The organism is Ralstonia sp. 25mfcol4.1 (assembly GCF_900104095.1).
GTDB lineage: Bacteria > Pseudomonadota > Gammaproteobacteria > Burkholderiales > Burkholderiaceae > Cupriavidus.
Genome location: NZ_FNJO01000001.1, coordinates 1 through 57671 on the forward strand (window position 1 = coordinate 1; position 57671 = coordinate 57671).

Consider the following 57671-nt stretch of genomic DNA (forward strand, 5'->3'; position numbering starts at 1 on the left):
AGAAGGCCGATGCCTTTTTTAGGATCAGGTTGTCCTCCTTCAGGCGGCGGTTTTCCTCTTCGAGCTGGCGAATGCGCTGCTGCTCAGGCGTCAGCGGCTTGCCCACTCCCTTGCCGCCAGCCACTTCAAGGTCATACTGGACCAGCCAGCGCCGTAGGGCGGTCTCCCCAATCGCCATCGTGTGGCAAACCTCGGCGACCGATAGGCCCTGATCCCGGACCATCCGGACTACCTCCAGCTTGAAGGCGGCGTCAAACTTGCGGCGTTGCTTTGTCATGTCGTCTTTCCTCGTCGATCGTGATTTTCCACCTATCGACCTGTCTGAGGAAATTGGACCACTGCACTCCCCTCGCCCGCACGCGGGAAAGGGGCCGAGGGAGAGGGTCGGCGGTTCTGCCTGCCGACTTTCGCAGCTCGAACACGGCAGGGCCCTCTTCCCCGCCCTCCTCCCACAAGAGGAAGAAGGGCGAACACACAAAGCAACGAGGATCTCAGACTTCCTCGTACAGCGGCAGGGTCAGGAATTCGGCGAAGTCTTCCGACGTCGACATCTGCTCGAAGATCTTCGCGGCGCGGTCGTAGGTCGGGCCGGTGCCTGCCACTTCCTTGACCTTGGCCAGTTCTTCCGGAATCAGCGCGCGCACCAGCTCGGCGGTAACCTTGCGGCCGTCCTCGAGCTTGCCCTTCGGCGAGCGAATCCACTGCCAGACCTGCGAACGCGAGATCTCGGCCGTGGCGGCGTCTTCCATCAGGTTGTGGATCGGCACGCAGCCGTTGCCGGCCAGCCAGGCGCCCAGGTAGTGGATGCCGACGTTGATGTTCATGCGCAGGCCGTGTTCGGTGATCGGCGTTTCCGGCTGGAAGTTCAGCAGGTCGGCGGCCTTCACTTCCACGTCCATGCGCTGCTTCTCGAACTGGTTCGGCTTGTCGCCCAGCACGGCCACGAATTCCTTCATCGCCGGCTCGACCAGGCCCGGGTGGGCCACCCAGCCGCCGTCGTAGCCGTCGGTGGCGTCACGACGCTTGTCGCTGATGATGCCTTCCATGGCGATGGCGTTCTTTTCCGGATCGTTCTTGATCGGGATCAGGGCGCTCATGCCACCGATGGCGGGCGCGCCGCGCTTGTGGCAGGTCTTCAGCAGCAGCAGCGCGTACGAACGCATGAACGGCGCGGTCATCGTCACCTTGGCGCGGTCGGCCAGGCAGAAGTTCTTGTCCACCTTGAACTTCTTGATGCACGAGAAGATGTAATCCCAGCGGCCGGCGTTCAGGCCAGCGCTGTGGTCGCGCAGTTCGTACAGGATTTCTTCCATTTCGAACGCAGCCAGGATCGTCTCGATCAGCACCGTGGCCTTGATCGTGCCTTGCGGCAGGCCAACTTCCTTCTGGGCCATCACGAAGACGTCGTTCCACAGGCGCGCTTCCAGATGGCTTTCCATCTTCGGCAGGTAGAAGAACGGGCCGTCGCCGCGGGCGATCTGCTCGCGGGCGTTATGGAACAGGAACAGCGCGAAATCGAAAATGCCGCCGGAAACGCGCTTGCCGTCGATCGTGACGTGCTTTTCGTCCAGGTGCCAGCCGCGCGGGCGCACCTGCAGCGTGGCGATCTTGTCGTTGAGCTTGTAGTGCTTGCCGTTGCTGTCCAGCGTCAGCGTGCGGCGCACGGCGGCCTTCAGGTTCACCTGACCCTGCATCTGGTTGTGCCAGTTCGGGGTGTTGGAGTCCTCGAAGTCGGTCATGTAGCTGTCAGCGCCCGAGTTGAAGGCGTTGATGACCATCTTGGCTTCCACCGGGCCGGTGATTTCCACGCGGCGGCATTCCAGTGCCTTGGGTACCGGGGCAACCTTCCAGTCGCCTTCGCGGATGTTCTTTGTTTCCGGCAGGAAATCGGGGATTTCGCCGGCGTCCAGGCGCTTGGCGCGTTCCACGCGCGCGGCCAGCAGTTCCTGGCGGCGCGGCTCGAAGGCGCGGTGCAGCTTGTCGACCAGGGCCAGGGCTTCCGGCGTGAGGATGTCTTCGTAGGCCGGCAGGATCTCGCCGGTAATCTTCATGCCCGCGGGCAGCGTGATAGCCATCAGTCTTCTCCTGTTGGTGCGATGGTGTGTTAAGGGGGCCCGCCTGTCAGACCGTCGCGCCCGAGGCGGCAACGAAGGCAAGCAGGTCGTTCATGTCGTGCCCGGTGCCGGTGGGCGCCACGTCCAGGCGCTCCGCCGGATGGCCGGCACGGTTGATCCAGTAGGTGGTGTAGCCAAACCACGTGGCGCCACAGGCATCCCAGCAGTTCGACGAGACAAACAGGATCTCGCCGGCCGGCAGGTCGAAGGCCTTCGGGCCAAGCGCGTAGGCGGCCGGCGCGGTCTTGTACTGCTTCACGGCATCGACCGACAGCACATGGTCGAACAGCCCGTGCATGCCGGCGCTCTTGACCGCGATATCGAGCATCTCCGGGTTGCCGTTGGACAGGATGCCCAGCGGCAGGTTGGCGCGGCGCAGCCGCTTGAGCGCCGCCAGGTTCTCCGGGAATGCCGACAGGCACGCATATTCCTTGAGCAGCTGCGCCTGCGCGGTGTCATCGAGCTTCAGTGCCAGCCGGTCGGCGGCATAGCGCAGCGCATCGATCGTGATGTCCCAGAACGGCTTGTAGCGCGCCCCGTCCGGGGCGGCCAGCGAACGCAGCCGGGTGTAGTCGATCTGCCGCTCGCGCCACAGCAGGGCCAGCGCCTCGCCCTTGCCCGGGAACAGCTGCTCCGCCCGCGCCGTGACCGAATACACGTCGAACAGCGTGCCGTAAGCATCGAAGACTACCGCGCGGATTTTGTTCATCTCTCAAAACGTCAGGGACTGAATGGACCTGTACACGATTGAATGCATCGAATTCTAGTGTTGCGCTGCAGTGCGGAAAATAGGCACGCTGTCACTTGATCTTTTACTTTTACGCTACTAATCTTGGCCATCCCCATCAAGACTCGTGTACCACCGAGCTAATTTTCGTGGATCACTTCAAACAACTGGAGACTTTTGTATCGGTGGCGTCACGTGGCAGCCTGTCGGCCGCCGCAGCCGCCGAAGGCGTTGCGCCGGCCATCATCGGCCGCCGCATCGATGCCCTCGAAGAGCGGCTCGGCGTCAAATTGCTGGTGCGCACCACGCGCAAGATCACCCTCACGTTCGAAGGCTCGGCGTTCCTCGAAGACTGCCAGCGCATCCTCAACGACCTCCACAATGCCGAAGCCAGCGTCTCCGCTGGCGGGGTCAAGGCCAGCGGCCACCTGCGCATTACCGCGCCGGCCGGTTTCGGCCGCAAGCACGTGGCGCCGCTGGTGCCGCTGTTCATCGAATCCCACCCCGACGTCACGCTCACGCTCGACCTGTCCGACCGCGTGGTCGATCTGGTCAACGAGGGCTTCGACTGCGCCATCCGCCTGGGCGACCTGCCCGACTCCAGCCTGGTATCGATCCGACTGGCCGAAAACCGTCGCGTGGTCGTGGCGTCGCCCGAATACCTGGCGCGCGCCGGCACCCCCGCCCTGCCCGAAGACCTGGCCCGCCACAACTGCCTGCACTTCGGTGCCAGCGCCAACGTGCAGCGCGGCTGGGTATTCCAGCAGGACGGCCGCGCCGTCACCGTCAAGGTCGGCGGCAACATGGAATGCACCGACGGTGCCGTACTCCACGCCTGGTGCCTGCAGGGTCACGGCCTGGCCTGGCGCTCCTGGTGGGAAGTGGGCCAGGAAATCGTCAGCGGCCGGCTGGTGACCGTCCTCGACGAATTCCAGGCACCGCCCATCGGCATTCACGCCGTCTTTCCGCAACGCAAGCACCTGCCGCTGCGCGTGCGACTGTTTATCGACCATCTCAAGAACACCTATGGCAACCCGGCCTACTGGCGCCGCGCCGAACAGGCGCCCAGCAGCGCCGCCGCCGAAGTCCACGCCGTCGTCGCGTAGCACCGTCCGTACGCTGTCAATCGCAGAATCTTGATATTTCACAATGACGAACACTGCACACTGACTACAATCGATTCAGACAGGCGCCCCGCTGGCCTGCACCCGTTCCCACTCGCGAAAGGAGTCCGGTATGTTCAAGCACATCCTGCTGCCCACCGACGGTTCGGAGCTGTCCAAGAAGGCCATAGACGGCGGCCTGGAACTGGCCAAGGTCATCAATGCCCGCGTTACTGCCTACGTCTGTCTTGAGGAATATCCGTATACGCCCTTCAGCGAGATCGTGGTCGAGGCACCCCAGGCGTTCAAGGAACGCATCGAGAACCAGGCCCGGCTGTACCTGAAGGAAATCGAGAGCGCCGCCGTGGCCGCCGGCCTGCCTTTCGACGCCGACATGACCACCTTTGCCGTGCCCTACCTGGGCATCATCGACGCGGCGGAACGCCATGGCTGCGATGTGATCTTCATGGCCTCTCACGGCCGGCGCGGCCTGTCAGGCCTGCTGCTTGGCAGCGAAACGCAGAAAGTGCTCACGCATACGGATATTCCGGTGATCGTCTACCGATAGCTCCCACACCGAGAGGCGTTAGAAAAACGCAGCGCAGCGGTTCTGGCTAGGCGCGCGGCCGCCGGACAGTACAAGTGGTACGGCCAAGGGCGCGCAACGACGCCAGGATCGTTTTGCTGGTGCCTCTTGAAAAAAGCCGCGCCGTGGGTCTCACGGCGCGGAGCCAAACTGACGGCGCGATGGTCGCGCGCCGTCCCCGAATCCCCTTTCCGGTCAGGTGGCTCAGGCCACCTTCTTGTCGAAGAACTGTTCGTCTTCCGTCGATCCCTTGAGCGCGGTCGTCGACGACTGGCCGCCTTCGATGGTCTGCGTCACGGCGTCGAAGTACCCGGTGCCCACTTCGCGCTGGTGCTTGACGGCGGTAAAGCCCTTCTCGGCAGCGGCGAACTCGGCTTCCTGCAATTCCACGAAGGCCGACATCTGGTTGCGGGCGTAACCGTACGCCAGGTTGAACATCGAGTAGTTCAGCGAGTGGAAGCCCGCCAGCGTGATGAACTGGAACTTGTAGCCCATGGCGCCCAGTTCACGCTGGAACTTGGCGATGGTGGCGTCGTCGAGGTTCTTCTTCCAGTTGAACGACGGCGAGCAGTTATAGGCCAGCAGCTTGCCCGGGAATTTGGCGTGCACCGCTTCGGCAAACTTCTTCGCGAATTCCAGGTCCGGCTTGCCGGTTTCGCACCACACGAGGTCGGCCACTTCGGCGTAGGCCAGCGCGCGTGCGATGGACTGGTCGATGCCGGCCTTCGAACGGAAGAAGCCTTCCACGGTGCGCTCGCCGGTCAGGAACGGCTGGTCGCGCTCGTCCACGTCCGACGTCACCAGATCGGCGGCCTCGGCGTCGGTACGGGCAATCACCAGCGTCGGCACGCCCGACACATCGGCGGCCAGGCGCGCGGCCGTCAGCTTGGCCACCGCCTCGCGGGTCGGCACCAGTACCTTGCCACCCATGTGGCCGCACTTCTTCACCGAAGCAAGCTGGTCTTCGAAGTGGACGCCGGCGGCGCCCGCTTCGATCATCGACTTCATCAGTTCGAAGGCGTTCAGCACACCGCCAAAGCCTGCCTCGGCATCTGCCACGATCGGCGCGAAGAAGTCGGTGTCGCCCTTGCCTTCGCTCCACTGGATCTGGTCGGCACGCTGGAACGTGTTGTTGATGCGCTTGACGACCATCGGCACCGAGTTGGCCGGGTACAGCGACTGGTCCGGGTACATTTCGCCGGCCAGGTTGGCATCGCCGGCCACTTGCCAGCCCGACAGGTAAATGGCCTTCAGGCCGGCCTTGACCTGCTGCATGGCCTGGTTGCCCGTCAGCGCGCCCAGCGTGTTGACGAACGGCTCGGTGTTCAGCAGGTGCCACAGTTTTTCCGCGCCGCGGCGGGCCAGCGTGTGTTCGATCTGGACCGAACCACGCAGCTTGACCACGTCTTCGGCCGTGTAATGACGTTGCACGCCCTTCCAGCGCGGGTTGGTATCCCAGTCCTTTTGAAGGGCGTCGATCTGTTGTTGGCGGGTCGTCATGTTCACTCTCCTGTAGCGATTTCGAGATGGCATGGAAATCGGTGACGGCTCCCCGGCCGTTGCCTGCCGGGCGACCGGGGCGCTGTGTCTTTGGCGCCTCAGGTCATGTGTCTTATATAAGAGTGTAGAGAAGCCTCCCGCGTTGCAACAAGCACGGACCGTAACGCGCGTACAGTTTTTTAGTTGATATAAATCAATACGTTAGCTTTGCCTTTTCACAATATGGCACGACATCTTTCAGGATGAGAAATGCCGGGCCCGATAGGTGGACCGCATTTTTGCGGACCAAAACATCGTTCCGCATCATGAAATTTTGGCAGCCTCCGGGTCGACACAAGCCAGCTCCAGCGCGGGTGACGCGGCCGTGCCGTCGAGATGGTCGACAAACTCGCACACCATGGCCGCCATGCGTTGTGGATGCGACAGCGGCAGCCAGTGATGCGCATCGATCTGCCGGCGCCATAGCCGGGCCACCCAGCGGCCCAGATCCTCGGTCACGGCGGGCCGCACGTAGCGGTCGCGCGTGGGCACGATGACCTGCACCGGCGCATGCGCCCGGCGTTCGCGCGGCGCACGCAGCCGTGCGCGGAAATTGGCGCGATACAGCCGAAGTCCGTGGATACCGTCCGCCGTCTGGGTGGGATTGGCGGGCACGTGCAGCCCTTCGGTGCGGCGCAGCCAGAACGGCCAGCCGCGCCCGAGCCAGAGCCTCCAGTTCCATTCGGGCAGCAGCGGGATATGAAAGAACACGATGTACCAGGACGCCAGCGCCTGGCGCAGCGTGGCGCCCCATTGCCGGAGACTGCGGCGGCCACCGGCGCGCAACGCGCTGCCCGCGTGGTCGAGGCACGGCCCCGAGCACGACGTGAACGACGCGATACGGCCGTACAGGCGCGGATCGGTCACAAACTCCCAGCCCTGGATCGAACCCCAGTCATGCCCCACCAGATGCACCGGCCGGTCCGCCGACACGGCGTCGATCACCGCAATGAAATCGTCGGCCAGTCGTTCCAGGCGATAGTCGGCCACGTCAGGCGGTGCATCGGACTGCCCCGCCCCGCGCACGTCATAGGCAATGACATGGAACCGCACCGCCAGCGCCTGCGCCACGCCGCGCCACACCTCGCTGTTGTCGGGGTAGCCATGCACCAGCACCACCACGGGACGCGCGGGATCACCCCAGGCCGAGGCGGTCAGGCGGATGCGGCCGGACTGAACGTGGAATCGAAGCGGAGCCCTTGCGGAATGCGCGGGCGCAGGCGGCTGGGTCATGGGCGGGCGTTGAGCGTTGACGGCATCGGATGTCATCGCCGGCCATGCTAACGCCGTCACGTGCCGCGTGACGGCGTTTGAAATGTTTCGTCTTCAGGCGGCCGCGGCGGTGTCGCGCGCCTGGCGATAGGCCACCCAGTCGCCGCCGTCGATGCGGGCCAGGCCGGCCACGGCGGCAGCGGCCACCGGGTACAGCAGGCAATCGACCGGCGCGCCGTCCAGCATCACGGACTGCGTTTCGCGGATAAACAGCGTGGCCTGCCCGGGATAGACCTCCTCGATCTCGTCCAGCACCGGCAGCAGCGCGTCGGGAATGTCGTACACGTCGCCCAGCACCGGGCCGGCCGATGCATCGAGCACCAGGCCCGGATACGTGCCGAAGTCGTAGAGCCGCCCGGCAATGCTGGCTGTGCCCACCAGCGTCGCCGCGCCGATGCCATGCTGCACGGCGGCCCGGTTCAGATCGTTGACCTCGCCGGCACGAAGGGTGCCGTAGACAAACACACGCTGCATGGCGCAATCCTTTGCTGACGGAACAGGGAACGCTCATGGTAGAGGAAGCCGCGCGGCGGCGGAACCATTGCGCCAGCTTTCCCCGCCGTGGTGCAGGCCGATCCGGAAACGGCCGCGACGCGGACCGTCCTACATCTGCTTGAACAGGTGCGCGTACTGCCGGGCAACCGGCAGCGACTCCGGCCGGTCGCGCAGCTTCAGCGACAGCCGCCCCAGCGACTGGTTCACCGCGCTGGCCACGCAGTCGATATTGACCACGGTGCCGCGATGGATCTGCCAGAAGCGGTCGGGGTCCAGCTGCTGCGTCAGCTCGCGCAGGCTGGTGCGGATCAGCGCCTCGCCGCTGGTGGACACCACGTTGACGTACTTGTCGGTGGCTTCCAGATACACCACTTCATCGACCGGGATGATGCGTACCTCCTGCCCCACCAGCGCCTTGATGAAGCGCAGGTAGTGGCCGCGCGGGGCGGCGGCGGGCTGCTCCAGCGACTCCAGCCGCTGCAGCAGTTGCGCCAGCCGGTCGGTGTCGACCATGGTGCCGATGTCCGTGGCGGCTGTCTCGTCGCCGTCATCCCCATCGTCGTCACCGGCCGCTTCGGCGGCCTTGGCGCTCAGGCGCGCCTTCAGGCGCCCCACCGTGGCCTCCAGCCGTTCGTGCTGCACGGGCTTCAGCACGTAGTCCACCGCCGCGCGTTCGAAGGCTTCCAGCGCAAACTGGTCGTAGGCGGTAACGAACACCACCAGCGGCGGGTGGTCGAACTCGATCAGCTCACGTGCCACGTCCATGCCGCTCATGCCCGGCATGCGGATATCCAGGAAGGCCACGTCGGGCCGGTGGGCGCGCGCGGCGTCCAGCGCGGCCATGCCGTCATGCACCACGGACACGATCGTGGCTTCGGGCCACAGGGCTTTCAGTTCGGCTTCGAGAACGCGGGCGAGCAGCAGCTCGTCGTCGGCGATCAGCAGGGTCGGAGACATGTGGGACGAATGTCAGGGACAGAACGGTTCAGGGGGCGTGGCTCGGGTGCGCTCAGGTCCGGGAGATGGCCGGCGCCACAGTGGCCGGCGGCGCCGGGCGAGCGTCGGGCGCGGCGCGCATCGGCACGAAGGTGGGCTCGGTGCTGCGCGTGAGCGGCAGCGTCAGCCGCACCACCACGCCGCGCGGCGTGTTTTCTTCCATTTGCATCGTGGCCGCCGCGCCAAAAATGCGCGCCAGCCGCTCGCGCACATGCGTCAGCCCCAGGCCGGATCCGCTCTTGCCACTCTGGCAGAAGCCCACGCCGGTATCGGCAATCAGCACCTGCAGGCTGCCGTCCCCGGACTGACGTGCGGACAGCACGATCTTGCCGCCCCGCATGCAGGGCTCGATGCCGTGCGTGACCGCGTTTTCCACCAGCGGCTGGATCAGCATCGGCGGAATCTCGGCATCGGCCAGCGCCGGCGGCAGATCCACCTCGTAGTCGAGCCGGGCGCCGAAGCGCATGCCCTGGATGTCGAGGTAGCTGCGCAGCAGTTCGAATTCCTGCGCCAGCGTGCAATGCTCGGCGCGCGTGTGCGACAGCGACATGCGCAGGAAGCCGATCAGCCGCTGCAGCAGCTGGCGCGCCGCGCGCGGGTCGGTGGCGATCAGCCCGTCCAGGTTGGCCAGCGAGTTGAACAGGAAGTGCGGCTCGATCTGCGCCTGCAGCGCCATCAGCTGGGCGCGCACCAGCTGCTTTTCGGCCTCCTCGCGCTGCAGGGCGTCCAGCGCCGCCTGGCGTTCCAGGTAGGCCAGCTTTTCGCGCGACCAGTAGAAATAGATCATGCTGGCCGACGCCAGCATGCCGACGATCAGGCACATGCGCAGCATGTCCCCCGTGGCAGCGGCGGATTTCTCGGGCAGGTGCAGCAGTTCGCGCGTGGCCCAGCTGCCCAGCACCACGCCCATCGGCACGGCCACCACGGCCAGGCACATGAACGGCCAGCGGCGCGGGCGGTCGTTCCACCAGATCAGCACGCGCGGCACGTCGATCAGTACCCAGATCGACAGGCCGATCAGTTGGCTGTAGACGAAGTTCTGCACCAGCGTGCCGCCGGTCTGGAAGCCGTAATTGAGGCTGACCGCGATGACGGTGTTCATGCAAAGCACGAACAGCAGGTCTCGCGCCAGAATATTGAGCCGTGACGGCACCGCGCACGACATGCGCATATCTCTCTCCCTCCTTCTGCTCCACAAACCGCGTGCAATTCTGTGATGCACTGCAGCAAAGGCAGCGGCCCGGGCATTCGGCGGGTTCCGGGCGCGGCGATGAAGGGCACTTTACGCCGGAGCGCGACGGGAAGAAAGCGCCGTGCGACGAACCGGCGTGAAATGGCGCGATCGGTTCAGGGATTCGACCAGCGGGTCGTACGCGCGTTTGAAGGCACGCGGCGGGCCGGGCGGGCGCCGGACGGCCTGCCTGGCGGTGCGCGGGGCGGCACGCAGGCGGCTGCCCGGATGGCCCGGGCAGCGGTCAAGGCGAGGATCGGGCCGGTAACAGGTGGCCTCAGGCGGCGACCGCCAGGCGGCTGGTCGCCTCGGCCAGCGCGGTCGACACGGTGTCGCGCGACAGGTGCGGCGCGAACATGTTGATGAACGCATGGGCGTAGCCGCGCAGGTAGGCCCCACGCCGCACGGCCACGCTGGTGGTGTTCGGCTCGAACAGGTGATCGGCGGAAATCTGCGTCAGGCCGGCGTCCTTGCGCGAGTCGTACGCCATCGACGCGATGATGCCCACGCCCAGTTCCAGCTCGGCATAGGTCTTGATCACGTCGGCATCCATGGCGGTCAGCACGATCTCCGGCTGCAGCCCGGCGGCGGCAAACGCGCCATCGATCTTGCGGCGCCCGGTGAAACCGGCGTCGTAGGTGATGATCGGGAAATTGCACAGGTCTTCGAGCGTCGGCTCGGGCAGGCGGGTCAGCGGATGCTCCGGCGACACCACGATCACGTGCTGCCAGCTATAGGCCTCGAACGACGTCAGCCCCGCCTCGCTGGCCACCGCCTCGGTGGCAATGCCGATATCGGCCTGCCCCGTCAGCAGCAGTTCCACGATATGCGACGGCGACGCTTCCTGCAGCGCCAGCGTGACGTGCGGATATTCGCGCCGGAAGCTCTGCACCACCCGGGGCAGCGCGTAGCGCGCCTGGGTGTGGGTGGTGGCCACGGTCAGCCGGCCGGTATGGCGGCCCGCGAACTCGTCGCCGGCCTGGCGCAGGTTCTCGGCTTCGAGCAGCAGCCGTTCGACGATGCGAACGATCTCGCGGCCCGGCTCGGTCAGCCCGGTCAGCCGCTTGCCGTAACGCTCGAAGATCTCCACGCCAAGCTCTTCCTCAAGCTCGCGGATCTGGCGCGACACGCCCGGTTGCGACGTGTACAGCGCGTTGGCCACTTCGGTCAGGTTGAACTGGCGGCGCACCGCCTCGCGAATCGATCGCAGTTGCTGGAAGTTCATCGTGCCGCCCCTTGATCCTGTGTTGTTGTCTGGTTGCGGTTGAAGACGCGCAGCTGGCGCGGACGCACCGCCAGCAGTTCGCCCTCCCGGAAGCCCTGGTGCCGGAAGCGTTCCAGCGGCAGCGCCACCTCGATCACGTCCTGGTTGTCTTCGCGCTCCAGCTCCAGCTGGGCCACCGGGCCCAGCGTCAGCGCGCGGCGCAGCGTCACGGCGATGCCGTCGGTGCCCGGCGCGTAGCGTTCCAGTTCCAGGTCGTGCGGGCGGACGTAGGCCACCGCGTCGCCGGCCGTCTCGTGGCCGCTGCCTACCACGGGCAGCACCGCCTCGCCCGTATGCAGCAGGCCGCCGCTGTCGCCCACTTCCAGGCGGCCGTGGAACAGGTTCACGTTGCCCAGGAAGCCGAACACGAACGGCGTGGCCGGATGGTTGTAGACCGCCTCGGGCGTGCCGAACTGCTCCACGCTGCCACGGTTCATCAGCACCACCTGGTCGGCCACTTCGAGCGCCTCTTCCTGGTCGTGGGTCACGAACACGCTGGTCACGTGCAGTTCGTCATGCAGCCGGCGCAGCCAGCGGCGCAGTTCCTTGCGCACCTTGGCGTCGAGCGCGCCGAACGGTTCGTCGAGCAGCAGCACACGCGGCTCCACGGCCAGCGCGCGGGCCAGCGCGATACGCTGGCGCTGGCCGCCCGACAGCTGCGCCGGGTAGCGGTCGCCCAGCCAGTCGAGCTGCACCAGTTCCAGCAGCGACTTCACCTTCTCGCGGATCTTCGCCTCGGACGGGCGCTCGGCGCGCGGCTTCACGCGCAGGCCGAAGGCCACGTTCTCGAACACGGTCATGTGCTTGAACAGCGCGTAGTGCTGGAACACGAAACCGACGCTGCGCTGGCGCACGTGCGTCGACGAGGCGTCCTGCCCGGCCAGCACCACCTGGCCCGCGTCGGCGCGTTCCAGGCCGGCGATAATGCGCAGCAGCGTGGTCTTGCCGCAGCCGGACGGCCCCAGCAGCGCCGTCAGTTCCCCTTCGGCGAAGTCCAGCGAGACGTCGTTGAGCGCCACAAAATCGCCAAACCGCTTCTGCACGTTCCTGACCTGAATGCTCATGATGGCTGCCCTTCCGATGCGTGTTCACGGCTGGCGCGTGCTTCCACCAGCGTCTTGATTCCGAGTGTGACCAGCGCCAGCAGCGTCAGCAGGGACGCCACCGCGAACGCGGCCGCAAAGTTGTATTCGTTGTAGAGAATTTCCACGTGCAGCGGCATGGTGTTGGTCAGGCCGCGGATATGGCCCGATACCACCGACACGGCGCCGAATTCGCCCATCGCCCGGGCGTTGCAGAGGATCACCCCGTACAACAGGCCCCAGCGGATGTTCGGCAGCGTCACATGCCAGAACGTCTGCCAGCCAGAGGCGCCCAGCACGATGGCCGCCTCTTCCTCTTCACTGCCCTGCGACTGCATCAGCGGAATCAGTTCGCGCGCCACGAACGGGAAGGTCACGAAGATCGTGGCCAGGACGATGCCCGGCACCGCGAACATGATCTTGATATCGTGCGCTTCCAGCCAAGGCCCGAACCAGCCCTGCGCGCCGAACATCAGCACGTAGATCAGGCCCGAGATCACCGGCGACACCGAGAACGGCAGGTCGATCAGCGTGATCAGGAGGTTCTTGCCCCGGAAGTCGAACTTGGCGATGGCCCAGGCCGCCGCCACGCCGAACACCACGTTCAGCGGCACCGCGATGGCCGCCACGGTCAGCGTCAGCTTGATGGCTTCCACCGCGTCGGGCTCGGTCAGCGCCGCCAGGTAGGTGTCCAGGCCCTTGCGCAGCGCCTCGTAGAACACCGAAGCCAGCGGCACGAACAGGAACAGCGCCAGGAACAGCACCGCCACCGTAATCAGCGTATAGCGCACCCACCGGGATTCGCCCGTGGCGTCGTGCGGATGTTGGGCGGCAGCCGGGCCGCCCAGTCGGGATACAGCGCCGGCCATGTCAGTTCGCCTCCGGGTTGCCGTCAGGCAGCGCGGCCGCGCGGGCACCGGTCTGGTGGCGGCGCGTCCAGGCCTGCAGCAGGTTGATCAGCAGCAGCAGCACGAACGAGATCACCAGCATCACCACGGCCACCGCGGTGGCGCCGGCATAGTCGTACTGTTCCAGCTTCGAATAGATCATCAGCGGGGCAATCTCGGACACCATCGGCATGTTGCCGGAGATGAAGACCACCGATCCGTACTCGCCGGTGGCGCGCGCGAACGACATCGCAAAGCCCGTCAGCAGCGCCGGCAGGATGGCCGGCAGGATCACCCGCCCGAACGTCTGCAGGCGTGAGGCGCCCAGGCTGGCGGCCGCTTCCTCCAGTTCGCGTTCCACGTCTTCCAGCACCGGCTGCACCGTGCGCACCACGAACGGCAGGCCGATGAAGGTCAGCGCCACCACCACGCCCAGCGGCGTAAACGCCACCTTGATGCCGTGCGGCTCCAGCCAGCGGCCGATCCAGCCGTTGCCGGCGAACAGGGCGGTCAGCGCGATACCAGCCACCGCCGTGGGCAGGGCGAACGGCAGGTCAACCAGCGCATCGATGAATCGCTTGCCGAAGAAGCGGTAGCGCACCAGCACCCAGGCCACGACAAGGCCAAAGGCCGTGTTGACGATGGCGGCAATCAGCGACGCGCCAAAGCTCAGTTCCAGCGATGCCACCACGCGCGGGTTGCTCACCGTCGCCCAGAAGCCATCCCAGGTCAGCGTGAAGGTCTTCAGGAACACCGCCGACAGCGGGATCAGGACGATCAGCGTCAGGTAGAAGATGGTGAAGCCAAGCGACAGCCCGAAGCCCGGCAACACGGTAAATCGCTGGGCCGGCGCAGCGCGCAGGGGCGCGGCGCTGGCCGTCTGCGGCGGCGCGTCCGCCAGGGAAATCGAGGAAGGCATGCGTGTCTCGTCTTATGAAACCGGCGCATAAGGCGCCGGCGTACGAGACAAATTTTGCAGATGCGCCCTTATAAAAAGAACGAATCTTTCCGAATTTTCTTAGACGTTTTAGATATAAGGCGATGTCTGTGCGACATCTGCCGACGCTTCCCACGAGTCCGAACCGTCTCCCAGGTGCAGAATACGGCCCTCGGAATCGATCCGCTGCAGCAATGTGGCGAGCAAGGCCTGCCCTGCCGGCCATTCGTCGAGGCGGGAATCGGCATTGATATGGCCGAGCGCGCCCGCATCCACCAGTTCGCTGCCCCACAGCGTGCCCCAGCTGAACGCGGTGCGTTGCGACATCCACGGGTCATTGGTGCTGGCCACCAGCACGGTGGGGAACGGCAGCCGCCAGGTGGGCAGCAAGCCACCCACGCCGAACTTGTCCGGATCCGCGGGGGCTACCAGCAGCGCGCCGGCGATGCCCACGGGGTCCAGCGACGCCTGGCGCAGCGTAGCCAGGCAGCCGAAGCTGTGCGCCACCAAGACCGCGCCGCGCGATGCCACGCGCAGCGCGCGCGACACGCCTTCCGATACACGTTCGGCCCACAGCGGCAGGCTGGGGCGTCCCCAGTCGTGCTGCTCGATGCGCTGCCAGTCGGGGTACAGCGCTTCCCAACGGCTTTGCCAATGTGCGGGCCCGCTGCCATGCAGGCCCGGTACGGTCAGGATCTGCAGGCCGCGCGGCACTTCCAGCCGCGCGACACCGCCCGATAGAGTCGATGCCGCCATACGCGCTCTCCTTCTCTGCTTCGGTGCTTCGTTGTTCAGGACTTATGGGTACTGCAACAGCTTTCCGACTGCGGGTCGATGTTCGATTGCAGGCACGGCCCGCCTGCGAGTGCCGGCAGGCCGATGCCGCCTAGGGAGCACTGCCCGCCTGCAACGGCTCATGCAACTGCCGTGCCGGCACCGGCCCGCCGGCCACGGCCTCGCCCTGCCCCAGCGCGATGCCCGCGTTCTGCAGCCGCTCCACGGCTTCGTCGTTCTGCAGCCGCCGGCCGATCAGCGTGACGCCGGCGCCCTCGGCGCTGGCACGCAGCCCGGCAAGCTGACGGTCGGTCCAGATGCGACGCATGTCCAGCTTGAGCCAGTCGGGCAGCGCGTGGGCCATCAGCGCGCCGGCCTCGGCCGGGTCGGACGCCTGCAGGCTCACGGCAAACCCATTGCGGCGATAGTTGCCCACCACGTGCAGCAACAGCGGCAGGTCGTCATTGGCGCTGGCAGGCACCTGAATGACAAAACGGTCCACGGGCAGGCCCAGAGACTCCAGCGCGCGCCGGAATGCCGCGCCATGATCGTCGGCCACGGCCGCCAGCAGGCGGTTATGCACGTTGAGCACGAGCTTGCGCTCGCCGTTCGCCGCGAAGTAGTTCATCGCGTGCACCAGCCGCGACAGGCGGTCCAGCGACACCAGCGACGCATCGTCGGCCGCCATCGCGAACAGCTTCCAGGCGGCCAGCCCCACGCCATCGTCGGCATAGGTGCGGATCGAGCCCTCGTGGGCCACCACCTCGCGGTCGGCCAGGGTCACCAGGGGCTCGAATGCGCTGGTCAGCGAGCAGTTGAAGTACTGGCCCTGCACCTGCCCGCGCGCGTCGCGCCACAGCTCGCGGCCGGGCACCGGCTCGCGCGGCAGGGTTTCAAGGTAGCGTTCGAGTGCGGAGGTTGCGGAAGGTGCGGAAGTTGCGGAAGCGTGGGTCATGGTGAAGTCCATGTCGGTACGCGCGGTTCGCCTGATTGCTCATGATAGAAGCTCCTCGGCGGGCCGGGCGTGAAGATTCGTTGATGGTGCAGACACTGTCGATGGCTGCCGCATCACGCGGCGCAGAACGGTGTCTTCGAGTTGCGCAAACGCCGCCGATCCGCGCTGGCGCGGACGCTCAAGCGCCACGCGCTGGTCCAGCGCGATGCGGCCGTCCTCGATCAGGACGACACGATCGGCCAGCGCAACGGCCTCCGATACATCATGTGTGACGAGTAGCGCCGTGAAACCGAGTCGGCGCCACAGCGATTCGATCAGCGCCTGCATGTCGATGCGGGTCAGCGCATCGAGCGCGCCCAGCGGCTCGTCCAGCAGCAGCAGGCGCGGATGGTGGACCAGCGCACGCGCCAGGGCCACGCGCTGGCGCTGGCCGCCCGACAGCCGCGCGGGCCATTCGTCGGCACGTTCGGCCAGCCCCACCTGCGCCAGCACGGCGGCGGCGTCGGCGCGGCGCTCGCGCGGCAGGCCCAGCGCGACGTTGTCGAGTACACGCTTCCAAGGCAACAGCCGCGCATCCTGGAACATCACGCGGATACTGTCCTGCAGTGTCCGGCTTTGCTGGCGATCAAGCTGGCGCCCGGGCTGATGGTCGAGCAGCACCGCGCCCTCGTCGGCCGCCTCCAGCCCGGCCACCAGCCGCAGCAGCGTGCTCTTGCCGCAGCCGCTGCGCCCGACGATGGCGACGAACTCGCCCGGCGTCACATCGAGGTCGATGCCATGCAGCACCTCGCGGCCGTTGTAACGCTTGACCACCTGCTGCACGCGCAGCGCAATGCCTCCGGCCGCAGGCGTCTGGCGCGCTTCGGCAGCCGCCTCGCGGCGGGCCAGGTCACGCCGGGCCAGATCGCGCTCGGCCCACGCCAGCGCGGCCTGCTCCACGGGAAATAGCGTTTGCATGGGGATCTCTCCTTGTCAGTTGGTCTGGTAGCCCGGATGCCAGCGCAGCCAGAACCGTTCCAGCGCGCGCGACAGCACATCGGCCAGCTTGCCCAGCAGCGCGTAGAGCAGGATGCCGACCAGTACCACGTCGGTCTGCAGGAATTCGCGCGCATTCATCGTCATGTAGCCAATGCCCGACTGCGCCGAGATGGTCTCGGCCACGATCAGGATCACCCACATCAGGCCCAGCGAAAACCGCACGCCCACCAGGATGTTCGGCAGTGCGCCGGGCAGGATCACTTCGCGATACAGGCGCCAGCGGGACAGGCCATAGCTGCGCGCCATCTCCACCAGGCCCGGGTCCACGGCGCGGATGCCGTGGTAGGTGTTCAGGTACACCGGGAAGAACACGCCCAGCGCCACCAGGAACAGCTTGGCGGTCTCGTCGATGCCGAACCACAGGATCACCAGCGGGATCAGCGCCAGCGTGGGGATGTTGCGCACCATCTGCAGCGTGCTGTCGAGCAGCGTGGCCGCCGTGCGGAACGTGCCGGTCAGCAGGCCCAGCGCCAGGCCCAGCCCGCCGCCCACTGCCAGCCCGATCAGCGCCCGCCAGGTGCTGACCCAGACGTGGCGCCACAGCTCGCCGGATACGGCCAGCGACCACGCCGCCTCCACCACGGCCAGCGGTGCCGGCAACACACGGTTCGACAGCCAGCCCAGTTGCGAGGCGCCCTGCCAGACCACGATCAGCAGCACCGGCACGATCCACGGTGCCACGGCCTGCGCCGCGGTTTTCTTCCCAGCCTTGTTCGCGGTTTTCTTCGCGACCTGGCTCGATATAGGCGTCGTCATGGTTGCGCCCTCCTCAACTCTGCGACGCCCGCGGCACGATGCCGGTGGCCATGACTTCGCCAAACGGGCCCGACAGCACCTGGCCGGGCAGCTTGTCGCGCACCGAGCGCGGCAGCAGCGGGAAGACCAGTTCGGCAAAGCGGTACGCTTCTTCCAGATGCGGATAGCCCGAGAAGATGAACGTGTCGATGCCCAGCGCGGCGTATTCCTCCATGCGCGCGGCCACGGTCTGCGGGTCGCCCACCAGGGCCGTGCCCGCGCCGCCGCGCACCAGCCCCACGCCGGCCCACAGGTTCGGGCTGATTTCCAGCGCCTCGCGGGTCCGCCTGGCGCCGCCGGCATGCAGGGCCGCCATGCGGCGCTGGCCTTCGGAATCCATCTTCGCGAAGACGGCCTGCGCGCGCGCCACGGTGTCGTCGTCGAGCCGGCTGATCAGTTCGTCGGCAGCCGCCCACGCCGCCGCTTCGGTTTCGCGCACGATCACGTGCAGGCGGATGCCGAAGCGCACCGTGCGGCCGTGCTTCGCGGCCCGGGCGCGCACGTCGGCGATTTTCTTCGCCACCTCGGCCGGCGGTTCGCCCCACGTCAGGTAGGCCTCCACCTGCTCGGCGGCCAGGTCGTGCGCGGCCGCCGACGATCCGCCGAAATAGACCGGCGGATGCGGGCGCTGCACCGGCGGATACAGCACCCGCGCGCCCTTCACGGTGATGTGCTTGCCCTCGAAGCTGATGTCGCCGTTGTCGTGGCTGGCCGCGAGCACGTCGCGCCAGACGCGGATGAACTCGGACGACGCCTCGTAGCGCGCCGCGTGGTCAAGGAACAACCCGTCGCCCTCCAGCTCCGCCACATCGCCGCCGGTCACCAGATTCACCAGCAGGCGGCCGCCCGACACGCGGTCGAACGTGGCGGCCATGCGCGCAGCCAGCGTTGGCGTCATCAAACCCGGTCGCACGGCCACCAGGAACTTGAGCTGGCGCGTCACGGCAGCCAGCGCCGACGCGGCCACCCATGGGTCTTCGCACGAGCGGCCGGTGGGAATCAGCACGCCTTCGTAGCCCAGCGTATCGGCAGCCACGGCGATCTGCTTCAGGTAGTCGAAATTGACTTCGCGCGCCCCTTCCGAGGTGCCCAGGTAGCGGCTGTCGCCGTGGGTGGGGATGAACCAGAAAACTTGCATGTCGAGCCTCTTGTTTTATCGGTTGCGATGGACGGCCTGGCGATTCGGCGATTCACCGATTCAGCGTTGCGCCGTGGCGGCCGGCGGTTGCCAGGCGGCATCGGCCACCTTGATCGGCTTCGGAATCAGCTTCAGCGTCACGAACGCGTCGGCAATACGCTGCTGTTCGGCCAGCACGCCTGCCGTCACAGGCTTCGCGCCATAGGAAAATCTTGAAACAGCAAGATCGAGCACGCTCGGGTCGAGCCCGGTTTCCCTGGCCAGGAACTGCGTGGCGTCCTTCGGATTTTTCTCAGCCCACTGGCCCAGTTGCGCCAGTTCGTCGAGGATCGCGTTCACCACGTCCGGGCGGGCATTCGCATAGGGGCGCGACGCCAGATAGAACTGATGGTTGCTGACGAGGTTCTTGCCGTCGGCGGTACGGCCATCGGCCAGCACGCGGGCATCGAGCTGCTTTTCGGCGGCGGCCAGGAACGGGTCCCAGATCACCCAGGCATCCACGGCGCCGCGCTCGAAGGCCGCGCGGGCGTCGGCGGGCGGCAGGTAGACCGGCTGGATCTCGCTCCAGGGGATACCGGCCTTTTCCAGCTGGCGCACCAGCAGGTAATGCACGTTCGAGCCCTTGTTCAGCGCCACGCGCTTGCCGCGCAGGTCGGCCACGGACTTCAGCGTCGAAGTCTTCGGTACGACGATGGCTTCGGACGTCGGGGCGGGCGGCTCGTTGCCGATATAGGCCAGCTGCGCCCCGGCGGCCTGCGCGAAGATCGGCGGCGCCTCGCCGACGGTGCCGAAGTCGATGGCGCCCACGTTCAGGCCTTCCAGCAACTGCGGGCCGGCCGGGAATTCGGTCCACTTCACGGTGATGCCCTGCTGCGCCAGGCGCTTTTCCAGCGTGCCGCGCGCCTTGAGCAGCGTCAGCGTGCCGTACTTCTGATAGCCGATGCGCAACTGCTTCGGATTCACGGTCTGGGACTGCGCCTGGGCCGGCTTGGCCAGCAGGCCGTAGGTCAGGCCGGTGGCCACCACGAGCGCGCCAAGCAGCAGGCGCCGGCGCAGGGAAAGCGGTTTGAACGATGTCATATCGGGGTTCCGGATGAGGAGAAGTTCGAAATCGATGGCGGCACGACGCCCTGCCGGCGCCAGCGCGCGGCATGCGGAAAACGTCATGCGTGGAGGAAACTTCAGGTCAGGCGGGACATCGCCCCATGGCGACGCGGGAAGGCAGGACAGCGCGAACAGCGGACATCTCGGGCTCCTTCGTCAGGCGCACCGGGGCGGCAAGGTGGAATTGGCCGCCCCGGCGCTGGGATTACCGCTTGCCGGGCTGGTACACCTGGTCAAACGAACCGCCATCGGCAAAGTGCGCCTTCTGGGCCTTGGCCCAGCCGCCGAATACTTCGTCGATCGTGAACAGCTTCACCTTCGGGAAGTTGGCGGCGTACTTGGCAGCCACCTTTTCCGAGATCGGACGGTAATAGTTCTTGGCCGCGATTTCCTGGCCCTCGTCGGTGTACAGGAACTGCAGGTAGGCCTCGGCGGCCTTGCGCGTGCCCTTCTTGTCCACCACCTTGTCGACCACGGCCACCGGCGGCTCGGCCAGGATCGAGACCGACGGCGCCACGATGTCGAACTTGTCCGGACCCAGTTCCTTGATGGCCAGGATGGCTTCGTTTTCCCATGCGATCAGCACATCACCCAGGCCACGCTCGACGAACGTGGTGGTGGCGCCGCGCGCGCCCGAATCCAGCACCGGCACGTTCTTGAGCAGCTGGCCGACGAATTCCTTGGCCTTGGCTTCATTGCCGCCCGGCTGGCGCAGCGCATAGCCCCAGGCAGCCAGGTAGTTCCAGCGGGCGCCGCCCGACGTCTTCGGGTTCGGCGTGATGACCTGCACGCCCGGCTTCACCAGGTCGTTCCAGTCCTTGATTTGTTTCGGGTTGCCCTTGCGCACCAGGAAGACGATCGTCGACGTGTACGGCGATGCGTTGTGCGGCAGGCGCTTCTGCCAGTCGGGCTTCAGCAGGCCCTTCTCGGCAATGGCGTCGATGTCATAGCCCAGCGCCAGCGTGACCACGTCCGCGTCCAGGCCATCGATCACCGAACGCGCCTGCTTGCCCGAACCGCCGTGCGACTGGCGAATCTGCACCGTATCGCCGCCCTGCGCCTTGTACGCCTTGGCAAACGCGGCGTTCACGTCCACGTACAGCTCGCGCGTGGGGTCATAGGAAACGTTCAGCAGGTTGGTATTGGCCAGGGCGGCCGGTGCGGCGCCGATTGCGGACAGTACTGCGAGGCCCAGGGCCAGCTTGCGAATCATGTTCAATTGCTCCCGTCAGAGTTGTCGTGAATGCCCCCGCCTGGATCGGACGGGGTTTCTGTCAGGGAGAAAGGCTACCGGCCGGTCCTTCTGAACGGAACGAATGGTTTCGCCGATCCAAGCACGTTTTCTGCATAAGATCGGACGGGAATATGGGAATGCCGGAAACGTAACCTGGCGAAGGCGGTACTGGCGGGCCGCCCAAAAGAAAAAACCCGCAGCACCGGAGTTGCGCTGCGGGTCAAGTTTCCATTCCGGAAACGGGTAGACAAGTCATGAAGAGCGCCCCCGCATCTCCATGACGGTTCAGATATTAGCCATCCGTTCCCATTCGCAAGTTGACGCAGGTCAACCGCCCCACAATCGCGGGCGGTTGGCTGCGAAATCCGGCCGACGCGACCGGATGGCCCTGCCGAACGGCGTAGTTCAGGTGGCAGTCATGGCGTGAAGGTGTTGCCCAGCACGACGCCCTCGCGCCGGGGGTCGGTGCCGCCCTGCAGCACTGGCGCGCCGCCGGCCTGGGTGCGCAGGATCGTGTTGACGCCGCTGGACTGTGCCGCGGTGGAGATCGTGTGCCCCAGCGCCTTGAGGCCGGTGATCAGCGGATCGTTGGCGCCGGCGTTGCTGGCATCGATGTCCGGATGCTCGCCGCCGATGGTCGTGGTCGCGCTGTTGCTGGCGCCAAAATCCACCAGATTCGACGCCTGCTGCGCGTCAAGCCCCCAATCGAGCACGCCCACGAGCGTCTTGACCACGTATTGCGGGATGGTGCCGCCGCCCGGCGAGCCCGTGGCCATCAGGAAATCGCCAATCGACCCGTCGGGCGCCTTGCGGAACACCAGCGTCGGCGCCATCGAGCTGCGCGGCCGCTTGCCCGGCTGCACCCGGTTGGCCACCAGGTTGCCGCTGGCGTCGGTCGGGGCGGCCGAGAAGTCGGTGAGCTGGTTGTTGAGCAGGAAGCCGTTGGTCATGTGGAACGACCCCATGCTCGACTCTACCGACGTCGTGGCGCTGACCACATTGCCCTGCGCGTCGACGATCGAGTAGTGGTTCGTGCCGTGTTCGACCAGCGGTACCACGCCCAGCGGCACCGCACCGAAGTTGCCGGCCGTTGCCGTACCCATCGAACGGGTCGGATCGATCAGCGCCGCACGCGTCTGCAGGTAGGGCTTGTTCAGCAGCGTGTCCCACGTTCCGCCTGGCAGCGGCACGAAGTCGGTATCGGCCACGTACTTGTCGCGGTCGGCGTAGGCCAGCCGTTCGGCCTCGCTCACCCGATGCACCCCCTGCACGGTCGGCTTGCCGCCCTCCCCATCCACGGGGTGGGGCTTGAACGACGCCATATCGAAGTTCTCGATGATCTGCATCGCCGATGCCACGGTGATGCCGCCCGATGTCGGGGGCGGCGCGCCGCAGATCCAGTACGCGCGGTACGTCACGCAGACCGGCGTGCGCAGCTTGGCCTCGTACGCGGCCAGGTCGGCCAGCGTGGTCTTGCCCGGGGTGGTCGGCGTGCCGTCCGTGGCGGTGGTCGCGCCGATCTTGGCGATGATGTCGCTGGCGATGGCGCCCTTGTACAGCGCGTCGGCGCCCTGCGCGGCCATGGCGGTCAGCGTGTTGGCATAGGCCGGGTTCTTGAGCACCGTGCCCAGCGCCTTGGGGGTGCCATCGGCGTTGAAGAAATAGGCGGTGGCTTCGGGGTCGCGTTTCAGGCTGGCAGCGTTCGACGAGATGGCCTGCGCGAGCCGGCCGCCGATGGGGAAGCCGTTGGTGGCCAGCGAGATGGCGTCGCCGAACAGGTCCTTCCAGGCCAGCTTGCCGTGTTCCTTCTGCACGCGCTCGATCAGCCGGGGCACCCCAATGGTGCCGATCGACCGGCCGCTGGCACGCGCACTGGGCTTGGGCAGCGTCTGGTCGGTGGCGTCGTCCACGTAGCGCAGGTAGTTCTCGGTGGCCGCCGCCGGTGCCGTTTCGCGCCCGTCGTAGGCCTGCACCGTCTTCGCGGTGGCATCGTAATAGAGCATGAAGCCGCCCGACCCCATGCCCGTGGCCTCTGGCACCGTCAGGCCCAGCACGGCCTGCACGGCCACCGCGGCATCGGCGGCCGTGCCGCCATTCTTGAGCACCGCGCAGCCCGCCGCGCTGGCGTAGGCGTTCGATGTCGACACCATATAGGTCCTGGCGTACACCGGCTTCAACCCGGTGCGATAGCCGGTGGCAGCTTCCGGCAATGCCGGGTCGCCGGGCTGGTTCGACCCGACCACCACCGTGCTGCCGTTGCTGGCCAGCACCTGGCAACTGTTATCGGCCTGTGGCGTGGCGGGCGTGGTCGGCGTCGAGTTGTCGTCGCTGCCACCGCAGGATACGACCAGCAGCGTGCCCGCAACCGCGGCCGCCAGGGTCAGGGGGACCTTCCGTATTGGCAACACCATATTTCCTCCAGACTACAAAGAAGCGCCAGGGGGGGCGCGATTTGCGGATGTCGGATTGGCAGGCGGGGAGCAACGGGCAAGCAGCGTCTGCCGTGTTTTTGTCGGACGCAAGGGCGAACGCGGCCCGCCGGGCTGATGGCTCGGAACATTCAGACGACGGGCTGGGATGGAAGGATTGCCCGCGCGACAGCGCGGGCGCAGGGCGCTATGAGGAGTTGGTCAGGGCAACATGGGGATTCATGACCGTGCTGACTGTTGGCTTGTCAATCAATGCAATGTGTCAACACTAGACCATGAGCATGGTGATGGCCAGGCATCTTTCGCGCGGTATGGGTGAGACAGCGGACATACGCCCTGCCCCACCTGCCAGCATATGGCTCAGGCGGCGGCCGCCTGGTCGATGACCGCTTCGCACCGGATCGGGAAATTGACCGAATTGGCGACGTAACACTTCTCATGCGCCACGTGGTGCAGGTGCGCAGCCCGTTCCGCATCGTCGCCGGTCCGGATGGTCACATGCGGGCGCAGCACGATTTCCGAAAACTGCCCGCCTGCCGGGCCATCGGTCATGGTGCCCTCGGCCTGGTCCACATAGGCCAGCACCGCAATGCCGGCGTCCGAGCACAGGTGCAGGTACCAGAGCTTGTGGCAGGCGCTGGCCGACGCGACGAGCAGGTCTTCCGGATTCCAGCGCGTGGCATCGCCCAGGAAGGCCGGGTCCGAAGAACCGGGGATCTCGGGCTTGTCGCCGGCGCGGATCGTGTGGTCGCGGCCGTAGGCGCGGTAGCCGGTGGTGCCGGTGCCGCGGTTGCCAGTCCATTCCACGGTGACGTGGTACTTGTGCTCGCCATGAGCCATGGGATTGCTCCAGAGGGTGGGAATCGGGTCGAGCCGGTATTGTGGCGCAAAAGGCCGAAAGCGGAAGGCGAAAAAAAAGGACCTCCGCAGAGGTCCTTCCTTCGTTGGCGATGATGGCGACGCTGGCGATACCGCCTGCCGCCCGGCTTAGTGAACGACGCGTCCGAACGTGAAGTGATCGTCCTGGTAATCCACCGGCACCACGTCCTTGGCGGCAAACTTGCCTTCGAGGATGGCGCGGGCCACCGGGTTCTCGATCTGCTGCTGGATCGCCCGCTTCAGCGGACGCGCCCCAAACACCGGATCGTAGCCAGCGCTGGCGATCTTCTCCAGGGCTCGCTCGCTGATATCCAGCGTCATGTCCATGCGTGCCAGGCGCGACTGCAGGCGCTGCAGCTGGATCCTGGCGATGGACTCGATGTTCTTCTGGTCCAGCGCGTGGAACACCACCACCTCGTCGATCCGGTTCAGGAACTCGGGCCGGAAATGCGTGCGCACCTCCTGCCAGACCGCGCCCTTTACCGCCTCCTGCGGCTCGCCGGACATGGCCTGGATGATGTGCGAACCCAGGTTCGACGTCATCACGATCACCGTGTTCTTGAAGTCCACGGTACGGCCCTGGCCGTCGGTCAGGCGACCATCGTCCAGCACCTGCAGCAGCACGTTGAACACGTCCGGGTGCGCCTTCTCGACCTCGTCGAGCAGGATCACCGCGTACGGCTTGCGGCGCACGGCCTCGGTCAGGTAGCCGCCCTCGTCATAGCCCACGTATCCCGGCGGCGCGCCGATCAGCCGGCTCACGCTGTGCTTTTCCATGAATTCGCTCATGTCGATGCGGATCAGGTGCTCTTCCGAATCGAACATGAACTCGGCCAGGGCCTTGCAGAGCTCGGTCTTGCCCACGCCGGTCGGCCCCAGGAACAGGAACGAGCCATACGGCTTGTTCTCGTCCGACAGGCCGGCGCGCGAGCGGCGGATGGCGTCGGACACCAGGCGCACGGCCTCGTCCTGCCCCACCACGCGCTGGTGCAGCTTGTCTTCCATCTTCAGCAGCTTCTCGCGCTCGCCCTGCATCATCTTGGCGACGGGGATACCCGTGGCGCGGCTCACCACCTCGGCAATTTCCTCGGCTCCGACCTGCGTGCGCAGCAGCTTGTTGGGCTGCTTCTGCTCGGCCGCCTCGGCCTTGTTGGCCGCCTGCAGCTTGCCTTCCAGCGCCGGCAGCTTGCCGTACTGGAGTTCGGCCACCTTGTCGAGCTTGCCTTCGCGCTGCAGGCGCGAGATGTCGAGCTTGATCTTCTCGATCTCTTCCTTCAGCGCGGCCGCGCCCTGGGCAGCGCCCTTCTCGGCGCGCCAGATCTCGTCCAGGTCCGCGTACTCCTTCTCCAGCCGCGTGATTTCCTGCTCGATCAGTTCCAGACGCTTGCGCGATGCCTCGTCGGTTTCCTTCTTCACGGCCTCGCGCTCGATCTTGAGCTGGATCGTGCGGCGTTCGAGCTTGTCCATCGCCTCGGGCTTCGAGTCGATTTCCATCTTGATGCGCGCGGCCGCCTCGTCGATCAGGTCGATGGCCTTGTCCGGCAGGAAGCGGTCGGTGATGTACCGGTGCGACAGTTCCGCCGCCGCCACGATGGCCGGGTCGGTAATCTCCACGCCGTGGTGCAGCTCGTACTTTTCCTGCAGGCCGCGCAGGATGGCGATGGTCGATTCCACGCTCGGCTCGTCGACCAGCACCTTCTGGAAGCGGCGCTCCAGCGCGGCGTCCTTCTCGATGTACTTGCGGTACTCGTTCAGCGTGGTGGCGCCGATGCAGTGCAGCTCGCCGCGCGCCAGCGCCGGCTTGAGCATGTTGCCCGCGTCGATCGCGCCCTCGGCCTTGCCCGCGCCCACCATCGTGTGGATTTCGTCGATGAAGACGATGGTCTGGCCTTCGTCCTTGGCCACGTCGCTCAGCACGGCCTTCAGCCGTTCCTCGAACTCGCCGCGATACTTGGCGCCCGCCAGCAGCCCGGCCATGTCCAGCACCAGCACGCGCTTGTTCTTGAGCGTCTCGGGCACTTCGCCGTTGACGATGCGCTGCGCCAGCCCTTCGACGATGGCGGTCTTGCCCACGCCGGGCTCGCCGATCAGCACCGGATTGTTCTTGGTGCGGCGCTGCAGGATCTGGATCGCGCGACGGATTTCGTCGTCGCGGCCGATCACCGGGTCGAGCTTGCCCGCCCGGGCCCGCTCGGTCAGGTCCACCGTGTACTTCTTGAGTGCCTCGCGCTGCGATTCGGCGTCGGCGCTGTTCACGTTCTCGCCGCCGCGCACGGCCGTGATGGCCGCCTCCAGCGACTTGCGCGACAGCCCGTTCTCACGCGCGATGCGGCCCGTGTCGCCCTTGTCGTCGGACACGGCCAGCAGGAACAGTTCGCTGGCGATGAACTGGTCGTTACGCTTGATCGCCTCCTTCTCGGTGGCGTTCAGCAGGTTGTTGAGGTCACGGCCGACCTGGACCTCGTTGGTGCCCTGCACCTGCGGCAGACGGCCGATGGCCGCATCCAGCGCGGTCTGCAGGCCGTTCACGTTCACACCGGCGCGCGACAGCAGCGTACGGGCCGCCCCGTCGTCCTGGGCCAGCAGCGCACGCAACAGGTGCTGGGGTTCGATGTACTGGTTGTCGTGGCCCAGGGCCAGGCTTTGCGCTTCGGCCAACGCTTCCTGGAACCGGGTAGTGAGTTTGTCAATTCGCATCAGGCGCCCTCTCTCTGGTCGATGAGTGTGTCCTGGTGCGGGGCGGCGGCGTGGCAGCCCTGCGGCTGCCATTGCGCGGATGCCCTGCCGGACACGTTACTCACGAAAGATAGGGCTTTGCATTGACATTTCAAGACACCCGCCACACAACTTGTACAGACTGCAAGTGCATGGCGGGCGACTTCGTCTTCCGCGCGCTGCGGCGCGGCTAGTTCGGCACGTCGACGGTCGTGCCGCTGACCGAGATCGTGTCGGCGGCGGCCGGGTTGGCCGCGATCGGCGGCACGTTGGACGGCAGGATCTGCGGCCCCACCGCGACCGTGTTGCTGCCGCCACGCGGCGTGGTCCGCACCACCTGCGACGGCGGCAGCGCAGTGCCGCTCTTCAGGTTGGCATACACGGCGTCGAGCGCGCGGTTCAGGTAGAGGTGCATCGGGATATACCGCGCACCGTAGCCGGCGATCACGTCGATAAAGCCATCGAAGTGCTGCCCGTTGGTCACCTCGACATACGACAGCTTGCTGGCGCTGCCCTCCACCGACTTGTTCAGGCCCAGGTAGGGCCGCGACGTGTGGTTGACCGGCAGCAGGGCATCGCTGCGGCCGTGGACGATCATCGCCGGCTTGCCGCGCAGGTTGCCGTTACGGTATGTCTGGCCGATCCCGGCCATCAGCGCCGCGTTTTGGTTGTCGAGCAAGGCTCGCAGGCACAGGGCGCCGTCGAGATTGCCGTCGGCCAGGTTGGTCGATGGCGATTGCGAGACCAGATCGCGGAGCGGACCGCTCGGGTTCGCGTCGTTGATCAGCGTAACGGGCGCGGTCGGCGGAATGCCATTGCCGGTGGAGAACATGCCGGCCAGCGAGCCCGCCGGAATCGCCACGGGCGTCAACGCCGTACCGACCGCCGCAAAGCTGTAGTTGCACAGCCGGTCCGTCACACTGGCGCGCGAATAGGCGTTGGCATAGGTGACCGAGATCGAACTGGCCACTTCCAGCGCCGACAGCGACGAATGCAGCTCATCGGATTCGGTTTCCCATCCCGCGGCATGCAGGGCCGCCAGTGCCGATGTGCCCCGGTCGCCGGCGGTGGCTCCGGTCACCTTGCCCTTGCCATTCAGCGATGTGCAGCGATTGACGCCAAACGTGCCGGGCGCCGCCGCCAGCGGAGCGTTGACCAGCGTGGGATCCTGGCTGGCACACAGCTGGAACAGGTTGGCCGTCGTCGTGTAGTCATACAGATGCTTGCCGGACGCGGCCACCTGCGTACCGCCGCGCCGCACGGTAATGACCGGGCTCGGCGGCATTTCCACGTTCGGCTCGCCAACGGCCACGCCGTCGATCAGGCCGTCGGTGTCCTGCTCGGCGGCGGCCACTGCCGCCCCGCCGCCATTCGAGATGGCCGACGCGATGACCAGCACGTTGTTCTTCGTAAAGGTAGCCTGGCGCACGCCGTCGGCGCCCATCGTGCCGAAGCGGTCATTGATGGCGAACAGGGCGAACTGGATGGCCTGGAGGGTGTTCTTGCCCCAGTCGGCTTCGGGGTTCTGCTGCGAGTGGGCGTGCTTGAAGGCCAGTCGATGGGGGTTGGCCGTGGTGAAGTCCGCCAGCGATTGTGCGCCAGGCTGGGCCGCAAACTGGGCCGCCTTGCCTACGCCGCGACGGTCCCCGCGCGTGCCGTCGATCAGCGGCACGGTGTCGGTATCCAGGTCGTGCGGTGCCGCGCCCGTGCCCTTGTCGGTATAGGCCACCGCACAGCCGCGCTTGAGACCCCACTCGCCGACCGCGATGCCGCCGTACACGCCGCGCGACCCGGACGAAGTCGCGGAAATGACGCATGGGTTACTTTTATCGAACGAATCCGGCACCTGCACCATCATCGTCACGTTTTTTGTGCCCGTGCCGTCATCGGCAAAGGCCAGGTATTCGGTGCCCGGAACCTTGCCCTGGCTGGCCGTGACATTGCCTTGTGCGTCGACGTTCGGCCCATACAGCGAGCCGTAGCCCCCGGCTGCCTGGACGTCCACGATGGCGCGGTAGTTGACGAATATGGCATTGCGGCGCAATTCCGCCGCCGTTGGCGCAGTGGGATCGGCAAATGCCGGTGCCGCGGCGGCCGCCAGACCGTCCTTGCCAAGCCCCGCCGTCAGCAGGTCATCCGACGAGCCGTCGTAGGATTTGACCGAAATCGTCCCGACAATGAATGTGGGCCGATTGTTAGGATTCTGCGTAGTGCTGCCCCCGCCACCTGGCGTACTGGGCGAATCTCCGCCTCCACAGGCCGAGATCAACAGGGTGGCCGCCGCAGCCGCGACGGCGGTCTCCTGGAACCGGCGCCGCAGTTGCGGGCTGGCGGGCGAGGCATGGCGATGCTGCATGGGGTGTCTCCTTGTCATTGGACGGAACGGTAAGCCGCGATAACACAAGGACTGCTGGGGGGCGCGAAGCGGATGGCCGCCGACGGACCGCCGGATTCTTGAAGGCCACGGCGGGCCGGCAAGCGACCGTAGCTGCACTTTCTAATGATTGTGAAAGCAGACAGGCGAACGACGCGAGGTGCGTTGCACACCTCAATGCCCATGCGGGAAATAGTAGTCGGTCCGCGACGGACCGCTAGCGGCAAAAGTATCGGGACTGTTACCTATGCCCCAGAACGGGGGATTCGTGCGAGACCTCCCGCACAGTCCGACGGTTCAGGATAGCGTGCGGTACGTCCAGATGCCCAGCGCGGTCAGCAGCAGCGACCCGCCGAGGTGGGTCGCCAGGTGCGCCAGCGCCCAGCGATAGTCCCCAGCCAGCAGGTTGCCGATCACCTCGCTGGAAAACGTCGAAAACGTGGTCAGGCCGCCCAGAAAGCCGGTGACGGCCAGCAGGCGCCACTCGGGGGGCAGCGACGGATGGGTGTCGAAGAACGCCACCGCCAGGCCTATCAGATATCCGCCAACCAGGTTCGAAGCCAGCGTGCCGTACGGCAGCGCCGGATTGACGGCATTCCACATCACGGAAAACCCCCAGCGCAGCCATGCCCCCAACGCGGCGCCCACGCCCACCGCCACAAACCCCATCGGACCCATCGATTCGACCTTTCGTCCGTTCGAATTTTCGAACTTATTTGTTGTTGTCGGGCGTACCCGCCGCCTCGGCGTTGAACGATTCGATACCCCAGCGGCGCAATGCCGCATCGTCCGACACCCGCGCGTCCACCCAGCGCGCGCCCTCCGGCGTGGCTTCCTTCTTCCAGAACGGCGCCTCGGATTTTAGGTAATCCATGATGAACTCGCACGCGGCAAAGGCGTTGCCACGATGCGCGGACGCCACCGCGACCAGTACGATCTGGTCCAGCGGCTGCAACAGCCCCACCCGATGCACGATCGTCACGCCCAGCAGCGCCCATCGCTGGCACGCCGCAGCCTCGATCCGGGCCAGCGCCTTTTCGGTCATGCCCGGGTAATGTTCCAGCTCCATCGTGCTGACGGGGGTGCCGTCGCTGACATCGCGCACCGTGCCGATAAAGCTGGCCACGGCTCCCACGCCCGGATTGCCGGCGCGCAGCGCGGCCACTTCGGCACCGAGATCGAAATCCTCGTGTTGCACACGGACCGTCATCTCAGCCTCCGGTCACGGGCGGGAAGAAGGCGACCTCGCAGCCGTCGGCCAGCGGCGTGTCGGCACGGGCCACGGCATGGTCCACCGCCATGCGCAGCGCGCGGCCTTCGGCCAGCGTCTCGGCCCAGACACCGCCGCGCGCGCGCAGCCAGCCGCGCAGATCGCCGACGGTACGTACGTCGGCGGGCACCTCGGCGCGTTCGGCGGCCTGGCCTACCTGCTCGCGCACACTGGCGAAATAACGAAGTTCAAGTTGCATCGGCATGAAACCTAGGCCAGCAGGCTGGCAAACGGGATGAACCGCACGGTGTCGCCGCGCGCAATGGGCTGGTTGGGCGGATTGTCGATCAGGCCATCGCCCCAGACCGTGGACGTCAGCACGCCCGAACTCTGGTTCGGGAACAGGTCGAGCCCGCCCGCATCGTTCAGGCGCGCGCGCAGGAATTCATTGCGGCGGTCGCCTTTCGGCAGATCGAAGTCGGCGCGCATGGCAATGCGGCGCGGCGTCACGTCCGCCACGCCCTGCAGGCGCAGCAGGAACGGCCGCACGAACAGCAGGAACGTGACGAAGCTCGATACCGGATTGCCTGGCAGGCCGATGAAGAAGGTCGGCTGGTCGGTGCCATTGGCCACCTGGCCGAACGCCAGCGGCTTGCCGGGCTTGATCGCGATCTGCCAGAGGTCCAGGCGCCCTTCCGCCGTCACGGCCGGACGGATATGGTCTTCCTCGCCCACCGACACCCCGCCCGACGTGATGATCAGGTCGTTGCCTTCGGCCGCTCGCCGCAGCGTGTCGCGCGTGGCAGCCAGGGTATCGGGCACGATGCCGAAGTCGGTGATTTCGCAGCCCAGGTTTTCCAGCAGGCCACGCAGCGTGAAGCGGTTGGAGTTATAGATGGCGCCGGGCTTCAGCGGCTCGCCCGGCATCGCCAGTTCGTCGCCGGTAAAGAACACGGCCACCCGGACGCGGCGAATCACATCGAGCCTGGCCTGCCCGACCGAAGCGGCCAGCCCCAGCGCCTGCGGCGACAGCCGTGCGCCCACCGGCAGGATCTGGCTGCCGGCCTCGATATCCTCGCCCGCGCGGCGGATCCACTCGCCCGACGCCGGCACATGGTTCACGATCACCGCATCGCCGTCGGCCTGGCATTGCTCCTGCATGACCACGGCATCGGCACCCGGCGGAATCAGGCCGCCCGTGAAAATGCGCGCGGCCGTGCCCGGCGCCAGCTCGGACCCGACATGACCGGCCGGGATGCGCTGCGACACCGGCAGGCGCGTGCCTTCGGCCGGCACATCGGCCGCGCGCATCGCGTAGCCGTCCATCGACGTATTGTCGGCGGGCGGCACACGCAGCGTACTGGTCACCGGCGCCGCCAGCACGCGGCCGTTGGCATCGAGCGTATCGACGGTTTCCGTTTCGGTGATGGGACGAACGCCAGCCAGCAGGGCTTCCAGCGCCTGGGCCATCGTCAGCATCGGGGGACGCGCTGCGGGTTGGGTCATGGGGGTCTTTGGAATCTGGGTTGGCCCCAGAAAGCAAAACAGCCCCCGGGAGCAACGCCCGGGGGCCGTGGCAGCGGGGCCCGGCAAACCCGATTGTAGCGAGTTGGCGCCGGAACCACAGGAGTCTGAGGCAATACCCCTTATTACAGGCCCGTGTGCTGCACGATATACGCCTTGACGGTGTCGGCGTCGGCCGGCATGACCTCGAACCGCTGCGGCAACGACTCGATGCCATCGAACGCAGCCGGGCGCTCGGGCTCGTGTCCGAGCGCCTCGCGGATCGTGTCGGCGAACTTGGCCGGCAGCGCGGTTTCCAGCACGACCATCGGCACGCCGGCCGACAGGTGCTCGCGCGCCACCTTCACGCCATCGGCGGTATGGGTGTCGATCGTCACGTCGTAACGCTGCTTGACGTCGCGGATGGTGGCCAGGCGGTCATCGTGCGTGCTGCGGCCCGAGACGAAGCCGAACTGGCGGATGCGGTCGAATTCCGGCGTGCCGGACAGGTCGAAGCCGCCCTTGGCGTCCACGTCGCGGAACAGCGCGGCCAGCTTGCCGGCGTCCTGGCCGAGCAGGTCGAAGATGAAGCGTTCGAAATTCGACGCTTTCGAGATATCCATGCTCGGGCTCGACGTGTGGTACGTCTGCGCCGACGTGCGCACGCGGTAGGTGCCGGTGCGGAAGAACTCGTCCAGCACGTCGTTTTCGTTGGTGGCCACCACCAGCCTGTCGATCGGCAGCCCCATCATGCGCGCGATATGGCCGGCGCAGACGTTGCCGAAGTTGCCCGACGGCACGCAGAACGACACCTTCTGACCCGGACCATCGGTGGCCAGCAGCCAGCCCTTGAAGTAGTACACCACCTGGGCCACCACACGCGCCCAGTTGATCGAGTTCACGGTGCCGATGCACTGGCGGGCCTTGAACGCGTGGTCGTTCGACACGGCCTTGACGATGTCCTGCGCGTCGTCGAACACGCCTTCGATGGCGATATTGAAGATGTTCGGGTCCTGCAGGCTGAACATCTGCGCGGTCTGGAACGCACTCATCTTGCGGTGCGGGCTCAGCATGAACACGCGGATGCCTTCCTTGCCGCGCATCGCGTACTCGGCCGCGCTGCCGGTGTCGCCCGACGTGGCGCCCAGGATGTTGAGCTTCAGCCCGGCACGCTTGAGCGCGTACTCGAACAGGTTGCCCAGCAGTTGCATGGCCATGTCCTTGAAGGCCAGCGTCGGGCCGTTGGACAGGCCCAGCAGTTGCAGCCTGGTGCCCCCTTCCTCGCCCAGCGTGCGCAGCGGGGTGATGTCGGCGGTGTTGTCGCCGGGACGCGCGTTGCAGTACACCTCGGCCTTGTACGTCTTGCGCGTCAGCGCGCGCAGGTCGTCGGCCGGGATGTCGTCGCAGAAGCGCGACAGCACCTCGAACGCCAGATCGGCGTACGGCAGCTTGCGCCACGCCTCGAGTTCATCGGCGGTAACTTGCGGATACTGCTTCGGCAGATACAGGCCGCCGTCCGGCGCCAGGCCCCCGAGCAGGATCTCGGAGAACGATTGCGGCATGTCATGGCCGCGCGTCGACTGGTATTTCATGGCAATTCGTCCAGTTTCGGCGTCTCAGTTCAGTTCTTCCATGCGCAGGCGCGTGACCGGCGACAGCACGGTCTGCAGGCCTTCGATGCTGCGGATGGCGGCATTGACGTGCTTTTCGCGCGTCAGGTGCGTCAGGATGATGATGTCGGTCTGCGGCTCGCCCTCGCGCGATTCCTTCTGCAGCATCGCGTCGATGCTGATGCCGGCTTCGGCCAGGATGCGGGTGATTTCGGCCAGCACGCCGGTCTGGTCGGCCACGCGCATGCGCAGGTAGTACGAGCTGGTGACTTCGTCGATCGGCAGCACCGGCACGCTCGACAGTTCGTCCGGCTGGAACGCCAGGTGCGGCACGCGATGGTTCGGATCGGCGGTGTGCAGGCGGGTCACGTCCACCAGGTCGGCGATCACGGCCGACGCGGTCGGCTCGGCGCCCGCGCCCTTGCCGTAGTACAGCGTGGCACCCACGGCGTCGCCCTGCACCAGCACGGCGTTCATCGCGCCTTCCACATTGGCGATCAGGCGCGAGGCCGGCACCAGCGTCGGATGCACGCGCAGTTCCACGCCCTCTTCGCGGCGGCGCGTGATGCCCAGCAGCTTGATGCGGTAGCCCAGCTCCTCGGCGTACTTGATATCGATGGCGGCCAGCCTGGTGATGCCTTCCACGTGGGCGCGGTCGAACTGCACCGGCATGCCGAAGGCGATGGCGCTCATCAGCGTCACCTTGTGCGCGGCGTCGATGCCTTCGATGTCGAAGGTCGGATCGGCCTCGGCATAGCCCAGCTGCTGCGCTTCCTTGAGCACGGTGTCGAAATCCAGCCCCTTGTCGCGCATCTCGGACAGGATGAAGTTCGTGGTGCCGTTGATGATGCCGGCAATCCACTGGATGCGGTTGGCCGTGAGGCCTTCGCGCAGCGCCTTGATGATGGGGATGCCACCGGCCACCGCCGCCTCGAAGGCCACGATCACGCCCTTCTTGCGGGCGGCCTCGAAGATCTCGTTGCCATGCACGGCCAGCAGCGCCTTGTTGGCGGTGACCACGTGCTTGCCGTTCTCGATGGCCTTCAGCACCAGCTCGCGCGCGATGCCGTAGCCGCCGATCAGCTCGACGACGATGTCGATGTCCGGGCGCGTCACCACGTCGTTGGCGTCGCTGACCACGTCCACGGTACCCCCGGTCAGCTCACGGGCGCGTTCGGTGTTGAGGTCGGCCACCACCGCAATCTCGATGCCGCGGCCTGCACGGCGGCGAATTTCCTCCTGATTGCGCTTGAGCACGTTGAACGTGCCGCTACCGACGGTACCGATGCCGAGAAGGCCGACTTTGATGGGATTCATGGACGTCTGACTCTGGGTTGCTTGATACGAAAATGGGGGCGCCCCGGCGGCTCAGGCCGTGCCGTGACGTTTGCGATAGTTCTCAAGGAAGCGTGCCACGCGGCTGATGGCCTCGCGCAGGTCTTCCTCGTGCGGCAGGAACACGATCCGGAAATGGTCCGGTGCGTCCCAGTTGAAGCCCGTGCCCTGCACCAGCAGAACCTTCGACTCCTGCAGCAGTTCGTAGATGAATTCCTGGTCGTCCTGGATCGGATACATCGACAGGTCGAGCTTCGGGAACAGGTACAGCGCCGCCTTGGGCTTGACGCAGGTAATGCCGGGGATCTGCGTGATCAGTTCGTGGGCCAGGTCGCGCTGCCGGCGCAGGCGGCCGCCTTCGGCGACCAGGTCGTTGATGCTCTGATAGCCGCCCAGCGCGGTCTGGATCGCCCATTGGCCCGGCACATTGGCGCACAGGCGCATCGACGACAGCATGTTCAGGCCTTCGATATAGTCCTGCGCCGGGCGCTTGTCGCCCGACACCACCATCCAGCCGGCACGGTAGCCGCACGAGCGGTAGTTCTTCGACAGGCCGTTGAAGGTCACGGTCAGCACGTCGGTGGACAGCGAGCCGATCGACGTGTGCTCGTTGCCGTCGTACAGGACCTTGTCGTAGATCTCGTCGGCAAAGATGATCAGCCCGTGCTCGCGCGCGATGGTGACGATCGCCTGCAGCAGTTCGTCCGAATACAGCGCGCCGGTCGGGTTGTTCGGGTTGATGACGACGATGGCCCGCGTGTTCGGCGTGATCTTGCGGCGGATGTCGTCCAGGTCGGGCATCCAGTCGTTGGCCTCGTCGCACACATAATGGACGGGCGTGCCGCCCGACAGGCTCACCGCGGCCGTCCAGAGCGGATAGTCGGGCGCCGGCACCAGCACTTCGTCGCCGCTGTTTAGCAGCGCGTTCATCGACATCACGATCAGTTCCGACGCGCCGTTGCCCACGTAGATGTCGTCCAGCTCCACGCCCTGGATCTTCTTTTCCTGGGTGTAGTGCATGATCGCCTTGCGCGCGGCGAAAATGCCCTTGGAATCGGAATAACCCGCCGAATTCGGCAGGTTGCGCATCATGTCCTGCTGGATTTCCTCCGGCGCATCGAAGCCGAACACGGCCAGGTTGCCGATGTTGAGCTTGATGATCTTGTGCCCCTCTTCCTCCATCTGCTTGGCCTTTTCCAGCACCGGGCCGCGGATGTCATAGCAAACGTTCTGGAGCTTGTTCGATTTCTGGATGGGTTTCACGGCGGTTTCGGCGATGTCAGGGCAAGCTGCCGGTCTCTGCGGCAGCGGTCTTGGGAATCTTCTGGATTGTCCTGGACGTCTGGCGGCGCGCGTCGCTGGGCAGCAGTCGAGCGTGGCAGACCGGGAGGGTAGGGTAGGAGAACGGTCATTACTGACCCCCTCCCCCCTAAGAACCGTACGTGCGAGTTTCCCCGCATACGGCTCAAGCCTCTACAAAGTATATGGACGAATCATACACCGGCTTCACAGCAACTTGGCCGTGGAAATGGACTTGAATATGACAATCGGGGTGCACCAGAACGCGGTTCCCTAGAGCATCCGAGCCCCCGGATACCCGAGGTTCGATGTGATGGTCATCCCATCCTGTCTCTTTGGTAATCTTGCTCTGGCATACCGCACACAAGCCCCGCTGGGACATGAACAGCTTTGCCCACTGCCTTCGGTACGACATGCTTTCTGCCATACGTTCCTGCCGCAGCGTCTCGCCATACATTTCCTGCGCTGGGTCGAAGGGATGGTAGTCCCCGCGAACCTTCTTGTGCCTCCGGATAGGCGTACTCGGCATCGAATACAGTTCCATCCAGTAGCGCTCACCCGCCCTATTCCACATCGTGGCACCGAACACCCAGTTCCGGTTCCCAACTGAGGCGAAGTATGTCCTTCGCACCCACTCGGTATCCTTCCTTCGGTGTCGCCGCTTTGCCCACCTCCATAGAGACCTAAAAATCAGATGCTCCATGTGGGCGAACATCGCTTTCGCAACCACTGGGCTGTGATACTGCGCCCAGCCCCTCAGCATCGGGTTCAACGTCTGGATTAAATCTGCCGTCCGTTTCCCCCTATGTGTCCCGATGACCTCCTTGACCTTGCGATAGAACGCTTGCGCGTTTTTCTTGCTCGGTTTGATGAGCAGCGTTCCCGAGTATTTCCGGAAATTCCACCCAAGAAAGTCAAAGCCGTCAGCGATGTTGACGATTCGTGTTTTCTCCGTGGAGAGCGTCAGTCCCCGTGTTGCTAGGAACTGCTCTACCCACGGCTTCACTTCGTGCTCCAAAACTTCCGGCGTGTTGCCGGTGATCACAAAGTCATCCGCGTACCGTACGACGTTCACTTTCAGCTTCTTCGTGTTGGCAACGCCCAGTCTTGCCCGCAAGGACTCGATCAGTTGTTGCTCCAACCCGTTCAGTGCCACATTTGCCAAGGTCGGGGAAATGATGCCCCCCTGTGGTGTTCCAGCGTCGGTCGCCTGAAACTGGCCCTGAAAGACCACGCCAGCTTTCAACCACTTCCGTAGGATTGCTTTATCCATTGGGACATTGCGCTCCAGCCAGTCGTGGCTGATATGGTCAAAGCACCCTTTGATATCTGCTTCCAACACCCATTGAGCCGAGGCTTTCTTGGATAGGGAAACAAACAGCTGGGACATGGCATCCGCAGTAGAGCGATTGATCCGAAACCCGTAAGAGTTCGGGTCGCTCGTTCCTTCGGACACCGGTTCCAGCGCCAGCAGATACAGCGCCTGCATGGCCCGGTCGTGCATGGTCGGAATGCCCAGAGGGCGTTCTTTCCCATTTGCCTTGGGGATGTACACCCGCCTTAACGGCAGCGGGCGATACCCCCGGCGCTTCAACCTCCCAATGGCTGCCCATCGGGCTTCAGGTGAGTCCCACTCGACGCGGTCGACTCCCGCCGTCCGCGCTCCTTGGTTCATCGCCACTCGTCGTACCGCCGATGCTTTGGCGGAAAACGAGCGGGTCAGAGATCGTTGCAAGGCTTTCACCCTGCGCCAATCCCCTTCCTGTGTTGCCTTCGCAATTCGAATCTGCATTGCCCGAACATTCCGGTCGACGCGGCGCCAGTTGATGTCGCCCCATCGCTGCGGGATGCCGGAGGGCGCAGATTCATCCTCGCGGATCAATGCTTCCATGCTGCTCTCCTATCTTGAGGACTTCCCCAAACAGCAGAGACAACATGCCCCCTTGGGGGCATGTCACCCCCCAAAGGGAAGAAAATTAAACAAGCGAGTTCAGTCAGCCGTCTTGCGACGAAAGACCAGTTGGAAGTCTGCTCGCTTTCGCGTGGGATGATGTTTCAACCCCTATCCGGATCATTACAACCCGGCGTTCGCTTTCTCCAACCTCCCATACCCGCACAGCCAACAGCGTCCCTTGCGGTTCGCCTGCCAGAGCCATACGGCGCTCCGGCAGCCATACGGGCTTACCACGTTCCCTGCGCATTACACGACTGGCTTAGGGCCTGCCTCTTCGCCGGTGATCTATCTAGCGACGTACTCCGACTTTCGAGCGGAGCATCCGATCACGTACCGTTTGGTTAGTGCCTATCAGCAGCTTTGGCACCGCCTTATTTACGACGTTTATCAGCAGTTCACTTACATTACCCATACCAGTCAGCCTGGCTCCTTGACCCCATTGCTGCTCGGAGTCTCTGCGAACCTATCTCACGACAGGGACGCACCCTTACAGGGGCTACGTTGTCAGGAGAGCTTCACACCCCACCGTTACCAGTGACGCATGTCTCCCTAGGCTACTGCTAGTCGCATAGCAGGTTCTCTATCGAGGCACCCTCGCGGGTGTATTCGACCGAACCATAACGCGCAGAGCTATCGCTCCGGGAACCTCACTTCATTACTTCAGTGCCTCCGTGCTGGCAGGCGCTTGACGACAGACGGGCTCTCGCGAGCGCATGGCCTGCGTCCCAAAGAACGTAGCGCCGACCCTATTGGGCCGGTTTAAATGCTATGTAGCGAACACGCAGCGAAACTGCTGCTGCATGTCCACCCGCACCCTCCGGGGAGCGTGCGTACTGCAAAGACACCTGCCCATAGGCAAGCGTCCCCGCCTTTGGGCAATGGCTGGAAATCCATCCAGCAAATAGCAAGCTGCGAGTTAGCCGATACGCTGGCCTTCCCACAACACATGGACTCGCTCCAACCTTGCGGCTGGGCTTGTCAAAGCAAGAAATGGCTGAGATGGGACGGTTCAGGCCGAGGCCTTCCCCTTGTCTCAGCAAAGGTCGATGCTCTATTGAGCGTGCTCTTAACGATGAGCTACCGGACACGAAAAGTGCGTGTCGCACCAAAAGCTATAAGATATCGGATTATGACAGACTTCGGCATGGATTCTTGCATTGCAGCGAGCCTTTTGGGCCCGCGCGCGCATGATCCTGCCACCAACCCGCCGCCCGCCCCTCCCGTGGCCGGTCCGGCCGCCCGTCCCACGCAGGGAGCGGCCTCCGGACACCCCCGGGCGGCATGAGGCCCCCTCCTTGAAACTCCACGCCGACCAACCCCAGAACCTGAATACCGTGACCGGCTACGGCCCCGGCTATGTCGAAATCAATGCGGTCCGACACGACCAGTCGGTGCTGGTCATGCCCGAGGGTGATGTCGCGCCCTGGCCGGTGGGCCGCTTCGAAGACCTCGAACCCGCCCACTTCGAGGCGCTGCTGGAAAAGAAGCCGGAAGTCGTGCTGCTGGGCACCGGCAACCGCCTGCGCTTTCCGCACCCGCGCCTGACGGCGGCGCTGGCCCGCCTGCATATCGGCGTCGACGCCATGGACCTGCAGGCTGCATGCCGCACCTACAATATCCTGATGGCCGAGGGCCGCAAGGTCGCGGCGGTCCTGCTGGTGGAGCCGGCTGCACAGGGCTGACGCGGACCACCCGGGGGAAGCACGCAGCTGGCGTGCCCCGCCATGCGCCACTTTTTTGCCGGGTTGCGCCTCCGCCACGCTTGAAGTCTGCCCGACTGCCCCAATCTGCACCCGCCATGGCGCAGGTCCGGGCGAACAAACCAACAATGGGCCGCTGCCGTCACCGATGATGCACTGCCATCCAGGAGAGCCACCAGCATGACCGTCAGTCTCAACAAGGCCGTTCCCGACTTCCAGGCCCCCGCTACCGGCGGGGATTTCCGTCTTGCCGACCACCGCGGCAAGACCACGGTGCTGTACTTCTACCCGAAGGACAACACGCCGGGCTGCACCACCGAGGCGATGAATTTCCGCGACCAGCATGACGCCTTCGAGGCCGCCGGCGTGACGGTCTTCGGCATTTCGCGCGACAGCCTGAAGTCGCACGAAAACTTCAAGGCCAAGCTGAAACTGCCCTTCGAGCTGATCTCCGACGCGGACGAAGCCATCTGCAACATCTTCGATGTCATCAAGATGAAAAAGATGTATGGCAAGGAAGTGCGCGGCATCGAGCGGAGCACCTTCATCCTCGACGCCAAGGGCGTGCTGCGCCACGAAATGCGCGGCATCAAGGTGCCGAACCATGTGGACGAGGTGCTGGAGATCGTCAAGGGGATGTGAACCGGAACATCCTCGGCGAGGCAACCCGCGCGTCGCACGGCCCGACGACAGTTGCGCAACCGCGACGAGAATCTGACCGATTGCAAAAGCGAAAACCTTCGGGTAGATTTGGCCTCAATGCGTTCCGATCACAGTTGCCACGCTGCAGTAACGTCCCGGCCCGACAGGCACAGTCCCAGGGCTGGTAGCGAACCTGCCGCGTCGCGGGACCACAGACAAGCCGCCACCCCTGTATTCCAGGCCTGGCGGCTTTTTTGTTTGCTGGTTGGTTTCCTTCCGGGACGCCTTGCGTCCCGCCACTCCGGTTTTCCCGATTTCCGTCGTTTCCCGGTTGTACGTCCGGCTGTAAGCCAGCTTTTTCGCCCCCGTTTGCTCCCCTGAAAGGAAAGCCAAGCATGCCGCTGCCTACCATGCCCGCCAAGCCTGCCCAACTGCTGGACCCGAGCGAATTCGCTCCGGTGACACTGCCCAAGGCCAAAGCCGCGCAGGGTAAGAAACCCGTGCCGGTGCTCGAGCGTGTGGCACTGCTCGAGACCGGCGACACCGAGGCGCCAGCCACCCGTGCACGCGCCGGCAGCACAACCCGGGCCAAGACCGCCGACGCCCCGGCGCCGGTCGCCACCCCGCCGGCATCGCCGTCCGTCAGCCTTGTCAAGCCCGCCGCCGGCCCCACCCGCCGCACGCGCAAGGCAGCCGGCCCGAGCAAGCTGTTCGTGCTCGACACCAACGTGCTGATGCACGACCCGAGCTCGCTGTTCCGCTTCGAGGAACACGACATCTATCTGCCGATGATGACGCTCGAGGAACTGGACAACCACAAGAAGGGCATGAGCGAAGTTGCGCGCAACGCGCGCACGGTCAGCCGCACGCTGGACCAGCTCGTGGGCGGCACCGACGGCGTGCTCGACGAAGGCCTGCCGCTGGCCACGCTCGGCAACCGCGACGCGGCCGGCAAGCTGTTCTTCCAGACCCGGCTGAACGACATCAAGCTGCCCGAAGGCCTGCCGCAGGGCAAGGCCGACAACCAGATCCTGGGTGTGGTCAGCGCGCTGCAGCAGCAGTATCCGGAGCGCCAGGTGGTGCTGGTGTCGAAAGACATCAACATGCGCATCAAGGCCCGCGCGCTGGGCCTGCCGGCCGAGGACTACTTCAACGACCAGGTCCTGGAAGACAAGGACCTGCTGTACTCGGGCGTGATGCAGCTGCCCAACGACTTCTGGGCCAAGCACGGCAAGGGCGTGGAAAGCTGGCAGGACCCGAAGTCGGGCACGATGTTCTATCGCCTGACCGGCCCGCTGGTGCCGTCGTTCCTGGTCAACCAGTTTGTCTATCTGGAGCCGATGGACGGCAGCCTGCCGCTGTACGCCCAGGTCAAGGAAATCAACGGCAAGACCGCCCTGCTGCAGACGCTCAGGGACTACACCCATAACAAGAACAACGTGTGGAGTGTGGTGGCGCGCAACCGCGAGCAGAACTTCGCGCTGAACCTGCTGATGAGCCCCGACGTCGACTTCGTGACGCTGCTGGGCCAGGCCGGTACAGGCAAGACGCTGCTGGCGCTGGCAGCCGGCCTGGAACAGGTGCTGGACCAGAAGCTCTACAACGAGATCATCGTCACGCGCGCCACCGTGCCCGTGGGCGAGGACATCGGCTTCCTGCCCGGCACCGAGGAAGAAAAGATGCAGCCGTGGATGGGCGCCTTCGACGACAACCTCGAAGTGCTGCAGAAGAGCGACGACAGCGCCGGCGAATGGGGCCGCGCGGCCACTCAGGAACTGATCCGCTCGCGCATCAAGGTCAAGAGCATGAACTTCATGCGGGGCCGTACCTTCGTCAACAAGTTCGTGATCATCGATGAAGCGCAGAACCTGACGCCGAAGCAGATGAAGACGCTGGTCACCCGGGCCGGCCCCGGCACCAAGATTATCTGCCTGGGCAATATCGCGCAGATCGATACGCCGTACCTGACCGAAGGCTCGTCCGGCCTGACCTATGTGGTAGACCGCTTCAAGGGCTGGAGCCACAGCGGCCATGTGACGCTGGCCCGCGGCGAGCGTTCGCGCCTGGCGGACCACGCGGCGGACGTGCTGTAACGCGGCAGTCACTGCAAAACCGGCAATTCCACGGGCGGCCTGTTCCATGGCTGCCCGTGGCCGCATCGCGTAGTGTGGTGCAACCCACAGCGTCGGCGTTTGACCGACAGCCAGCACCGCACGACCCGGCTATGATGGCCGGGTGTTCATGTCGATACGGAGGCGTCGATGAACAGGCAGCAATCTTTCAGCAGATACCTGTCCACCAGCAGGACCCTGTTTTCTCACAACGCGCGCGCCACCCGGCGCAAGCGCCTTGCCGTGGCTGCGCTGATTGGCGCGACGGTGATCGTGGCGGCCGCCCTGCAACCGGCCAAGGCCGCGGACGCCAGCGCGCCGGTAGCAAGCGCGCCGGCAGCAAGCGCCCCGGTAGGCAACGAAATGGTGATCCGCACCATGGGCCCGGTCAGCTATGTCTGCGGCGGCATTGCCGAGGACGAACGGGCCAGGCTGGCCGAACAGGAGAAGAACTTCAACATGGGCATCCTGTTCACCCGGGGTGCCAACGGCGAGTACCTGGCCGATGTTGACGTAAAACTGACACGTGATGGCCAGAGTGTGGCCGATTTCCGCGCGGGTGGCCCGCGCTGCCTCATACGTGCGCCAGAAGGCAGCTACAATATCGAGGCCAGTTACAAGGGTCAGCCAAAGTCCATCAAGATCAGTACCGGTACGCGCAACGCGCAGTTGCGCTGGTAGTCATACCTGGAATTTTCGCTGGCAGTCCCACCCTGTACGGTGGGGCGGACGCCTGACCCGGCAACCGAACGACAAGAAGGATGCCGCAGCGCCCGCTTCTATTGCCGCCCTCACCACGCCCGGCGCGTGTGTCGATGTCCCCGGCTCCGTCACCGCGGAGTTCGTCCCGGCTCGCCTTGACTGCACTGTGTGCCAGCGCCCTGCTGCTGGCCGCTTGCGCCGGTAGCCCGCCTGCCCGTCATACGTCTTCGCCGCCCCGTACCCCGGGCAAGCCCATGATCGACCCGAGCGCAGGCCTGGAAGAAATCTCGATCCAGGCGATGTCGTTGGTCGGCACGCCCTATCGCTACGGCGGCAACACGCCCGATTCCGGATTCGACTGCAGCGGCCTGGTCCGCTACGTGGTGCAGCGCGCCGCCAGCGTCAACCTGCCGCGCACCACCGAGCAGATGGGCCAGCGCGGCGTATCGCTCGACCGCAGCGACGTGGCATCGGGCGACCTGGTGTTCTTCAATACCACTGGCCGCGCCAACTCGCATGTCGGCATCTATGTCGGGCAGAACCGCTTCGTGCACGCGCCCGCCACCGGCGGCACGGTCCGGCTCGAAGACATGGGCAAGTCCTACTGGGCGTCGCGCTACAACGGCGCGCGGCGCGTCGTGGCGGCCAGCAATTTGCCGATGACGCCAGCCCCTGCTCCGTCGATCACGCCCGCCCCGACCTCGCCCATGCCACCGCCCGCCGCACCCCCGGCCTCACCGCCGGAAGACGACCCGATCGCGGCATTCGCGAATCAATAGTAAAAAAGCCAGGCGCAATGCCTGGCTCTTTGGTGTGCCGATACTTCCGGCAAGGCTTACAGAATCTGCTTGCCGATCCACCAGGCGATGGCCGACATGAACGCCGATGCCGGAATCGTCAGCACCCACGCCCATACGATATTGCCAGCCACGCCCCAACGCACGGCCGACATCTTCTGCGCCGAGCCAACGCCGACGATGGCGCCGGTGATGGTATGCGTCGTCGACACCGGCACGCCCAGCGCCGAAGCGATGAACAGCGTAATCGCGCCGCCGGTTTCCGCGCAGAAGCCACCCACCGGCTTCAGCTTGGTGATCTTCTGGCCCATGGTTCGCACGATCCGCCAGCCGCCGAACAGCGTGCCCATGCCGATGGCCACGTAGCAGCTCACGATGACCCACATCGGCGGCTCTGCGCCGCCCACGGCCACGTGGCCGCTGGCGATCAGCAGCATCCAGATAATGCCGATGGTCTTTTGCGCGTCATTGCCGCCGTGCCCCAGGCTGTAGAGCGACGCCGAAACCAGCTGCAGCCGGCGGAACCAGCGGTCCACGCGCGACGGCGGCGTCCGGAAGAACGTCCAGCCCACGATCACCATCATCAGCGAGCCCAGGATGAAGCCCAGCAACGGCGAGATCAGGATGAAGGCCACGGTCTTCAGCAGGCCATTGCCCACCAGCACGCCCGTGCCACCCTTGGCCACCGCAGCGCCCACCAGGCCGCCGATCAGCGCGTGCGACGACGACGACGGAATACCGTACAGCCAGGTAATCACGTTCCAGGCGATGGCGCCGACCAGCGCGCCGAATATCACATAGTGATCGACGATATGCACGTCGATGGTGCCCGTGCCCACCGTGGCCGCCACCTTCAGGTGGAAGATGAAGATCGCCACCACGTTGCACATGGCCGCCATGGCCACGGCATGGTGCGGCTTCAGCACGCCCGTGGAGACCACCGTGGCAATCGAATTGGCCGCGTCGTGAAAGCCGTTCATGAAGTCGAACAGCAACGCCAGCGCCACCAGCAAGCCGATGACCCACAAGCTCATTTGTACTGTTTGCATGCCAGTGCGAGCCTCAGGCGTTTTCCAGGACGATGCCTTCGATGATGTTCGCCACGTCCTCGCACTTGTCGGTGATGGACTCCAGCTGCTCGTAGATCGCCTTCAGCTTGATCAGACGCTTGACGTCGGTTTCGTCGCGGAACAGCTTCGACATGGCCGAGCGCATCACGCGGTCGGCTTCCGATTCGAGCTGGTCGATCTGCTGGGCCGTCTTCAGGATCGTGCTGGCGTTGCCCATGTCTTCGAGCAGGCCGACGGCGATCTTGACGGCTTCGCAGCACTGCACGCAGATCGTGGCCAGGCGGCGGGCCTCGTCGGTGAGGTGCGTAACGTCGTACAGCGAGATCGTCTCGGCCACGTCCTCCATCAGGTCCAGGATGTCGTCCATGGTCGTGATGAGCTTGTGGATCTCGTCACGGTCAAGCGGTGTGATGAAGGTCTTGTGCAGCAGGTCGATCGTGTCGTGCGTGATACGGTCTGCCTTCTTTTCGGTAGCCTGCACGCGGCGCGCATGGCCTTCGGCGTTGGGCAGGTCATTGACCAACGCTTCCAGCTCGTGCGCGGCGGTAACGGCGCAATCGGCGTGCTGGTTGAAGTATTCGAAGAACTTGCCCTCGGTGGGCATGAAACGGCCGAACATGAAATGTCCTTGTGGCGGGCCTCACGGCACGCTCGGTTGTGTTGCAAATGGGAGGCAGAGCAATCGCACGACAGCCGCCTCGTGGGCGGCTGTCATCAAAGCGCAATATTTTACAGGGTTGCACCGTCCAGCGGTGTAACCCCTGACAATCAGGTGTCGTTGTCGAAGAACGCCGGGCCGCCGCTGAAGTTGTCGAACTTCGTGAATTGCCCCAGGAACGTGAGCCTAACGGTGCCGATCGGGCCGTTACGCTGCTTGCCGATGATGATTTCGGAAGTACCCTTGTCCTGCGAATCCGGGTTGTAGACTTCGTCGCGATAAATGAACAGGATCACGTCGGCATCCTGCTCGATGGCGCCCGACTCACGCAGGTCGGACATCACGGGGCGCTTGTTGGGACGCTGCTCCAGGCTTCGGTTCAGCTGCGACAGCGCGATGACCGGGCAGTTCAGCTCCTTGGCCAACCCCTTCAACGACCGCGAAATTTCGGAAATTTCCGTGGCCCGGTTTTCTCCGCCACCCGACCCGGACATCAGCTGCAGGTAATCGATGATGATCAGACCCAGCTGGCCGCACTGGCGCGCCAGGCGGCGCGAGCGGGCCCGCAACTCCATCGGATTCAGCGCCGGCGTCTCGTCGATGAATAGTTGCGCGTCGTTCATGCGCTGGATCGAGTGCGTCAGGCGCGGCCAGTCCTCGTCCAGCAGGCGGCCGGTACGCAGACGGTGCTGGTCCAGGCGCCCCACCGAGCCCAGCATACGCATGGCCAGCTGCACACCGGCCATTTCCATCGAGAACACGGCCACGGGCAGGCCCTGCTCTACCGCCACATGCTCGCCAATATTCAGCGAAAACGCGGTTTTACCCATGGAAGGGCGACCGGCGACGATAATCAGGTCACCCGGCTGCATCCCGCTGGTCATGCGGTCCAGGTCGATGAAGCCGGTCGGCACACCGGTCACGTCCGTGGTGCTGTCGCGATGATAGAGCTCGTCGATCCGCTCCACCACCTGCGTCAGCAGCGGCTGGATCTCCTGAAAGCCTTTCTGGCCACGCGAACCTTCTTCCGCAATCGCAAAAACCTTGGATTCGGCCTCGTCGAGCAGTTCGCGCACCTCGCGCCCCTTGGGCGCGAAAGCCGCGGAAGCGATGTCGTCGGCAACCGTCACCAGCTTGCGCAGCACCGAGCGTTCCCGGACGATTTCGGCGTAGCGACGGATATTGGCCGCACTCGGCGTGTTCTGCGCCAGCGAATTCAGATAGGCCAGCCCGCCCACTTCCTCGGCCTTGCCGGCCACCTGAAGCATTTCGAAGACCGTGATCACGTCCGCCGGCTTGGTGGCGGAAATGAGGCGGGCGATGCTCTGGAAGATCACCCGGTGGTCAAAGCGATAGAAATCGGCTTCGGACAGGAAGTCGGCGATGCGGTCCCAGGCGGCGTTATCCAGCAGCAACCCGCCAAGCACCGATTGTTCGGCCTCGATCGAGTGCGGAGGAACCTTGAGGTTGTCTAGTTGGGGATCTGCGGCGGGCGCGTTCATGGGAGGGAATTATAACGGCGCCGGGCGCCACGCAAAAAACAAAAAAGGCAGGAGCGTGGCCCCTGCCTTTCTTGAGCATCCGACGCGCCGGTCCGGACCGGCACATCCTGGACGCGTACAGCTTAGACGTGCTCGCCCAGCACCGAAACAGTGATGTCGACCAGCACGTCGGTGTGCAGCGACACGCCAACGGCGTAGTCGCCAACCATCTTCAGCGGGCCGTTCGGCAGACGCACTTGCGACTTTTCGACCTTGAAACCTTGGCCTTCCAGGGCTTGAGCGATGTCGGCGTTGGTCACCGAACCGAACAGACGGCCGTCCACGCCCGACTTCTGCGTGATCTGGACGGTCAGACCGTTCAGCTTCTCGCCTTCGGCTTGCGAAGCAGCCAGCTTGGCGGCGGCGGCCTTTTCCAGCTCGGCGCGCTTCACTTCGAATTCGGCGATGGCGGTTTGCGTAGCACGGCGAGCGCGCTTGGTCGGGATCAGGAAGTTACGTGCGTAACCGTCCTTCACGCGAACGATGTCGCCCAGGTTGCCCAAGTTGATGACTTTTTCCAGCAGAATGACTTGCATCGTGTATTTCTCCTTGCGGTCCCGGGACTATCAGTTCTTGTGCAGGTCGGTGTACGGCATCAGCGCCAGGAAGCGGGCGCGCTTGATGGCCGTATCCAGCTGACGCTGATAGTGCGCCTTGGTACCGGTCAGACGGGCCGGCGTGATCTTGCCGTTGTCGCCGATGAAGTCCTTCAGCGTGTCCAGATCCTTGTAGTCGATCTGTTCGACGCCAGCCACGGTGAAGCGGCAGAAGCGCTTGCGCTTGAACAGCGGGTTCTGTTGCTGGAAGCGCTTCTTGTTCTTGTTGTCACGTTTGACGAATGCCATGATTCAATCCTTTTCGAATGCTTTACATCGAGTGATGTGAAAGACCAGTGTCTTGCTGTTGCGGTGCTTGCGGGCCAGAAAGCCTTCGCAGTCGAGCAGCGTGCCGAGCGGCATGCGCTCGAGCCGCTGGCCAATCGGGCCGATGCCCATGGCCACCACTGCGAATTCCACCTGCCGGGGCGTTTCCGCCTCCATCACCTCGCCGGCATGCTGCAGGATGCAGTTGACGACAGGGATGCCGGCTGGCGTATAGCGCAGCGTATCTCGCTCGGCGAGCGTGGCGGTCAGCCGAAGCTGGTTCACCGCGACACAGCAGTCCGCACTCAGGCGGCCTGGCCTTCCGTGGTCGTTTGCGCGGCCTTGCGGGCTTCTTCGCGCTGCACTTCCTTCATCATCGGCGACGGAGCGGTTTCAGCCTTCTTGGTCTGGACGATCAGGTGACGCAGCACGGCGTCATTGAACTTGAACGCGTGCTCGAGTTCAGCCAGCGTGTCCTTGCCGCATTCGATGTTCAGGCAAACGTAGTGAGCCTTGGCCAGCTTCTGGATCATGTAGGCCATCTGACGACGACCCCAGTCTTCCACGCGATGGATCTGGCCATTTTGCGACGTGACGAGCTGCTTGTAACGCTCGATCATCGCCGGCACTTGTTCGCTCTGGTCCGGATGGACGATAAATACGATTTCGTAATGACGCATTGACGCTCCTTTTGGGATGAGCCACCCGGGCGTCACGTCCGGTGCGGCAAGGTTGAATAGCCCGCGAGTATAGCCCGGAACCCCGGGAATCCGCAAGGAGCGCGGCGCAGACGGCTTAGCAGGCTGCAAAAAGCGACTGCAGACGCCCGGCGTCGAAGCCCAGCGCGGGCTCGGCTGCCAGCGCCACCAGCAGCAGCACGCGCGCCTTGTAAGGGTTGAGGTCTGCGGCCGACACGAACAGACCGGCCCGCGTCGCCGGCCGCGCCGGAATCGACACATGGCCGGCGCCAGTACGTGAACTGCGCACCACTGCGACGCCAGCCGCCGCCGCATCGGCCAGCGCCGCCATCAATGTTTCGTGGACCGAGCCATTGCCGGTGGCAGCGACCACCAGCCCCCTCACACCGGCCGACACCAGTGCATCGACGGCCACCCTGCCCGGCTGGGCATGGCTGACGACGATTTCCACCATTGGCCAGGCCGACGGCACCGGCAAATACGACGTCTCGCGCCTGGCCGGCGCACGCGTGAATCGAATATAGGCGTCCTGCACGTAGCCGATCGGACCGGCATTCGGCGAGACAAAGGCATCGACGGCGGACGTATGCGCCTTGGTCACGTCGCGCCCGGCGTGGATCTGCTGGTTCAGCACCACCAGCACACCCAGCCCGCGCGCGTCCGGACTGGCCGCGACGCGCACGGCATCAAGCAGGTTCAGCGGGCCGTCAGCCGACAGCGAGGTCGCCGGGCGCATCGCCGCGGTGATGACCACCGGCACGGGACACGGCTGCGTCAGGTGCAAGAACATCGCCGTTTCTTCAAGGGTATCGGTGCCGTGCGTGATCACGATGCCGGCCACGTCCGACTGGCCGGACCAGTACGCCACCCGTGCCGCCAGCTGCTGCCAGAGGCCGAACGTCATGTCCTTGCTATCGACCTGCGCCACCTGCTCGGTCTCCACGCGCGCCACATCGGCCAGCGCGGGCACGGCGTGCACCAACTGCGACACCGGCACGGTAGCCGCCTGGTACTGGGCGCTGCTGGCTGGGTCGCCGGACGATCCGGCAATGGTGCCGCCGGTGGCGAGCACGATGACACGAGGCAACGAGAACGAAGAAGCTGACATGAAAATAGGCTGGCTGAGGGGCTGCCCAGGCTGGCGCGGCCCGGGATCTGGCCGACGATTGTAACTGCCACCCCGCGCCGGCGCCCCCTTGGCAAACCCGCGAAGCCATCGGTGCCGCTGCCGCCCATGTAGAGCGCACTGCGCAAATTGTGCTTGCACTTCACACGATACTGTATAAAATCACAGCATACTGTTTAAACATACAGTGCTTCGGCACGAGAGACCGGCGAACCATGGCGACCCTGACACCCCGGCAGCAGCAGATTTTCGATCTGATCCGCGACACGATCCGCAATACGGGCTTCCCGCCCACCCGCGCAGAGATCGCCGCCGAGTTTGGTTTTTCCTCGCCCAATTCGGCTGAGGAACATCTGCGGGCGCTGGCACGCAAGGGCGTCATCGAACTGACGCCCGGCGCATCGCGTGGCATCCGACTCAAGGTGGCGCGCAGTGATTCGGAGCGTTCGGACCAGTTCACGCTGCCGATGGCAGGCGTGCTGCAGTTGACGCTGCCGCTGGTCGGTCGCGTCGCTGCGGGCAGCCCGATTCTTGCCGCAGAGCATATCGACCGTCAGTACCAGGTAGATGCGTCAGTCTTCGACGAGCGTCCGGACTACCTGCTGCGCGTACGCGGCCTGAGCATGCGCGACGCCGGCATTTTGGACGGCGACCTGCTGGCGGTGAAAAAGGCCAGCGAGGCAGCCAACGGCAAGATCGTCGTGGCCCGCCTTGGCGAGGACGTCACCGTCAAGCGCCTGAAGAAACGCGGCGACACGATCGAACTGATCGCAGAAAACCCGGATTTCCAGAACATCGTGCTCCATTCGGGCCGCGACGAGTTCTCTCTTGAAGGTATCGCTGTCGGCCTGATTCGATCGTCAGGCTTCTAGCGTGATCGGAGTCGCCTGACAGCGCCTCCGGCTCCCGAGACTTAGGCAGCACGGCCGTCTGCCCTGGTCACCCGCTTTGCTTTGCCCATGCCGCCCCGTCCTTGCTGGACGACGGGCGCGGACCACTGCTGTCGCAAATAACGAGGTGTTGCCATGCTGCAATCGAATCCCATCGCTTCCCGTCGCCCGGTCAAGCCGGTCCCGTTCCGGCAAATCAAAGGCGTCCGCGTCTACCAGGGCGCGCAACGTCGCACGATGGTCGGCAACATGGCAGCCATCTGCCGCATGCTGGAACTTGCCGAACCGAGCACGAAACTGCTCGACTGAATTCCGGCCGCCCACTCGAGGAAACGCACTAATAGCGCCTCACGACCTCGGGCGACCCGCTTTGTAAAAAGTGGAGTTGCGGCCTCACAACGTGTAATTAAGGCTTTATTTAAAACTGAGCAAAGCCTGATTAAACTCACTGGCGCGCAACTGCATCACTGCGCATTCGCGTCATGCGCAGAACCGGACCTTGTCGACCCCGCCAAAGTCCGGTTTTTTTTCGTCGATCGGCTCGCGTCGCCGTTCAGCCGGCGAACGGCGAGCCAAGGCCGCCGGCCTCCAGGTCCGCCTCAGCGTCGGCTTCCCCGGGATTAGCTGGAGAGGCGCTACGGTCAGCCCTCGATGTGCCACAAAATGACGTGATAAACAGCCGTGATCGTCGTGTGAAAAAATCCGCAGACGATGGCGTATGCGATCGCAACCATGATGCCGTGCTGCAACCTCGATACGTAGCGGATTTCGTCGCTGCTCCGAATATCGCGCCATAGCCGAGGCACAGCACTGGCCGTCATCACCCACATCGTGACGAGAATCGCAAGATATGCCGCCTCAAGGTCAGATGCAGCGTAGCTGACTACCTCCGGCGCGCCCGATGCAACCCGTAAAGCGGGGCCTGCCTCTTCCCGTCCGCCCCCACCCCCGCTGCCGCATCCCATCTGGAGGCTCAAGGCCCCGAGCGATGCACTGATAAGCGTGCGCAGCCTCATACCGCCTCCCCGATACCATTCAGATGCGACCTTGTGGTTGCGGCCGCTCTCTGAATGATAGGAACCGTTGGCGCCAGTTGCACTAGGCGGAAGGGATGATGGAAGGGATATACAGAAAGCAAAACAGCCGCTTGAGTAAGCGGCTGTTTCGTAAGGGAATTCTTTGGGGTGGCTGATGGGACTCGAACCCACGACGACAGGAATCACAATCCTGGACTCTACCAACTGAGCTACAGCCACCGTAGAGATTTTTCGTTGACCGTTGCGTCGATCAGCGAAGAACAAGACTATACAAGCATTCTCGGCAGATGGCTAGTATCCCGCACAAAAAAATTTCCGGTTCGCTGGTGAGGCTGCGGGACTTCATCGTGGGCCGACCCACTTTGCTTCCAGCAGCACCGCTTCCTTGATTGCAGCGATGGTCTCTGCCTCGCTCGGAAAGAGTCCAAGCAAGCGTTTCGACTTGCCGTTCAGGACGTCGCGCTGCAACGCCTTGCCCGCGTCGAGGGATGTGCCTGGATGCCAGCAGTAGCGCGCAGTCCATTTGCCGTCCTGCAGTTGCTCGGCTACCCAGATCACCCGGTAGTCCTCGAAGACTTCACCGAATGGTTCTTCCGCTTCCATTTCATTTCCTCAGGGCTCGCTTCCGCTTCGCTTGCTTCGACAATCCCCGTCGCACCGACGAACCGGCCAGCCCACCTGCTTTTCCCCCACTTGGAGCCGCCTTCTTCAAGAACCGACTCGCATCCCATGCCGACTGTCGCGGCATTTTTAAGGCGCATCGTAACATGACCTACGCACCGCTCGACAGGGCATGTCTTAACAATAACCACGGTTTCACGTATCGGCCTATGTTCCGAAAAGCGAAGGCCTTGCCCCACCACGGCAGGGTTTTGCCGCAAATAATGCTATTGGATACTCTTTCCCGAGGGACATTGACCCCCTCGACATTCCCGACAGGCGATCACTCCCGACGAGCATCGCCTGCTTTTTTTTCAGCGTCAGCTGTGGCCCCGCTTTATGCCTGATCCGTGCATACCGTGACCCGCGAAAAAAAAGAGCCCGCTCGCAAGCGGACTCTTAAATTAGCGATCTCAATGCCCTGAAGGCACATTCAATGTAGACCCCGAACGCACGGCGCACCATCCGGGCAAACCCACGGTAGCTGTGGCAACAAGGAGACGGGGCAGAAAAAAAGCCCGCACACGGCGGGCTCAAAAATCAGTTGAAGAAAGCCCCGTATTCGAGGGCAGGCACAGTGTAAGAACATGCCACAGTACTGGCGAATTAGGGGAATCCCTTTGCCCACGCGGGTTTCCGGTCACCTCAACCGCCGCAAACGCCCTTGGGGCATACATTCGCGCCATCTGCATAGCACGATCGTTCGAAATTAGAGCTTTTCCTCCAGCCCGGTTCGCATACGGCCGTCACGTGCGCAGGGCGCTCACGCCGCTTCCAGGAGGTCTGGACGCAAATGGGAGCGCGCTTCTTCGAACAGCGCATCTACGTCGGAACGGGTGCGGGCGGCGTTCATGCGCCGTGCATCCGACAGCACCCGGCGCCAGCCGCGTCCGCCATAGACCCCGCGATGGAGACCCAGCATATGCCGGGTGGCAGCGCCCATATAGCCGCCCCGCTCCACCAGTTCGCCAATATAGGCTTGCATGGCGAGTTCGGCGTCTTCGCGTGTGGGAACCGGCCCGTCGACGCCGTAGAAACGGCTGTCCATTTCGGCGAGGATATAGGGATCGTGATAAGCCTGACGGCCGATCATTACCCCATCCACGTGGCGCAAGTGCTCTTCCATTTCGCCATAAGAGCCAATGCCGCCGTTAATCAGGATTTCGAGTTGGGGAAATTCCTTCTTCAGCTGGTATGCGACTTCGTACCGCAGCGGCGGAATTTCTCGATTTTCTTTCGGGCTAAGGCCTTTCAGAATGGCATTACGGGCGTGGACAATAAATGTTTCGCAACCGGCCTCGGCAATAATGCCAACGAAGTCGCGAACAAAGTCATAGTGCTCGATCGTATCGATACCAATGCGATGCTTCACCGTCACCGGCACGGACACCACATCCCGCATCGCCTTGACGCAATCGGCCACCAGCCGAGGCTCCGCCATCAGGCAGGCACCGAACGCACCGCGCTGCACGCGCTCAGAGGGGCAGCCGCAGTTGAGGTTGATTTCCTTATAGCCCCATTGCTCGCCCAGCCTGGCTGCCTGCGCGAGATCGGCGGGTTCGCTGCCGCCCAGCTGCAGCGCCACGGGCTGCTCGGCCACATCGAAATCCAGGTGCCGCGCCACATCGCCATGCAATAGCGCGCCCGTCGTCACCATCTCGGTATAAAGCCACGTGTGCTGGCTCAGCGACCGGTGGAACGTGCGGCAGTGGCGATCAGTCCAGTCCATCATCGGAGCAACCGAGATGCGGCGCGGATTTGCAGTCATGGGTATGGCGTCGAGGGAGCGTCCGGGTTCGGTTTTCAGGTCCACGGACTGAGGAAGACCCGCAAGTATACGCGAGATGGCAGTCCTGAGCAGAGCCCCGGATCGTTCACATCGGATGGGCGGCGGCGCAGCCAGCAAAAACGGCGCCCGAAGGCGCCGTTTCTCATGTTGGGGGGCATGCGCTCAGTGCATGAACAGCCAGATCAGGATCAGAACGAAGGCCGGTACGCCGAGCAGCCAGGCGAGAATGTACGGCATGGTGTTTCCTCCTTATCTATGTGTATGAACATGGCTTCACTATAGAAAGGAGGGGTCGCTGCCGGTGTCGGGTCTCTCCCGCTTCGCCTTGTAGGACGGGGCTTACCGACGTTTGAATCGGCCTGATGCGGTCAGCAGCCGCCCGTCAGCGCGCGGCGGCGTTGCGGTCGATCCAGGCCGCGAAGGTCGTCAGGTATTTGCTCAGGAAGCCGCGGGTGGAGTCGTTGCTGATGCCGCCCTGCTCGTCGAACAGCTTGTCCACTCCGCTGATATAGGCTTCCGGCTGTTGCAGCACCGGAATATTCAGGAACACCAGCGACTGGCGCAGATGGTGGTTGGCGCCAAAGCCGCCGATATTGCCCGGTGACGCGCTGATCACGCCGCCCGGCTTGCCATCCCATGCACTTTGGCCATACGGCCGCGATCCCACGTCGATGGCGTTTTTCAGCACGCCCGGCACCGAGCGGTTGTATTCGGGGGTGACGAACAGCACCGCATCGGCCCGGCGAATACGATCGCGGAAGGCCACCCATTCCGACGGCGGATTGTCGTCGTCGTCCTGGTTGTAGTGGGACAACTGGCGGATCTCGACGATATCGAGTTTGAGCTGCGGGGGCGCAATCGCGGCCAGGGCCTTGGCCAGTTTCAGGTTCAGGGATTCCTTGCGCAGGCTTCCCACCAGTACGGCGACATCACGAGGATTGCTCATTACGGTTCCTTTCACTGTTCACACACGGTCGAAGAGAATCAAAGGCCAGCCCCCCGGAAGCAGGGCCAGTCCTGCCCACACTCTACTTGACTTGCAAGGCCGCTGCCGGCCACCGCGCGCACCGCCGCCCCGATGCGAATGGCGCGGCGGGCGGAGCGATTATTCCAGCGAAGCCAGTGGATGTTCCTCGCGCCGCCATTTGCTGTCGAAAAACGCGCGCACCCGGCCGGGTGTCACTTCGTCAAGGCGGGCCGGATTCCACTTCGGCTGGTGGTCCTTGTCGATGACCAGCGCGCGGATGCCCTCGATGCCATCGCCGTGACGGAACACGTCGTACATCATGTCGCGTTCCATGCGCAGTTCGTCTTCCAGCGTCATCGTGCGCGCCCGGCGAATCTGTTCCAGCGTGACGCAAAGCATCAGCGGCGACCGGCTGCGCAGCATGGCGGCGGTCTGGGCCGCCCAGTCGCCGGCCGTGTCGCTAACCGCGCTCAGAATCTCCTGAGCCGTCGCCCCGGCGAACAGCGCGTCGATCATGCCGGCATACTGCGCCAGCGGGCTGGTCTGCGGCGCGCACGCCGCCGCGTGCTGGCCCGTGAAGGTGGCGATGTGGGCCAGCACGGCGTCGCTGCTGTCAAACGCATGCGCCTGCAGCGATGCCGCCAGTTCGGCCATGACATTGGTCGGCAGATAGGCATCGGCCAGCTTCGCGTACAGCGCGTCGGCGGCGTGAATCACCGCGCCGGTCAAGCCCAGGTACTCGCCGATATGGCCCGGCGTGCGCGCCAGGAACCAGCCCCCGCCCACATCGGGGAACAGCCCGATATTCGTCTCGGGCATCGCCATCTTGGTACGGTCGGTGACGATGCGCAGCCGGGCGCCCTGCGAGATGCCCATGCCGCCGCCCATCACCACGCCGTCCATCAGGGCGATGTAGGGCTTGCTGTAGCGGTGGATCAGATGGTTGAGCGCGTACTCCTCGACAAAGAACTGGTCGAGCAGCGGATCGTTGGCGTGGTACGCCTGATGGAACCAGCGGATATCACCGCCGGCGCAGAACGCCTTGCCGCCCGCGCCGGCCACCACCACCGCATGCACGGCGGCATCGGCTTCCCACTGCTGCAACGCCTGCGTGATCGCGCGAATCATGTCGAGCGACAGCGCATTCAGGGCCTGCGGGCGGGTCAGCGTCAGATAGGCCACACCGCCCTGCACCGCCTTCGATACAAACTCCGTCATTTCCGTCTCCGTTCCAGTAGGCGGCAATTTTACGCCACCTGCCTTGCCCGGATTCGATGACGATGACGTTTCAGAATCGGCTCATCGTCTGCCGAACGTGTGTCGGCCCTGCCGATCACGCCAGCCGGAAGGCCGACATCAGCCCTGTCAGCCGCTGCGCCTGGTCTTCGAGCGAGCCGGCCGCGGCGGCGGCTTCCTCCACCAGCGCCGCGTTCTGCTGTGTCATGCCGTCCATGTGCGAGACGGCCACGTTCACCTGCTCGATGCCGCGCGACTGCTCGTCCGACGCCGCGCTGATGCCGCCGACGATATCGCTCACGCGGCGCACCGCATTGACGATGTCCTGCATGGCGCGCTCCGCATCGTCCACCAGCGACGTGCCTTCGCGCACATTCGACACCGAGGCGCCGATCAGCGTGCGGATTTCCTTCGACGCCGCCGCGCACCGCTGCGACAGATCGCGCACGTCGCCGGCCACCACCGCGAAGCCACGGCCGTGCTCGCCGGCCCGCGCGGCCTCCACGGCCGCATTGAGCGCCAGGATATTGGTCTGGAAGGCGATCTTTTCGATCACCTCGATGATGTCCACCACCTTGTTGGCGCCGGTGTCGATCTGCTGCATG

Annotated in this window: 54 protein-coding genes and 1 tRNA gene (1 of these 55 running past the window's edge); 9 read left to right on the forward strand and 46 right to left on the reverse strand. The window is 64.8% G+C overall.

What is annotated here, in order from left to right:
- The 3 genes from BLQ58_RS00005 to BLQ58_RS00015 all read right to left on the reverse strand — a co-directional run.
- Positions 1–277: transposase (locus BLQ58_RS00005; protein ID WP_139186044.1), on the reverse strand; the 277-nt coding region annotated here is incomplete at its 3' end.
- A gap of 214 nt (positions 278–491) precedes the next feature.
- Positions 492–2075 (reverse strand): malate synthase A, encoded by a 1584-nt coding sequence (gene aceB / locus BLQ58_RS00010; protein WP_092594024.1) that lies wholly within the window; start codon positions 2073–2075, stop codon positions 492–494.
- 46 nt (positions 2076–2121) lie between these two features.
- On the reverse strand, positions 2122–2823 hold the full coding sequence (locus tag BLQ58_RS00015; RefSeq protein ID WP_092594025.1) for a haloacid dehalogenase type II: 702 nt from the start codon (positions 2821–2823) through the stop codon (positions 2122–2124).
- Between the two features lie 167 nt (positions 2824–2990).
- On the opposite strand from BLQ58_RS00015, the gene BLQ58_RS00020 reads away from it, so the two are divergent.
- Together BLQ58_RS00020 and BLQ58_RS00025 are read left to right on the forward strand one after the other, a co-directional pair.
- A complete protein-coding gene (locus tag BLQ58_RS00020; RefSeq protein ID WP_092594026.1) occupies positions 2991–3947 on the forward strand; it encodes a LysR family transcriptional regulator in 957 nt (318 codons plus the stop codon).
- Between the two features lie 130 nt (positions 3948–4077).
- The gene (locus BLQ58_RS00025; protein WP_066733433.1) at positions 4078–4512 is read left to right on the forward strand and encodes a universal stress protein; all 435 of its coding nucleotides are present in this window, start codon (positions 4078–4080) and stop codon (positions 4510–4512) included.
- Positions 4513–4734: 222 nt separating this feature from the next.
- Here the strand turns inward: BLQ58_RS00025 and aceA are convergent, their stop codons facing one another.
- The 28 genes from aceA to ltrA all read right to left on the reverse strand — a co-directional run bounded on the left by aceA (position 4735) and on the right by ltrA (position 38516).
- The gene (aceA, locus tag BLQ58_RS00030) at positions 4735–6030 is read right to left on the reverse strand and encodes an isocitrate lyase (protein ID WP_092594027.1); all 1296 of its coding nucleotides are present in this window, start codon (positions 6028–6030) and stop codon (positions 4735–4737) included.
- Positions 6031–6333: 303 nt separating this feature from the next.
- Positions 6334–7302, reverse strand: coding sequence for an alpha/beta fold hydrolase (locus tag BLQ58_RS00035; RefSeq protein ID WP_092594506.1), 969 nt, complete (start codon positions 7300–7302; stop codon positions 6334–6336).
- Positions 7303–7395: 93 nt separating this feature from the next.
- On the reverse strand, positions 7396–7815 hold the full coding sequence (locus BLQ58_RS00040) for a gamma-glutamylcyclotransferase family protein (RefSeq protein ID WP_092594028.1): 420 nt from the start codon (positions 7813–7815) through the stop codon (positions 7396–7398).
- Positions 7816–7944: 129 nt separating this feature from the next.
- Positions 7945–8793, reverse strand: coding sequence for a LytR/AlgR family response regulator transcription factor (locus BLQ58_RS00045; RefSeq protein WP_092594029.1), 849 nt, complete (start codon positions 8791–8793; stop codon positions 7945–7947).
- 52 nt (positions 8794–8845) lie between these two features.
- On the reverse strand, positions 8846–10003 hold the full coding sequence (locus BLQ58_RS00050; protein ID WP_092594030.1) for a sensor histidine kinase: 1158 nt from the start codon (positions 10001–10003) through the stop codon (positions 8846–8848).
- A gap of 337 nt (positions 10004–10340) precedes the next feature.
- Positions 10341–11288, reverse strand: coding sequence for a CysB family HTH-type transcriptional regulator (locus BLQ58_RS00055; protein ID WP_092594031.1), 948 nt, complete (start codon positions 11286–11288; stop codon positions 10341–10343).
- Positions 11285–12391: a sulfate/molybdate ABC transporter ATP-binding protein gene (locus tag BLQ58_RS00060; RefSeq protein ID WP_092594032.1), complete on the reverse strand. Its 1107-nt coding sequence runs from the start codon at positions 12389–12391 to the stop codon at positions 11285–11287. Before BLQ58_RS00060 ends, BLQ58_RS00055 begins: the two co-directional genes overlap by 4 nt.
- On the reverse strand, positions 12388–13278 hold the full coding sequence (gene cysW / locus BLQ58_RS00065; protein ID WP_092594033.1) for a sulfate ABC transporter permease subunit CysW: 891 nt from the start codon (positions 13276–13278) through the stop codon (positions 12388–12390). Before cysW ends, BLQ58_RS00060 begins: the two co-directional genes overlap by 4 nt.
- Position 13279: 1 nt before the next feature.
- Positions 13280–14215 (reverse strand): sulfate ABC transporter permease subunit CysT, encoded by a 936-nt coding sequence (gene cysT, locus BLQ58_RS00070; RefSeq protein ID WP_092594034.1) that lies wholly within the window; start codon positions 14213–14215, stop codon positions 13280–13282.
- Positions 14216–14323: 108 nt separating this feature from the next.
- A complete protein-coding gene (locus BLQ58_RS00075) occupies positions 14324–14989 on the reverse strand; it encodes an RBBP9/YdeN family alpha/beta hydrolase (protein WP_092594035.1) in 666 nt (221 codons plus the stop codon).
- A 130-nt stretch (positions 14990–15119) separates the two neighbouring features.
- A complete protein-coding gene (locus BLQ58_RS00080; protein WP_092594508.1) occupies positions 15120–15962 on the reverse strand; it encodes an EAL domain-containing protein in 843 nt (280 codons plus the stop codon).
- Positions 15963–16001: 39 nt separating this feature from the next.
- Positions 16002–16919 (reverse strand): ATP-binding cassette domain-containing protein, encoded by a 918-nt coding sequence (locus BLQ58_RS00085; protein ID WP_092594036.1) that lies wholly within the window; start codon positions 16917–16919, stop codon positions 16002–16004.
- Positions 16920–16934: 15 nt separating this feature from the next.
- Positions 16935–17756: an aliphatic sulfonate ABC transporter permease SsuC gene (gene ssuC, locus BLQ58_RS00090; protein WP_092594037.1), complete on the reverse strand. Its 822-nt coding sequence runs from the start codon at positions 17754–17756 to the stop codon at positions 16935–16937.
- Positions 17757–17769: 13 nt separating this feature from the next.
- Positions 17770–18933, reverse strand: a complete 1164-nt coding sequence (gene ssuD / locus BLQ58_RS00095; RefSeq protein WP_092594038.1) for an FMNH2-dependent alkanesulfonate monooxygenase — start codon at positions 18931–18933, stop codon at positions 17770–17772.
- Between the two features lie 60 nt (positions 18934–18993).
- A complete protein-coding gene (locus BLQ58_RS00100; protein WP_092594510.1) occupies positions 18994–20013 on the reverse strand; it encodes a sulfonate ABC transporter substrate-binding protein in 1020 nt (339 codons plus the stop codon).
- A 229-nt stretch (positions 20014–20242) separates the two neighbouring features.
- Complete coding sequence (locus tag BLQ58_RS00105; RefSeq protein WP_092594039.1) at positions 20243–21250, reverse strand: sulfate ABC transporter substrate-binding protein; 1008 nt, start codon at positions 21248–21250, stop codon at positions 20243–20245.
- A 437-nt stretch (positions 21251–21687) separates the two neighbouring features.
- Complete coding sequence (locus BLQ58_RS00110; RefSeq protein ID WP_254775789.1) at positions 21688–23670, reverse strand: gamma-glutamyltransferase family protein; 1983 nt, start codon at positions 23668–23670, stop codon at positions 21688–21690.
- Between the two features lie 390 nt (positions 23671–24060).
- The gene (locus tag BLQ58_RS00115; protein ID WP_092594041.1) at positions 24061–24540 is read right to left on the reverse strand and encodes an OsmC family protein; all 480 of its coding nucleotides are present in this window, start codon (positions 24538–24540) and stop codon (positions 24061–24063) included.
- A 147-nt stretch (positions 24541–24687) separates the two neighbouring features.
- Positions 24688–27276 (reverse strand): ATP-dependent chaperone ClpB, encoded by a 2589-nt coding sequence (gene clpB / locus BLQ58_RS00120; protein WP_092594042.1) that lies wholly within the window; start codon positions 27274–27276, stop codon positions 24688–24690.
- Between the two features lie 208 nt (positions 27277–27484).
- Entirely contained in the window at positions 27485–29650 is a 2166-nt protein-coding gene (locus tag BLQ58_RS00125) for a D-(-)-3-hydroxybutyrate oligomer hydrolase (protein ID WP_092594043.1), read from the reverse strand.
- A gap of 315 nt (positions 29651–29965) precedes the next feature.
- Positions 29966–30346, reverse strand: coding sequence for a fluoride efflux transporter CrcB (gene crcB, locus BLQ58_RS00130; protein ID WP_092594044.1), 381 nt, complete (start codon positions 30344–30346; stop codon positions 29966–29968).
- A gap of 34 nt (positions 30347–30380) precedes the next feature.
- The gene (locus BLQ58_RS00135; protein ID WP_092594045.1) at positions 30381–30878 is read right to left on the reverse strand and encodes a molybdenum cofactor biosynthesis protein MoaE; all 498 of its coding nucleotides are present in this window, start codon (positions 30876–30878) and stop codon (positions 30381–30383) included.
- A 1-nt stretch (position 30879) separates the two neighbouring features.
- The gene (gene moaD / locus BLQ58_RS00140) at positions 30880–31137 is read right to left on the reverse strand and encodes a molybdopterin converting factor subunit 1 (RefSeq protein ID WP_092594512.1); all 258 of its coding nucleotides are present in this window, start codon (positions 31135–31137) and stop codon (positions 30880–30882) included.
- 11 nt (positions 31138–31148) lie between these two features.
- Positions 31149–32384: a molybdopterin molybdotransferase MoeA gene (gene glp, locus BLQ58_RS00145; RefSeq protein ID WP_029051689.1), complete on the reverse strand. Its 1236-nt coding sequence runs from the start codon at positions 32382–32384 to the stop codon at positions 31149–31151.
- Positions 32385–32527: 143 nt separating this feature from the next.
- Positions 32528–33973, reverse strand: a complete 1446-nt coding sequence (thrC, locus tag BLQ58_RS00150) for a threonine synthase (protein WP_029051690.1) — start codon at positions 33971–33973, stop codon at positions 32528–32530.
- Between the two features lie 24 nt (positions 33974–33997).
- Positions 33998–35308 carry a homoserine dehydrogenase gene (locus BLQ58_RS00155; RefSeq protein ID WP_092594046.1) on the reverse strand — a complete coding sequence of 437 codons (1311 nt, stop codon included), beginning with the start codon at positions 35306–35308 and terminating at the stop codon, positions 33998–34000.
- 51 nt (positions 35309–35359) lie between these two features.
- On the reverse strand, positions 35360–36589 hold the full coding sequence (locus BLQ58_RS00160; protein ID WP_029051723.1) for a pyridoxal phosphate-dependent aminotransferase: 1230 nt from the start codon (positions 36587–36589) through the stop codon (positions 35360–35362).
- Positions 36590–36791: 202 nt separating this feature from the next.
- Positions 36792–38516, reverse strand: coding sequence for a group II intron reverse transcriptase/maturase (gene ltrA, locus BLQ58_RS00165; RefSeq protein WP_029051481.1), 1725 nt, complete (start codon positions 38514–38516; stop codon positions 36792–36794).
- 1358 nt (positions 38517–39874) lie between these two features.
- Between ltrA and BLQ58_RS00170 the strand changes: the two genes are divergently transcribed.
- From BLQ58_RS00170 to BLQ58_RS00190, 5 genes are all read left to right on the forward strand, one after another.
- Positions 39875–40261 (forward strand): Mth938-like domain-containing protein, encoded by a 387-nt coding sequence (locus tag BLQ58_RS00170; protein WP_029051482.1) that lies wholly within the window; start codon positions 39875–39877, stop codon positions 40259–40261.
- A gap of 198 nt (positions 40262–40459) precedes the next feature.
- Positions 40460–40921, forward strand: a complete 462-nt coding sequence (locus BLQ58_RS00175; protein ID WP_029051483.1) for a peroxiredoxin — start codon at positions 40460–40462, stop codon at positions 40919–40921.
- 395 nt (positions 40922–41316) lie between these two features.
- The gene (locus BLQ58_RS00180; RefSeq protein WP_029051484.1) at positions 41317–43014 is read left to right on the forward strand and encodes a PhoH family protein; all 1698 of its coding nucleotides are present in this window, start codon (positions 41317–41319) and stop codon (positions 43012–43014) included.
- Between the two features lie 168 nt (positions 43015–43182).
- Positions 43183–43713, forward strand: a complete 531-nt coding sequence (locus BLQ58_RS00185; RefSeq protein WP_029051485.1) for a hypothetical protein — start codon at positions 43183–43185, stop codon at positions 43711–43713.
- Between the two features lie 134 nt (positions 43714–43847).
- Positions 43848–44513, forward strand: coding sequence for a C40 family peptidase (locus BLQ58_RS00190; RefSeq protein ID WP_029051486.1), 666 nt, complete (start codon positions 43848–43850; stop codon positions 44511–44513).
- Between the two features lie 56 nt (positions 44514–44569).
- On the opposite strand, the gene BLQ58_RS00195 is transcribed toward BLQ58_RS00190, so the two are convergent.
- The 8 genes from BLQ58_RS00195 to BLQ58_RS00230 form a co-directional block, all read right to left on the reverse strand.
- A complete protein-coding gene (locus BLQ58_RS00195) occupies positions 44570–45580 on the reverse strand; it encodes an inorganic phosphate transporter (RefSeq protein WP_092594047.1) in 1011 nt (336 codons plus the stop codon).
- Between the two features lie 13 nt (positions 45581–45593).
- The gene (locus BLQ58_RS00200; RefSeq protein ID WP_029051063.1) at positions 45594–46220 is read right to left on the reverse strand and encodes a DUF47 domain-containing protein; all 627 of its coding nucleotides are present in this window, start codon (positions 46218–46220) and stop codon (positions 45594–45596) included.
- 149 nt (positions 46221–46369) lie between these two features.
- Positions 46370–47761: a replicative DNA helicase gene (locus BLQ58_RS00205; protein WP_029051062.1), complete on the reverse strand. Its 1392-nt coding sequence runs from the start codon at positions 47759–47761 to the stop codon at positions 46370–46372.
- Between the two features lie 122 nt (positions 47762–47883).
- Positions 47884–48336, reverse strand: a complete 453-nt coding sequence (gene rplI / locus BLQ58_RS00210; RefSeq protein WP_029051061.1) for a 50S ribosomal protein L9 — start codon at positions 48334–48336, stop codon at positions 47884–47886.
- Between the two features lie 30 nt (positions 48337–48366).
- Entirely contained in the window at positions 48367–48645 is a 279-nt protein-coding gene (gene rpsR, locus BLQ58_RS00215; protein WP_006163606.1) for a 30S ribosomal protein S18, read from the reverse strand.
- A gap of 3 nt (positions 48646–48648) precedes the next feature.
- Entirely contained in the window at positions 48649–48948 is a 300-nt protein-coding gene (priB, locus tag BLQ58_RS00220) for a primosomal replication protein N (protein ID WP_029051060.1), read from the reverse strand.
- Positions 48949–48968: 20 nt separating this feature from the next.
- Positions 48969–49343, reverse strand: a complete 375-nt coding sequence (gene rpsF, locus BLQ58_RS00225) for a 30S ribosomal protein S6 (protein WP_029051059.1) — start codon at positions 49341–49343, stop codon at positions 48969–48971.
- Positions 49344–49458: 115 nt separating this feature from the next.
- Positions 49459–50469: an asparaginase gene (locus BLQ58_RS00230; RefSeq protein WP_049815875.1), complete on the reverse strand. Its 1011-nt coding sequence runs from the start codon at positions 50467–50469 to the stop codon at positions 49459–49461.
- Between the two features lie 233 nt (positions 50470–50702).
- Here BLQ58_RS00230 and lexA point away from each other — a divergent pair, with 233 nt between their 5' ends.
- A complete protein-coding gene (gene lexA / locus BLQ58_RS00235) occupies positions 50703–51359 on the forward strand; it encodes a transcriptional repressor LexA (protein ID WP_029051057.1) in 657 nt (218 codons plus the stop codon).
- A 153-nt stretch (positions 51360–51512) separates the two neighbouring features.
- A complete protein-coding gene (locus BLQ58_RS29020; RefSeq protein WP_175459810.1) occupies positions 51513–51686 on the forward strand; it encodes a hypothetical protein in 174 nt (57 codons plus the stop codon).
- A gap of 332 nt (positions 51687–52018) precedes the next feature.
- Here the strand turns inward: BLQ58_RS29020 and BLQ58_RS00240 are convergent, their stop codons facing one another.
- The 7 genes from BLQ58_RS00240 to BLQ58_RS00270 form a co-directional block, all read right to left on the reverse strand.
- The gene (locus BLQ58_RS00240) at positions 52019–52393 is read right to left on the reverse strand and encodes a hypothetical protein (RefSeq protein ID WP_029051056.1); all 375 of its coding nucleotides are present in this window, start codon (positions 52391–52393) and stop codon (positions 52019–52021) included.
- A 164-nt stretch (positions 52394–52557) separates the two neighbouring features.
- Positions 52558–52633 (reverse strand) — tRNA-His (locus BLQ58_RS00245).
- Between the two features lie 123 nt (positions 52634–52756).
- Positions 52757–53017, reverse strand: a complete 261-nt coding sequence (locus tag BLQ58_RS00250; protein WP_029051055.1) for a hypothetical protein — start codon at positions 53015–53017, stop codon at positions 52757–52759.
- An 820-nt stretch (positions 53018–53837) separates the two neighbouring features.
- The gene (gene dusA / locus BLQ58_RS00255) at positions 53838–54842 is read right to left on the reverse strand and encodes a tRNA dihydrouridine(20/20a) synthase DusA (protein ID WP_092594048.1); all 1005 of its coding nucleotides are present in this window, start codon (positions 54840–54842) and stop codon (positions 53838–53840) included.
- A 403-nt stretch (positions 54843–55245) separates the two neighbouring features.
- The gene (locus BLQ58_RS00260) at positions 55246–55809 is read right to left on the reverse strand and encodes an NADPH-dependent FMN reductase (RefSeq protein ID WP_029051053.1); all 564 of its coding nucleotides are present in this window, start codon (positions 55807–55809) and stop codon (positions 55246–55248) included.
- Positions 55810–55968: 159 nt separating this feature from the next.
- Positions 55969–57048 carry an enoyl-CoA hydratase/isomerase family protein gene (locus tag BLQ58_RS00265; RefSeq protein WP_029051052.1) on the reverse strand — a complete coding sequence of 360 codons (1080 nt, stop codon included), beginning with the start codon at positions 57046–57048 and terminating at the stop codon, positions 55969–55971.
- A gap of 115 nt (positions 57049–57163) precedes the next feature.
- Positions 57164–57671 carry the final stretch of a methyl-accepting chemotaxis protein gene (locus BLQ58_RS00270; protein ID WP_029051051.1) on the reverse strand. Its footprint extends 1061 nt past the window's final position, so only the last 508 of its 1569 coding nucleotides appear in the window; its start codon lies off the right edge, out of view — the gene reads right to left on this strand; the stop codon is at positions 57164–57166.

Bases quoted from the DNA above. Each gene is read 5' to 3' on its own strand.
- aceB (WP_092594024.1), bottom strand. From the start codon at position 2,075: ATGGCTATCACGCTGCCCGCGGGCATGAAGATTACCGGCGAGATCCTG.
- BLQ58_RS00015 (WP_092594025.1), bottom strand. From the start codon at position 2,823: ATGAACAAAATCCGCGCGGTAGTCTTCGATGCTTACGGCACGCTGTTC.
- BLQ58_RS00025 (WP_066733433.1), top strand. From the start codon at position 4,078: ATGTTCAAGCACATCCTGCTGCCCACCGACGGTTCGGAGCTGTCCAAG.
- aceA (WP_092594027.1), bottom strand. From the start codon at position 6,030: ATGACGACCCGCCAACAACAGATCGACGCCCTTCAAAAGGACTGGGAT.
- BLQ58_RS00035 (WP_092594506.1), bottom strand. From the start codon at position 7,302: ATGACCCAGCCGCCTGCGCCCGCGCATTCCGCAAGGGCTCCGCTTCGA.
- BLQ58_RS00040 (WP_092594028.1), bottom strand. From the start codon at position 7,815: ATGCAGCGTGTGTTTGTCTACGGCACCCTTCGTGCCGGCGAGGTCAAC.
- BLQ58_RS00045 (WP_092594029.1), bottom strand. From the start codon at position 8,793: ATGTCTCCGACCCTGCTGATCGCCGACGACGAGCTGCTGCTCGCCCGC.
- BLQ58_RS00050 (WP_092594030.1), bottom strand. From the start codon at position 10,003: ATGCGCATGTCGTGCGCGGTGCCGTCACGGCTCAATATTCTGGCGCGA.
- BLQ58_RS00055 (WP_092594031.1), bottom strand. From the start codon at position 11,288: ATGAACTTCCAGCAACTGCGATCGATTCGCGAGGCGGTGCGCCGCCAG.
- BLQ58_RS00060 (WP_092594032.1), bottom strand. From the start codon at position 12,391: ATGAGCATTCAGGTCAGGAACGTGCAGAAGCGGTTTGGCGATTTTGTG.
- cysW (WP_092594033.1), bottom strand. From the start codon at position 13,278: ATGGCCGGCGCTGTATCCCGACTGGGCGGCCCGGCTGCCGCCCAACAT.
- cysT (WP_092594034.1), bottom strand. From the start codon at position 14,215: ATGCCTTCCTCGATTTCCCTGGCGGACGCGCCGCCGCAGACGGCCAGC.
- BLQ58_RS00075 (WP_092594035.1), bottom strand. From the start codon at position 14,989: ATGGCGGCATCGACTCTATCGGGCGGTGTCGCGCGGCTGGAAGTGCCG.
- BLQ58_RS00080 (WP_092594508.1), bottom strand. From the start codon at position 15,962: ATGACCCACGCTTCCGCAACTTCCGCACCTTCCGCAACCTCCGCACTC.
- BLQ58_RS00085 (WP_092594036.1), bottom strand. From the start codon at position 16,919: ATGCAAACGCTATTTCCCGTGGAGCAGGCCGCGCTGGCGTGGGCCGAG.
- ssuC (WP_092594037.1), bottom strand. From the start codon at position 17,756: ATGACGACGCCTATATCGAGCCAGGTCGCGAAGAAAACCGCGAACAAG.
- ssuD (WP_092594038.1), bottom strand. From the start codon at position 18,933: ATGCAAGTTTTCTGGTTCATCCCCACCCACGGCGACAGCCGCTACCTG.
- BLQ58_RS00100 (WP_092594510.1), bottom strand. From the start codon at position 20,013: ATGACATCGTTCAAACCGCTTTCCCTGCGCCGGCGCCTGCTGCTTGGC.
- BLQ58_RS00105 (WP_092594039.1), bottom strand. From the start codon at position 21,250: ATGATTCGCAAGCTGGCCCTGGGCCTCGCAGTACTGTCCGCAATCGGC.
- BLQ58_RS00115 (WP_092594041.1), bottom strand. From the start codon at position 24,540: ATGGCTCATGGCGAGCACAAGTACCACGTCACCGTGGAATGGACTGGC.
- clpB (WP_092594042.1), bottom strand. From the start codon at position 27,276: ATGCGAATTGACAAACTCACTACCCGGTTCCAGGAAGCGTTGGCCGAA.
- BLQ58_RS00125 (WP_092594043.1), bottom strand. From the start codon at position 29,650: ATGCAGCATCGCCATGCCTCGCCCGCCAGCCCGCAACTGCGGCGCCGG.
- crcB (WP_092594044.1), bottom strand. From the start codon at position 30,346: ATGGGTCCGATGGGGTTTGTGGCGGTGGGCGTGGGCGCCGCGTTGGGG.
- BLQ58_RS00135 (WP_092594045.1), bottom strand. From the start codon at position 30,878: ATGACGGTCCGTGTGCAACACGAGGATTTCGATCTCGGTGCCGAAGTG.
- moaD (WP_092594512.1), bottom strand. From the start codon at position 31,137: ATGCAACTTGAACTTCGTTATTTCGCCAGTGTGCGCGAGCAGGTAGGC.
- glp (WP_029051689.1), bottom strand. From the start codon at position 32,384: ATGACCCAACCCGCAGCGCGTCCCCCGATGCTGACGATGGCCCAGGCG.
- thrC (WP_029051690.1), bottom strand. From the start codon at position 33,973: ATGAAATACCAGTCGACGCGCGGCCATGACATGCCGCAATCGTTCTCC.
- BLQ58_RS00155 (WP_092594046.1), bottom strand. From the start codon at position 35,308: ATGAATCCCATCAAAGTCGGCCTTCTCGGCATCGGTACCGTCGGTAGC.
- ltrA (WP_029051481.1), bottom strand. From the start codon at position 38,516: ATGGAAGCATTGATCCGCGAGGATGAATCTGCGCCCTCCGGCATCCCG.
- BLQ58_RS00175 (WP_029051483.1), top strand. From the start codon at position 40,460: ATGACCGTCAGTCTCAACAAGGCCGTTCCCGACTTCCAGGCCCCCGCT.
- BLQ58_RS00180 (WP_029051484.1), top strand. From the start codon at position 41,317: ATGCCGCTGCCTACCATGCCCGCCAAGCCTGCCCAACTGCTGGACCCG.
- BLQ58_RS00185 (WP_029051485.1), top strand. From the start codon at position 43,183: ATGAACAGGCAGCAATCTTTCAGCAGATACCTGTCCACCAGCAGGACC.
- BLQ58_RS00190 (WP_029051486.1), top strand. From the start codon at position 43,848: ATGTCCCCGGCTCCGTCACCGCGGAGTTCGTCCCGGCTCGCCTTGACT.
- BLQ58_RS00195 (WP_092594047.1), bottom strand. From the start codon at position 45,580: ATGCAAACAGTACAAATGAGCTTGTGGGTCATCGGCTTGCTGGTGGCG.
- BLQ58_RS00200 (WP_029051063.1), bottom strand. From the start codon at position 46,220: ATGTTCGGCCGTTTCATGCCCACCGAGGGCAAGTTCTTCGAATACTTC.
- BLQ58_RS00205 (WP_029051062.1), bottom strand. From the start codon at position 47,761: ATGAACGCGCCCGCCGCAGATCCCCAACTAGACAACCTCAAGGTTCCT.
- rplI (WP_029051061.1), bottom strand. From the start codon at position 48,336: ATGCAAGTCATTCTGCTGGAAAAAGTCATCAACTTGGGCAACCTGGGC.
- rpsR (WP_006163606.1), bottom strand. From the start codon at position 48,645: ATGGCATTCGTCAAACGTGACAACAAGAACAAGAAGCGCTTCCAGCAA.
- rpsF (WP_029051059.1), bottom strand. From the start codon at position 49,343: ATGCGTCATTACGAAATCGTATTTATCGTCCATCCGGACCAGAGCGAA.
- BLQ58_RS00230 (WP_049815875.1), bottom strand. From the start codon at position 50,469: ATGTCAGCTTCTTCGTTCTCGTTGCCTCGTGTCATCGTGCTCGCCACC.
- lexA (WP_029051057.1), top strand. From the start codon at position 50,703: ATGGCGACCCTGACACCCCGGCAGCAGCAGATTTTCGATCTGATCCGC.
- BLQ58_RS29020 (WP_175459810.1), top strand. From the start codon at position 51,513: ATGCTGCAATCGAATCCCATCGCTTCCCGTCGCCCGGTCAAGCCGGTC.
- BLQ58_RS00240 (WP_029051056.1), bottom strand. From the start codon at position 52,393: ATGAGGCTGCGCACGCTTATCAGTGCATCGCTCGGGGCCTTGAGCCTC.
- BLQ58_RS00250 (WP_029051055.1), bottom strand. From the start codon at position 53,017: ATGGAAGCGGAAGAACCATTCGGTGAAGTCTTCGAGGACTACCGGGTG.
- dusA (WP_092594048.1), bottom strand. From the start codon at position 54,842: ATGACTGCAAATCCGCGCCGCATCTCGGTTGCTCCGATGATGGACTGG.
- BLQ58_RS00260 (WP_029051053.1), bottom strand. From the start codon at position 55,809: ATGAGCAATCCTCGTGATGTCGCCGTACTGGTGGGAAGCCTGCGCAAG.
- BLQ58_RS00265 (WP_029051052.1), bottom strand. From the start codon at position 57,048: ATGACGGAGTTTGTATCGAAGGCGGTGCAGGGCGGTGTGGCCTATCTG.